General features: G+C 73.4%; 55 protein-coding genes, 1 rRNA gene, 2 pseudogenes and 1 riboswitch (1 of these 59 cut by a window edge). Of the genes and pseudogenes, 36 read left to right on the plus strand and 22 right to left on the minus strand.

The window, feature by feature from the left end:
- The 11 genes from rrf to IF43_RS42705 all read left to right on the plus strand — a co-directional run.
- Positions 1–74: ribosomal RNA gene (gene rrf, locus IF43_RS0115220) — 5S ribosomal RNA — on the plus strand; the annotation flags it as partial.
- 129 nt (positions 75–203) lie between these two features.
- Positions 204–794, plus strand: coding sequence for a CDP-alcohol phosphatidyltransferase family protein (locus IF43_RS0115225; RefSeq protein ID WP_030199995.1), 591 nt, complete (start codon positions 204–206; stop codon positions 792–794).
- Positions 795–891: 97 nt separating this feature from the next.
- The gene (locus IF43_RS0115230) at positions 892–3,390 is read left to right on the plus strand and encodes a mannose-1-phosphate guanyltransferase (protein WP_030199997.1); all 2,499 of its coding nucleotides are present in this window, start codon (positions 892–894) and stop codon (positions 3,388–3,390) included.
- Between the two features lie 107 nt (positions 3,391–3,497).
- Positions 3,498–4,391 carry a DUF881 domain-containing protein gene (locus tag IF43_RS0115235; protein WP_030199999.1) on the plus strand — a complete coding sequence of 298 codons (894 nt, stop codon included), beginning with the start codon at positions 3,498–3,500 and terminating at the stop codon, positions 4,389–4,391.
- Complete coding sequence (locus IF43_RS0115240) at positions 4,388–4,720, plus strand: small basic family protein (protein WP_003970459.1); 333 nt, start codon at positions 4,388–4,390, stop codon at positions 4,718–4,720. The genes IF43_RS0115235 and IF43_RS0115240 overlap by 4 nt, the downstream gene beginning before the upstream one ends.
- A 5-nt stretch (positions 4,721–4,725) precedes the next feature.
- Positions 4,726–5,700 carry a DUF881 domain-containing protein gene (locus IF43_RS0115245; protein ID WP_234332189.1) on the plus strand — a complete coding sequence of 325 codons (975 nt, stop codon included), beginning with the start codon at positions 4,726–4,728 and terminating at the stop codon, positions 5,698–5,700.
- Between the two features lie 85 nt (positions 5,701–5,785).
- The gene (locus IF43_RS39475) at positions 5,786–6,724 is read left to right on the plus strand and encodes an FHA domain-containing protein (RefSeq protein ID WP_078910204.1); all 939 of its coding nucleotides are present in this window, start codon (positions 5,786–5,788) and stop codon (positions 6,722–6,724) included.
- 73 nt (positions 6,725–6,797) lie between these two features.
- On the plus strand, positions 6,798–7,565 hold the full coding sequence (locus IF43_RS0115255; protein WP_030200006.1) for a MerR family transcriptional regulator: 768 nt from the start codon (positions 6,798–6,800) through the stop codon (positions 7,563–7,565).
- 85 nt (positions 7,566–7,650) lie between these two features.
- Complete coding sequence (locus IF43_RS0115260) at positions 7,651–8,124, plus strand: bifunctional nuclease family protein (RefSeq protein WP_030200008.1); 474 nt, start codon at positions 7,651–7,653, stop codon at positions 8,122–8,124.
- Positions 8,125–8,368: 244 nt separating this feature from the next.
- Complete coding sequence (locus tag IF43_RS0115265; protein ID WP_030200010.1) at positions 8,369–9,007, plus strand: MerR family transcriptional regulator; 639 nt, start codon at positions 8,369–8,371, stop codon at positions 9,005–9,007.
- Positions 9,008–9,105: 98 nt separating this feature from the next.
- Positions 9,106–10,791 carry a DNA polymerase IV gene (locus tag IF43_RS42705; RefSeq protein WP_234332193.1) on the plus strand — a complete coding sequence of 562 codons (1,686 nt, stop codon included), beginning with the start codon at positions 9,106–9,108 and terminating at the stop codon, positions 10,789–10,791.
- 124 nt (positions 10,792–10,915) lie between these two features.
- Here IF43_RS42705 and IF43_RS0115275 read toward each other — a convergent pair whose 3' ends face one another.
- Complete coding sequence (locus IF43_RS0115275; protein ID WP_030200014.1) at positions 10,916–11,311, minus strand: PRC-barrel domain-containing protein; 396 nt, start codon at positions 11,309–11,311, stop codon at positions 10,916–10,918.
- Positions 11,312–11,424: 113 nt separating this feature from the next.
- Positions 11,425–11,523, plus strand: a riboswitch (glycine riboswitch).
- Between the two features lie 191 nt (positions 11,524–11,714).
- On the opposite strand from IF43_RS0115275, the gene gcvP reads away from it, so the two are divergent.
- A complete protein-coding gene (gcvP, locus tag IF43_RS0115280) occupies positions 11,715–14,600 on the plus strand; it encodes an aminomethyl-transferring glycine dehydrogenase (RefSeq protein ID WP_030200016.1) in 2,886 nt (961 codons plus the stop codon).
- Positions 14,601–14,726: 126 nt separating this feature from the next.
- Here gcvP and IF43_RS0115285 read toward each other — a convergent pair whose 3' ends face one another.
- Together IF43_RS0115285 and IF43_RS0115290 are read right to left on the minus strand one after the other, a co-directional pair.
- Complete coding sequence (locus IF43_RS0115285; protein WP_030200018.1) at positions 14,727–14,933, minus strand: DUF5999 family protein; 207 nt, start codon at positions 14,931–14,933, stop codon at positions 14,727–14,729.
- A 289-nt stretch (positions 14,934–15,222) separates the two neighbouring features.
- A complete protein-coding gene (locus tag IF43_RS0115290) occupies positions 15,223–15,822 on the minus strand; it encodes a hypothetical protein (protein WP_030200019.1) in 600 nt (199 codons plus the stop codon).
- Between the two features lie 504 nt (positions 15,823–16,326).
- On the opposite strand from IF43_RS0115290, the gene IF43_RS0115295 reads away from it, so the two are divergent.
- Positions 16,327–17,877, plus strand: coding sequence for a glutamate-cysteine ligase family protein (locus IF43_RS0115295; RefSeq protein ID WP_037888691.1), 1,551 nt, complete (start codon positions 16,327–16,329; stop codon positions 17,875–17,877).
- On the opposite strand, the pseudogene IF43_RS0115300 reads toward IF43_RS0115295, so the two are convergent.
- Together IF43_RS0115300 and IF43_RS0115305 are read right to left on the minus strand one after the other, a co-directional pair.
- A pseudogene (locus tag IF43_RS0115300) lies at positions 17,855–18,124 on the minus strand (hypothetical protein); the annotation flags it as partial. The gene IF43_RS0115295 and the pseudogene IF43_RS0115300 overlap by 23 nt on opposite strands.
- On the minus strand, positions 18,103–18,483 hold the full coding sequence (locus IF43_RS0115305; protein WP_030200025.1) for a hypothetical protein: 381 nt from the start codon (positions 18,481–18,483) through the stop codon (positions 18,103–18,105). The pseudogene IF43_RS0115300 and the gene IF43_RS0115305, both read right to left, overlap by 22 nt.
- A gap of 214 nt (positions 18,484–18,697) precedes the next feature.
- On the opposite strand from IF43_RS0115305, the gene IF43_RS0115310 reads away from it, so the two are divergent.
- Positions 18,698–19,468 carry a CPBP family intramembrane glutamic endopeptidase gene (locus tag IF43_RS0115310; RefSeq protein ID WP_030200027.1) on the plus strand — a complete coding sequence of 257 codons (771 nt, stop codon included), beginning with the start codon at positions 18,698–18,700 and terminating at the stop codon, positions 19,466–19,468.
- A gap of 7 nt (positions 19,469–19,475) precedes the next feature.
- Here IF43_RS0115310 and IF43_RS0115315 read toward each other — a convergent pair whose 3' ends face one another.
- From IF43_RS0115315 to IF43_RS0115325, 3 genes are all read right to left on the minus strand, one after another.
- Complete coding sequence (locus IF43_RS0115315) at positions 19,476–20,297, minus strand: PhzF family phenazine biosynthesis protein (protein WP_030200029.1); 822 nt, start codon at positions 20,295–20,297, stop codon at positions 19,476–19,478.
- Positions 20,298–20,399: 102 nt separating this feature from the next.
- Positions 20,400–21,935, minus strand: a complete 1,536-nt coding sequence (locus IF43_RS0115320; protein WP_030200031.1) for a carboxylesterase/lipase family protein — start codon at positions 21,933–21,935, stop codon at positions 20,400–20,402.
- A gap of 260 nt (positions 21,936–22,195) precedes the next feature.
- Positions 22,196–22,759: a DinB family protein gene (locus tag IF43_RS0115325; protein ID WP_030200033.1), complete on the minus strand. Its 564-nt coding sequence runs from the start codon at positions 22,757–22,759 to the stop codon at positions 22,196–22,198.
- 313 nt (positions 22,760–23,072) lie between these two features.
- Between IF43_RS0115325 and IF43_RS0115330 the strand changes: the two genes are divergently transcribed.
- From IF43_RS0115330 to IF43_RS0115345, 3 genes are all read left to right on the plus strand, one after another.
- Positions 23,073–24,260, plus strand: a complete 1,188-nt coding sequence (locus IF43_RS0115330; RefSeq protein ID WP_158939328.1) for a pentapeptide repeat-containing protein — start codon at positions 23,073–23,075, stop codon at positions 24,258–24,260.
- Positions 24,261–24,830: 570 nt separating this feature from the next.
- Positions 24,831–25,043 carry a hypothetical protein gene (locus tag IF43_RS42145; protein WP_199922732.1) on the plus strand — a complete coding sequence of 71 codons (213 nt, stop codon included), beginning with the start codon at positions 24,831–24,833 and terminating at the stop codon, positions 25,041–25,043.
- A gap of 310 nt (positions 25,044–25,353) precedes the next feature.
- Entirely contained in the window at positions 25,354–26,016 is a 663-nt protein-coding gene (locus IF43_RS0115345) for a PadR family transcriptional regulator (protein WP_030200039.1), read from the plus strand.
- A gap of 147 nt (positions 26,017–26,163) precedes the next feature.
- Here the strand turns inward: IF43_RS0115345 and IF43_RS0115350 are convergent, their stop codons facing one another.
- On the minus strand, positions 26,164–26,595 hold the full coding sequence (locus IF43_RS0115350) for an SRPBCC family protein (protein ID WP_030200041.1): 432 nt from the start codon (positions 26,593–26,595) through the stop codon (positions 26,164–26,166).
- Positions 26,596–26,765: 170 nt separating this feature from the next.
- Between IF43_RS0115350 and IF43_RS0115355 the strand changes: the two genes are divergently transcribed.
- Both IF43_RS0115355 and IF43_RS0115360 read left to right on the plus strand, forming a co-directional pair.
- Positions 26,766–27,839: a DMT family transporter gene (locus IF43_RS0115355; protein ID WP_078910188.1), complete on the plus strand. Its 1,074-nt coding sequence runs from the start codon at positions 26,766–26,768 to the stop codon at positions 27,837–27,839.
- A 250-nt stretch (positions 27,840–28,089) separates the two neighbouring features.
- Entirely contained in the window at positions 28,090–29,076 is a 987-nt protein-coding gene (locus tag IF43_RS0115360) for a DMT family transporter (protein ID WP_051795414.1), read from the plus strand.
- Positions 29,077–29,124: 48 nt separating this feature from the next.
- On the opposite strand, the gene IF43_RS0115365 is transcribed toward IF43_RS0115360, so the two are convergent.
- Positions 29,125–29,817, minus strand: coding sequence for a pyridoxamine 5'-phosphate oxidase family protein (locus tag IF43_RS0115365; protein WP_030200046.1), 693 nt, complete (start codon positions 29,815–29,817; stop codon positions 29,125–29,127).
- Between the two features lie 36 nt (positions 29,818–29,853).
- On the opposite strand from IF43_RS0115365, the gene IF43_RS0115370 reads away from it, so the two are divergent.
- Positions 29,854–31,185, plus strand: coding sequence for an aminotransferase class I/II-fold pyridoxal phosphate-dependent enzyme (locus IF43_RS0115370; protein ID WP_037888704.1), 1,332 nt, complete (start codon positions 29,854–29,856; stop codon positions 31,183–31,185).
- A gap of 243 nt (positions 31,186–31,428) precedes the next feature.
- Here IF43_RS0115370 and IF43_RS0115375 read toward each other — a convergent pair whose 3' ends face one another.
- The gene (locus IF43_RS0115375) at positions 31,429–32,535 is read right to left on the minus strand and encodes a DMT family transporter (protein WP_051795376.1); all 1,107 of its coding nucleotides are present in this window, start codon (positions 32,533–32,535) and stop codon (positions 31,429–31,431) included.
- A gap of 73 nt (positions 32,536–32,608) precedes the next feature.
- On the opposite strand from IF43_RS0115375, the gene IF43_RS0115380 reads away from it, so the two are divergent.
- The gene (locus IF43_RS0115380; RefSeq protein ID WP_030200049.1) at positions 32,609–33,517 is read left to right on the plus strand and encodes a LysR family transcriptional regulator; all 909 of its coding nucleotides are present in this window, start codon (positions 32,609–32,611) and stop codon (positions 33,515–33,517) included.
- A gap of 37 nt (positions 33,518–33,554) precedes the next feature.
- Here the strand turns inward: IF43_RS0115380 and IF43_RS0115385 are convergent, their stop codons facing one another.
- Positions 33,555–34,013, minus strand: a complete 459-nt coding sequence (locus tag IF43_RS0115385) for a pyridoxamine 5'-phosphate oxidase family protein (protein WP_030200050.1) — start codon at positions 34,011–34,013, stop codon at positions 33,555–33,557.
- 87 nt (positions 34,014–34,100) lie between these two features.
- On the opposite strand from IF43_RS0115385, the gene IF43_RS0115390 reads away from it, so the two are divergent.
- Positions 34,101–34,730 carry a cysteine hydrolase family protein gene (locus IF43_RS0115390; protein WP_030200051.1) on the plus strand — a complete coding sequence of 210 codons (630 nt, stop codon included), beginning with the start codon at positions 34,101–34,103 and terminating at the stop codon, positions 34,728–34,730.
- A gap of 106 nt (positions 34,731–34,836) precedes the next feature.
- On the opposite strand, the gene IF43_RS0115395 is transcribed toward IF43_RS0115390, so the two are convergent.
- Entirely contained in the window at positions 34,837–36,003 is a 1,167-nt protein-coding gene (locus IF43_RS0115395; RefSeq protein ID WP_267884781.1) for a CapA family protein, read from the minus strand.
- Positions 36,004–36,446: 443 nt separating this feature from the next.
- Between IF43_RS0115395 and IF43_RS0115400 the strand changes: the two genes are divergently transcribed.
- From IF43_RS0115400 to IF43_RS0115440, 9 genes are all read left to right on the plus strand, one after another.
- Positions 36,447–36,980 carry a hypothetical protein gene (locus IF43_RS0115400; protein WP_030200053.1) on the plus strand — a complete coding sequence of 178 codons (534 nt, stop codon included), beginning with the start codon at positions 36,447–36,449 and terminating at the stop codon, positions 36,978–36,980.
- 43 nt (positions 36,981–37,023) lie between these two features.
- Positions 37,024–38,025: a hypothetical protein gene (locus tag IF43_RS0115405; RefSeq protein WP_158939330.1), complete on the plus strand. Its 1,002-nt coding sequence runs from the start codon at positions 37,024–37,026 to the stop codon at positions 38,023–38,025.
- Positions 38,026–38,200: 175 nt separating this feature from the next.
- Positions 38,201–39,046 (plus strand): HipA family kinase, encoded by an 846-nt coding sequence (locus IF43_RS0115410; RefSeq protein ID WP_030200056.1) that lies wholly within the window; start codon positions 38,201–38,203, stop codon positions 39,044–39,046.
- Positions 39,043–39,426, plus strand: coding sequence for a DUF3037 domain-containing protein (locus tag IF43_RS0115415; protein ID WP_030200057.1), 384 nt, complete (start codon positions 39,043–39,045; stop codon positions 39,424–39,426). The genes IF43_RS0115410 and IF43_RS0115415 overlap by 4 nt, the downstream gene beginning before the upstream one ends.
- 203 nt (positions 39,427–39,629) lie before the next feature.
- Positions 39,630–40,391 carry a 3-oxoacyl-ACP reductase FabG gene (gene fabG, locus IF43_RS0115420; RefSeq protein ID WP_030200059.1) on the plus strand — a complete coding sequence of 254 codons (762 nt, stop codon included), beginning with the start codon at positions 39,630–39,632 and terminating at the stop codon, positions 40,389–40,391.
- Positions 40,392–40,440: 49 nt separating this feature from the next.
- Entirely contained in the window at positions 40,441–41,244 is an 804-nt protein-coding gene (locus IF43_RS0115425) for an SDR family oxidoreductase (RefSeq protein ID WP_199922733.1), read from the plus strand.
- Positions 41,245–41,398: 154 nt separating this feature from the next.
- On the plus strand, positions 41,399–42,979 hold the full coding sequence (locus tag IF43_RS0115430; protein ID WP_030200063.1) for an ABC transporter substrate-binding protein: 1,581 nt from the start codon (positions 41,399–41,401) through the stop codon (positions 42,977–42,979).
- A 123-nt stretch (positions 42,980–43,102) separates the two neighbouring features.
- A complete protein-coding gene (locus IF43_RS0115435) occupies positions 43,103–43,789 on the plus strand; it encodes a uracil-DNA glycosylase (RefSeq protein WP_030200064.1) in 687 nt (228 codons plus the stop codon).
- A 143-nt stretch (positions 43,790–43,932) separates the two neighbouring features.
- Positions 43,933–44,427: a hypothetical protein gene (locus IF43_RS0115440; RefSeq protein ID WP_030200066.1), complete on the plus strand. Its 495-nt coding sequence runs from the start codon at positions 43,933–43,935 to the stop codon at positions 44,425–44,427.
- On the opposite strand, the gene IF43_RS0115445 is transcribed toward IF43_RS0115440, so the two are convergent.
- Positions 44,415–45,002 carry a hypothetical protein gene (locus IF43_RS0115445; protein ID WP_078910190.1) on the minus strand — a complete coding sequence of 196 codons (588 nt, stop codon included), beginning with the start codon at positions 45,000–45,002 and terminating at the stop codon, positions 44,415–44,417. The two genes, IF43_RS0115440 and IF43_RS0115445, sit on opposite strands and share 13 nt — an antisense overlap.
- Before the next feature lie 144 nt (positions 45,003–45,146).
- Positions 45,147–45,662: a DinB family protein gene (locus IF43_RS0115450; protein WP_030200072.1), complete on the minus strand. Its 516-nt coding sequence runs from the start codon at positions 45,660–45,662 to the stop codon at positions 45,147–45,149.
- Positions 45,663–45,749: 87 nt separating this feature from the next.
- Here IF43_RS0115450 and IF43_RS0115455 point away from each other — a divergent pair, with 87 nt between their 5' ends.
- Entirely contained in the window at positions 45,750–46,655 is a 906-nt protein-coding gene (locus IF43_RS0115455; RefSeq protein ID WP_030200076.1) for a Gfo/Idh/MocA family protein, read from the plus strand.
- Here IF43_RS0115455 and lnt read toward each other — a convergent pair.
- The 4 genes from lnt to IF43_RS0115475 all read right to left on the minus strand — a co-directional run bounded on the left by lnt (position 46,600) and on the right by IF43_RS0115475 (position 49,696).
- Positions 46,600–48,315 (minus strand): apolipoprotein N-acyltransferase, encoded by a 1,716-nt coding sequence (gene lnt / locus IF43_RS0115460; protein WP_030200078.1) that lies wholly within the window; start codon positions 48,313–48,315, stop codon positions 46,600–46,602. The genes IF43_RS0115455 and lnt overlap by 56 nt on opposite strands.
- Before the next feature lie 40 nt (positions 48,316–48,355).
- On the minus strand, positions 48,356–48,838 hold the full coding sequence (locus IF43_RS0115465; RefSeq protein ID WP_030200079.1) for a nuclear transport factor 2 family protein: 483 nt from the start codon (positions 48,836–48,838) through the stop codon (positions 48,356–48,358).
- Between the two features lie 127 nt (positions 48,839–48,965).
- Entirely contained in the window at positions 48,966–49,145 is a 180-nt protein-coding gene (locus IF43_RS0115470; RefSeq protein WP_030200081.1) for a hypothetical protein, read from the minus strand.
- 89 nt (positions 49,146–49,234) lie between these two features.
- On the minus strand, positions 49,235–49,696 hold the full coding sequence (locus IF43_RS0115475; RefSeq protein WP_051795378.1) for a cupin domain-containing protein: 462 nt from the start codon (positions 49,694–49,696) through the stop codon (positions 49,235–49,237).
- A 52-nt stretch (positions 49,697–49,748) separates the two neighbouring features.
- Between IF43_RS0115475 and IF43_RS0115480 the strand changes: the two genes are divergently transcribed.
- Complete coding sequence (locus tag IF43_RS0115480) at positions 49,749–50,738, plus strand: GlxA family transcriptional regulator (RefSeq protein ID WP_030200085.1); 990 nt, start codon at positions 49,749–49,751, stop codon at positions 50,736–50,738.
- Between the two features lie 41 nt (positions 50,739–50,779).
- Here the strand turns inward: IF43_RS0115480 and uppP are convergent.
- Together uppP and IF43_RS0115490 are read right to left on the minus strand one after the other, a co-directional pair.
- Positions 50,780–51,523 (minus strand): annotated as a pseudogene (gene uppP, locus IF43_RS39495) (undecaprenyl-diphosphatase UppP); the annotation flags it as partial.
- A 155-nt stretch (positions 51,524–51,678) separates the two neighbouring features.
- On the minus strand, positions 51,679–52,497 hold the full coding sequence (locus tag IF43_RS0115490; protein WP_078910191.1) for a TVP38/TMEM64 family protein: 819 nt from the start codon (positions 52,495–52,497) through the stop codon (positions 51,679–51,681).
- 49 nt (positions 52,498–52,546) lie between these two features.
- Between IF43_RS0115490 and IF43_RS0115495 the strand changes: the two genes are divergently transcribed.
- From IF43_RS0115495 to IF43_RS0115510, 3 genes are all read left to right on the plus strand, one after another.
- The gene (locus IF43_RS0115495; protein WP_030200092.1) at positions 52,547–53,284 is read left to right on the plus strand and encodes a DNA alkylation repair protein; all 738 of its coding nucleotides are present in this window, start codon (positions 52,547–52,549) and stop codon (positions 53,282–53,284) included.
- A gap of 248 nt (positions 53,285–53,532) precedes the next feature.
- Positions 53,533–54,381: a patatin-like phospholipase family protein gene (locus IF43_RS0115500; protein WP_030200093.1), complete on the plus strand. Its 849-nt coding sequence runs from the start codon at positions 53,533–53,535 to the stop codon at positions 54,379–54,381.
- A gap of 164 nt (positions 54,382–54,545) precedes the next feature.
- Positions 54,546–55,382, plus strand: a complete 837-nt coding sequence (locus tag IF43_RS0115510; RefSeq protein ID WP_030200095.1) for a spermidine synthase — start codon at positions 54,546–54,548, stop codon at positions 55,380–55,382.
- Here the strand turns inward: IF43_RS0115510 and IF43_RS0115515 are convergent.
- Positions 55,344–55,825 carry the end of an MFS transporter gene (locus IF43_RS0115515; RefSeq protein ID WP_030200097.1) on the minus strand. Its footprint extends 823 nt past the window's final position, so 482 of the gene's 1,305 nt are visible here — the last part of the coding sequence; its start codon lies off the right edge, out of view; its stop codon occupies positions 55,344–55,346. The genes IF43_RS0115510 and IF43_RS0115515 overlap by 39 nt on opposite strands.

The following is a 55,825-nucleotide window of genomic DNA, read 5'->3' on the forward strand; positions in this document are numbered from 1 at the left end:
ACCCGGAAGCTAAGCCTTTCAGCGCCGATGGTACTGCAGGGGGGACCCTGTGGGAGAGTAGGACGCCGCCGAACAATCATTGTGGGAAAGCCCCGCACCAGGAACACGAGTTCCAGGTGCGGGGCTTTCCTGCGTTCTGGGTCCGGATGTTCTCCTGTAGGGTCAGGAGGCATCGTTCATACGTTTCCCATGGAGGCCCCCGGGTGGAGGTCCAGGAGACCCGGGTCCAGACGGACCGAGTCCTCACCATTCCCAACATCCTGAGCATGGCGCGCCTCGTCGGCGTGCCCCTGTTCCTCTGGCTCATCCTGACGGAGCAGGACGGCTGGGCACTCTTCGTGCTCGCCCTCAGCGGAGTGAGTGACTACCTCGACGGAAAGCTCGCCCGACGGTGGAACCAGATCAGCAACCTCGGCAGGTTGCTGGATCCCGCTGCGGACCGGCTCTACATCGTTTCCACGCTCATCGGCCTCACCTGGCGGGAGATCCTGCCTCTGTGGCTCACGCTCGCACTCTTCGCACGCGAGCTGATGCTCGCCGTGATGGTGCTCATCCTCCGCCGGCACGGCTATCCGCCGCCCCAGGTGAACTTCCTCGGGAAGGCAGCTACCTTCAACTTGATGTACGCCTTCCCGTTGCTGCTCTTGAGTGACGGCAGCGGATGGCTCGCGTGGACAGCCTCAGTTTTCGGATGGGCGTTCGCAGGATGGGGTACAACCCTCTACTGGTGGGCAGGGATCCTTTACGTGGTTCAGGTCCGCCGCCTGGTCAAGGCGGACGCCGCGGCCGATTGAGCCCGCCTCGGAAGTTCCAGTGGAACCCGTGGGGCTGTCTATCCGGGTGGGGTGTGATCGGCGGGACCGTCGTCTCATCAAGGAGGACCCTTCCGACATGAAGGCCGTCGTGATGGCCGGTGGCGAGGGCACACGCCTTCGCCCCATGACCTCGAGCATGCCCAAACCGCTCCTGCCCGTGGCCAACAGGCCGATCATGGAGCACGTACTGAGGCTGCTCAAGCGCCACGGGCTCACTGAGACCGTCGTGACCGTCCAGTTCCTCGCCTCGCTCGTCAAGAACTACTTCGGCGACGGCGAGGAGCTCGGAATGGAGCTCACGTACGCCCACGAGGAGAAGCCGCTCGGCACCGCCGGAAGTGTGAAGAACGCCGAGGAAGCGCTGAAGGACGACGCTTTCCTGGTGATTTCCGGCGATGCCCTCACCGATTTCGACCTGACGGACCTCATCCGCTTCCACAAGGAAAAGGGCGCGCTGGTCACGGTGTGCCTCACGCGGGTGCCCAACCCCCTGGAATTCGGCATCACGATCGTCGACGAAGAGGGACAGGTCGAACGGTTCCTGGAGAAGCCGACGTGGGGGCAGGTGTTCTCGGACACCGTCAACACCGGCATCTACGTCATGGAGCCCGAGGTCTTCGACTACGTCGACCCCGACGTGTCCGTCGACTGGTCCGGCGACGTCTTCCCCCAGCTCATGAAGGAAGGACGGCCGATCTACGGCTACATCGCCGAGGGCTACTGGGAGGACGTCGGCACCCACGAGAGCTACGTCAAGGCCCAGGCCGACGTCCTGGAGGGGCACGTCGAGGTCGAGATGGACGGCTTCGAGATCTCCCCGGGCGTATGGATCGCCGAAGGCGCCGAGGTCCACCCCGACGCCGTGCTCCGCGGCCCGGTCTACATCGGCGACTACGCCAAGGTCGAGGCCGGGGCCGAGGTCCGCGAGCACACCGTGGTGGGCTCCAACGTCGTCGTCAAGAGCGGAGCGTTCCTGCACAAGACCGTGGTGCACGACAACGTGTACATCGGTCCGCACAGCAACCTCCGCGGCTGCGTGATCGGCAAGAACACCGACATCATGCGGGCCGCCCGCATCGAGGACGGTGCCGTCATCGGCGACGAGTGCCTCATCGGTGAGGAATCGATCGTTCAGGGCAACGTGCGGGTCTACCCCTTCAAGACCGTCGAGGCCGGCGCGTTCGTCAACACCTCGGTCATCTGGGAGTCCCGGGGCCAGGCGCACCTGTTCGGCGCCCGCGGTGTCTCCGGGATCATCAACGTCGAGATCACCCCGGAGCTCGCGGTCCGGCTCGCCGGCGCGTACGCCACCACCCTCAAGAAGGGCGCCACCGTCACCACGGCCCGCGACCACTCCCGCGGCGCCCGCGCGCTCAAACGCGCGGTGATCTCCGCGCTCCAGGCCAGCGCCATCGACGTGCGCGACCTGGAGAACGTACCGCTGCCCGTGGCCCGGCAGCAGACCGCCCGCGGCACCGCCGGCGGCATCATGATCCGCACCACCCCGGGGGTGCCGGACTCCGTCGACATCATGTTCTTCGACGAGCGGGGCGCGGACCTCTCCGCGGGCGGGCAGCGCAAGCTCGACCGGGTGTACGCGCGTCAGGAGTACCGGCGGGCCTTCCCGGGCGAGATCGGCGACCTGCAGTTCCCGTCCAGCGTCTTCGACTCGTACACGGGCTCGCTGCTGCGCGGGGTGGACACCACGGGGATCGCCGAATCGAACCTCAAGGTCGTCGTCGACGCCTCCAACGGCAGCGCCGGCCTCGTCCTGCCCAGCCTCCTCGGCAGGCTCGGCGTCGACGCGCTCACCATCAACCCGGGCCTGGACGAGACCCGGCCGACCGAGACCGCCGAGTCCCGGCGGTCCGGGCTGGTCAGGCTCGGCGAGATCGTCGCGTCCGCGCGGGCGGCGTTCGGGGTCCGGTTCGACCCCGTCGGCGAGCGGATCTCGCTCGTGGACGAGCGGGGCCGGATCATCGAGGACGACCGGGCGCTGCTGGTGATGCTGGACCTGGTGGCCGCCGAGCGGCGCAGCGGCAGGGTCGCCCTGCCGGTGACCACGACCCGGATCGCCGAGCAGGTGGCCGCGTACCACGGTACCCAGGTCGAGTGGACCACCACCTCGCCGGACGACCTCACCAGGGTCGGGCGGGCCGAGACGACGATCTTCGGTGGTGACGGCAGGGGCGGCCTGATCGTCCCGGAGTTCAGCAGCGTCTTCGACGGCGCGGCCGCGTTCGTCCGGCTGATCGGCCTGGTCGCCCGTACCCAGCTCACCCTGAGCCAGATCGACGCCCGCATACCGCGAGCCCATGTCCTCAAGAGGGACCTGGCCACCCCGTGGGCGGTCAAGGGTCTGGTCATGCGCCGGGTGGTGGAGGCCGCCGGGGAGCGGGCCGTGGACACCACGGACGGCGTGCGGGTGGTGGAGGCCGACGGCCGGTGGGCGCTGGTGCTGCCGGACCCGGCCGAGGCCGTCACGCACCTGTGGGCCGAAGGCCCCGACGACGGGTCGGCGCAGGCCCTGCTCGACGAGTGGACCGCGGTCGTGGAGGGTGCCGGACGGGACTGAGCCGCGTACCCCGTACGGGGCGGGCCCCCGCGGGGCCGGGCCGGTGCAGCCGCACCGTCCCGGCACCTCGGGGGCCCATTCGGCGTAGGCCCGCGCGACGTGCGACGATGTGCCGCATGTCGCAGCCGCCCACCAACCGGAGCACGGGCCCCCGGCCCGCGCGCCCGGACGCCTCCATGTCGCTGCTGACGCACGTGATGGACCACAGCCTCGACGAGGGGTACGCCGAGGCGGCCGCCCGGCGCGCCGAGGGCGGGACGGGCCTGCCGCGGACCGTCAAGGCGAAGCTGGGCCTGGCCGGCGGGCTCGTGCTCGCGGCGATGGTCGTCACCCTGGGGGCGGCCCAGGCCCGGATATCGGCCCCCGTGATCGCGAAGGAGCGCGAGGAGCTCATCAGCCGCGTCGAGCGGGCCACGGCCACGGCCGACGGTCTGGAGAACGACATCGAGCGGCTGCGGTCGGACGTCGCCGGTCGCCAGCGCCAGGCGCTCAAGGAGCACGGCGGCGACCAGGCCGACCTGGTGGCCCTGCTGTCGGGCGCCACCGAGGTGCACGGTCCCGGGCTGAAGCTGACGGTGGACGACGCCAAGGGCGCCTCGGACACCGCGGGCGGCGGGCCGCGCGAGAGCGCCGGGTTCTCGGACACCGGGCGCGTGCGCGACCGGGACATGCAGCGGATCGTCAACGGCCTGTGGCAGTCCGGCGCGGAGGCGGTGTCGATCAACGGCCAGCGGCTGACGGCGCTCTCGGCCATCCGGGCCGCCGGTGACGCGATACTGGTCGACAACCGGCCGCTGGTGCCGCCGTACGAGGTGCTCGCGGTGGGGGACAGGAACCGGCTGAGCACGGATTTCCAGGACAGCGCCGATGGCCAGTACCTGCACGTGCTCCAGGAGAACTACGGCATCCGCTACAGCGTCTCCAAGGAGGGCGACGTACGGCTGCCGGCCGCGTCGAGCCTGATCGTTCGTACAGCAGAACCGAAGAAGGGTGCATCGTGATCGCGGTACTGGGCCTCGTGGTGGGAGTGGTGGTCGGACTTCTCGTCCGGCCCGAGGTGCCGGCCGTGGTCGAGCCCTACCTCCCCATCGCCGTCGTGGCGGCCCTCGACGCGGTGTTCGGCGGTCTGCGGGCGATGCTGGACGGGATCTTCGTCGACAAGGTCTTCGTGGTGTCGTTCCTGTCGAACGTCGTCGTGGCCGCGCTGATCGTCTTCCTCGGCGACAAGCTGGGCGTCGGCGCCCAGCTGTCCACGGGCGTCGTGGTCGTCCTCGGCATCCGCATCTTCTCCAACGCGGCGGCCATCCGCCGGCACGTGTTCCGGGCGTGAGGCCGATGAGTACGCACACTCCCACTCCCGGCGAGGAGCCGACGGGCGAGGGCACCGCGCAGCCCGGGCCGCAGCCCCAGGACCGGCCGGAGCGGTCGGAGCCGTCCTCGGCCCCGGGGCCCGCTCCGGAGCCGGGTCCCGGTGCCGGGCCGCAGCCCCGTGACGCGGCCGGACCGGAGGACGGGCCGCAGGACGGGCCGCACGCCGGGCACCAGGACCGCGACGACGCCGGTCCGCAGGCCCCGGTCCAGGCCGGGCCGGAGCTCACCGGCCGGGCCCGGCTGGCGGCCGGCCTCTGGCCTCCGCGGATCACCCGTGCCCAACTCGTGGTCGCCCTGCTCCTTTTCGTCCTCGGCCTCGGCCTCGCGATCCAGGTACGGTCCAACAGCGACTCGAGCGCGCTGCGCGGCGCCCGTCAGGAGGACCTCGTCCGGATCCTCGACGAGCTCGACGGCCGCACCAAGCGGCTGCAGGACGAGAAGCAGCGCCTGGAGGACCAGCGAACGGAGCTGGAGAACAGCTCCGACCAGGCCGAGGAGGCCCGCAAGCAGACCGTCGAGAAGGAGCGCCAACTCGGCATCCTCGCGGGTACGGTCGCGGCGCAGGGACCCGGCATCACGCTGCGGGTCGGGGACCCCAAGCAGCTCGTCGAGCCCGACATGCTGCTGGACGCGATCCAGGAGCTGCGTGCCGCCGGGGCGGAGGCGATCCAGGTGAACGGCGTCCGCGTGGTCGCCGACACGTACTTCTCGGAAGCGGAGGGTGGTGTCGCCGTCGACGGTAAGAAGATCACACAGCCCTACGAGTTCAAGGTGATCGGCAGGCCACAGGACCTGGAGCCCGCGCTCAACATCCCCGGTGGCGTGATCCAGACGCTGGAGAAGGAGCAGGCCACCGCGACGGTGGTGCGGTCACCGAAGATCGTCGTCGACGCCTTGCGGGCAGCGAAGCAGCCTGACTACGCTCGGTCGTCATCGTGAGGATTCGGGGTGCTGTGTGGAGCGGCTCACGTGGGCGGATGCTTGCGGGGGGTCGACGCACCGAACGAGCGGTGCGTGGTGGAAACTGTCCGGTGGGTGCGGACGTTGTGAGAATGTCCGGGTCGGCAGGTGTGTGCGTTCAGGGTTCGTCCTGCCCCACGGGCGGGTCTGTTTCGGTCAAGGGGAATCGCCCGTGAAGTTGTTTGAGAAGTTGTTCGGCAAGAAGGCACGCGAGGACAGCGGTGCCAAGCACCGGGCCGCCCGGCCCGGTGAAGCGGAGGAGCAGGGCGGTCGCCCGCTGTTCCGCGACGAGGTCGCGGGCCCCGGTGACACTGCGGGCGCCCCCGGCGCGTCGTCCGTTGACCCGGCCGGGTCGGGACGCATAGGTTTCGGTGAAGCGTCAACCTCAAGTGCGGGTGGAGGGTTTGCCCCCGACCCGTACGCCACTCAAACCCATGCCTCCGCGGGGCAGCCGCGGCGCGAGGAGCCGTCCATGTTGGTGTGCGGCAGGTGCGGGCACCGCAATGGCGAGGACAGCCGTTTCTGCTCGAACTGCGGTGCGCCGCTGCGGCCGGGTCTGACGCCGGAGCGCGCGTCGGAGACCACGTCGACGATCTCCATCTCGGGTCTGGAGGCCTACGAGGCGGAGGCGACCGGTCAGCACACCGCGCCGTCGCTCTCGCCCGAGGCGCAGGCCGCGGTGGAGGCCCTGCCCCCGGGCTCGGCGCTCCTGATCGTCCGGCGCGGGCCGAACTCGGGCAGCCGCTTCCTCCTGGACGGCGAGCTGACGACGGCGGGCCGACACCCGCAGAGCGACATCTTCCTGGACGACGTCACCGTCTCCCGGCGGCATGTCGAGTTCCGGCGGAGCCCGGAGGGCGGCTTCACGGTCGCCGACGTCGGCAGCCTCAACGGCACGTACGTCAACCGCGAGCCGATCGACTCGGTCGCGCTCAACAACGGCGACGAGGTGCAGATCGGCAAGTACCGGCTGGTCTTCTACGCGTCCCAGCGAGGCATCTGACCGCCCCCAGGCTCAGCCTGGGGCGACCCCCACCCCCGGACCGGCGGTCCGGGGGTATCCCCAGGGAAGGTCCATGCTGCGTACACCGACGGGCGGTGCCGGAAACGGCACCGCCGGCTCGGTCGGGCGGCTGGTGAGCATCGGGACGGTGCTCAACCTGCTGCGTGACGAGTTCCCCGAAGTGACCATCTCCAAGATCCGCTTCCTGGAGGCGGAAGGGCTCGTCGAGCCCCACCGCACGCCCTCCGGCTACCGCAAGTTCAGCCCGCAGGACGTGGAGCGGCTGGCCCGCGTGCTGCGGCTGCAGCGCGACCACTACCTGCCGCTGAAGGTCATCCGCGAGCAGCTGGACGCCCTGGACCGGGGCGAGCAGGTGCGCATCCCGGCCCCCTCGCCGCAGGGCGACGCGGTCGTCGACTCCGTCCTGGACTCCGTGCTCGGCGTCATCGACGGCGGTGCCGACCGGCCCACGGTGGCCCGGGTCGGGCGGTCCGAGCTGCTGGCCGCGGCCGAGGTGGACGAGGCGCAGCTCGCGGAGTGGGAGTCGTACGGCCTGATCGCGGAGGCGGAGGGCGGCGGCTACGACGCCGAAGCGGTCACGGTGGCCCGCCTCGTCGCCGATCTCGGCCGGTTCGGCCTGGAGCCGCGGCACCTGAGGGCCATGAAGGCGGCCGCCGACCGCGAGGCGGGGCTGGTCGAACAGGTCGTCGCACCGCTGCGGCGGCACCGCAACCCGCAGACCAGGGCCCATGCCGAGGCGACCGTACGGGAGCTGGCGGGGCTTTCCGTACGCCTGCACGAGGCGCTCGTGCGCACGGCGCTCGGGGTGCGGCCGAGCTGACCGCGGCCCGCGTCGCGGGGCGGACCGTGCAGGTTCGGGGGAGCCCGACTACCCAAACCCGTCCGCCAGGTCCTAGGGTTGCTGTGTGAACGAGCTCGACGTTGTGGGTGTCCGGGTGGAAATGCCCTCCAACCAGCCGATCGTGCTCCTGCGCGAGGTGGGAGGCGACCGGTACCTTCCCATCTGGATCGGTCCCGGCGAGGCGACCGCGATCGCCTTCGCCCAGCAGGGGATGGCCCCTGCCCGGCCGCTGACCCACGACCTGTTCAAGGACGTGCTGGAGGCCCTGGGCGAAGAGCTCAGCGAGGTGCGGATCACCGACCTGCGCGAGGGCGTCTTCTACGCGGAGCTCGTCTTCGCCAGCGGCGTGGAGGTCAGCGCCCGCCCCTCGGACGCGATAGCGCTCGCACTGCGCACCGGAACGCCGATCTACGGCAGTGACGGCGTGCTGGACGACGCGGGCATCGCGATCCCGGACGAGCAGGAGGACGAGGTGGAGAAGTTCCGCGAGTTCCTCGACCAGATCTCGCCCGAGGACTTCGGCACCGGCAGTCAGTGAGGCGCTGCGGGGCGTGCGTGCGGTCCGCGCCGTCTGCCCCGTAATGTCCGTCCGGTTTCGACCGGTCCGGCTCGGCCCGTTCCCCGATGGTTTCCCAAGGCATTCGAGTAGCCTTTCCCCGCGAAGGGGTACGGGAAACCACTCTCAGGGTGATTATCACTCGGCGTGCCGAGTGTGGCGATCGTTGACGCACCCCGGGTGACTGCCTACCGTCGAGATGGCAGGTCAAGGACGGAGGGTCGGCGTGAGAACGAGCGGCGACGGTACGACCGGGGGCATCCCCGCGCGTAGTCCGGGGGAGAGCGGGCCGTACCCGCTCCACGGTGGTGTGATCGGTGCCGCCCGGCGGCAGCCGGAGCCTGCCGGGACGCCCGGCGCAGGGCCTTCCGAGGAGGTCGGCTACCGGGGTCCCACGGCCTGTGCCGCGGCCGGCATCACGTACCGGCAGCTCGACTACTGGGCCCGTACCGGGCTGGTGGAGCCGAGCGTGCGGCCCGCCTACGGCTCGGGCACCCAGCGCCTGTACAGCTTCCGCGACGTCGTCGTCCTGAAGATCGTCAAGCGCTTCCTGGACACTGGCGTGGCACTGCAGAACATCCGTACGGCCGTCCAGCACCTCCGGGACCGGGGCTTCGCCGACCTGGAGCGGATGACGCTCATGAGCGACGGGGCCACGGTGTACGAGTGCACCTCCCCGGACGAGGTCGTGGACCTGCTCCAGGGCGGGCAGGGCATCTTCGGCATCGCCGTGGGCGTGGTGTGGCGGGACGTGGAGCACGCCCTGTCGCAGCTGCACGGCGAGCGCGTGGACACCGGTGAGACGCTGGTCGGCCACAACCCGACGGACGAGCTGGCGCGGCGCCGCAACAGCCGGGCGGTCTGAGGGCGCCGCGGCGGGGGAGCGTCCCCGTCGGACGAGAACCGGTTCGGCTCGGACGTGCGTGCGAGCCGTTGTCAGTGGTGTGAGGCAGCATCAGCGTCGTGAGAGCCGCGCCGACCATCCTGCACCTGGACATGGACGCCTTCTTCGCCGCCGCAGAGCAGGCGGCCAAGCCGAGCCTGCGCGGAAAGCCCGTGATCGTCGGCGGGCTCGGCCCGCGCGGGGTGGTGGCGACGGCCTCCTACGAGGCGAGGCGGTTCGGGGTCCACTCGGCCATGCCGATGGCGCAGGCCCGGCGGCTGTGTCCGAACGGGGCCTACCTGGTGCCGCGCTTCTCCCTGTACCGGACCGTCAGCGAACAGGTGATGGAGCTGCTGCGCGGCCTGTCGCCCCTGGTGGAGCCGCTGAGCCTGGACGAGGCCTTCGTGGACCTGGAGGCCGGCGGGGCGGCCTTCGACGAGGCCTCGGCGCGCGCGGCCGGTCAGCGGCTGCGGGCGGACATCCGGGCGGTGACCGGGCTGAGCGGGTCGGTCGGGCTGGCCGGCTCCAAGATGCTCGCCAAGATCGCCTCGGAGGAGGCCAAGCCGGACGGCCTGGTGCTGATCCCCGTGGGCGCCGAGCGGGAGCTCCTGGCGCCGATGTCGGTCCGCACCCTGCCGGGCGTGGGCCCGGCCACCGGGGAGCACCTGCGCCGGGCCGGGATGACCACCGTCGGCGAACTCGCCGAGGCCGGCGAGGACGAGCTCGTACGGCTGCTCGGGCGGGCGCACGGGGTGGGGCTGTACCGGATGGCGCTCGGCCTGGACGACCGGGCCGTGGTGGCCGAGCGGGACGCGAAGTCGGTCTCGGTCGAGGACACCTTCGACGTCGACCTGCACGACCGGGTCCGCATCCGGAACGAGGTCCAGCGGCTGGCCGACCGCTGCGTGCAGCGGCTGCGCGGCTCGGGGCACTCGGGACGCACCATCGTGCTGAAGGTGCGCAGGTTCGACTTCTCCACGCTGACGCGCTCGGAGACCCTGCGCGGGCCCACGGACGATCCGGCGGTGGTGCGGGAGGCCGCGGCGCGGCTGCTGGAGGCGGTGGACACGACGGGGGGCGTGCGGCTGCTCGGCGTGGGCGTGTCCGGCCTGGCGGACTACACCCAGGAGGACCTGTTCGCGCAGGCGGCGGGGGCGGAGTCCGCGGAGTCCGGTGCGTCGGGCGCGTCGGGCGCGTCGGGCGCGTCCGGTGGTCTTGGTGGCTCTGGCGGCTCTGGCGGCTCTGATGGCTCTGGTGGGTCCGGCGGGTCCGGCGGGCCTGTCGGAACGGGTCCGGCCGGGGCGGTGGGAGCCGGTGGCGGCCCCGGCGGAACCGGGGGGCCGGACGGGCCCGCCCGGACGGACGGGGCGGGTGGGGTCGCCGGGGCCCTCGGGGGTGCCGGGGCGGGGCGGCCCGGGGCGGAAGGGGTCCGTACGGACCCTCCGGCGGGCCCGGGAGCGCCGGGGAGCGAGGCCCGGGTGGCGGAGGCCGGGGGTGCGCCGGAGCGCCGCTGGTCCGCCGGCAGTGACGTCCGTCACGCGGTGTACGGGGCCGGGTGGGTGCAGGGCAGCGGGGTCGGCCGGGTGACCGTCCGGTTCGAGGAGCCGGGCTCGCGGGTGCCGGGGCGGGTGCGGACCTTCAAGGTCGACGACCCGGACCTGGAGCCCGCCGATCCGCTGCCGCTGGTCGATCCGGAGGCCGCCGCGCGCGCCGCGGCCGAGGCGGCCGCCCACGCGGCGGCGTTCCGCGCGCCGGGCGCGGCGTAGGGGAGTGCCGGTCCGGAGGTCCCGGTCCGGAGGTCCCGGCCCGGGGTCGCCGGCCCGGAGGTCCCGGTCCGGGTCCCCGGCCGCGGACCGCCCGGGGGCCGGGCCGCCGATCGCCGGCCGGGCGTCAGGAGCCGTTGTCGTTGGCCAGGCGGCCGAAGTCGTGGTCCGGGGGCGGGGCGGTCTCGGGCGGGGCGATCTCGCCGGGGAGGCGGACGTCCAGGCCGTAGTGGTGGTAGAGCTGGAGTTCCTGCTCGGGGGAGAGGTGGCGGCCGACGCCGAAGTCGGGGGCGTCCTTGATCAGGGAGCGGTCGAAGGGCACGCGGAGCGTGTCCCCGACGACTTCGCTGGGCTCCAGGGGGACGAAGGCGTCCCGGCCGAAGAGGCCGGTGCGCACGGCGGCCCACTCCGGTTCCCCGGTCGCGTCGTCGAGGTAGACCTCGTCGACCGTGCCGATCTTGGTGCCGTTGATGTCGAACGCCTTGCGGCCGATCAGGCTGCGCGGATCGATATCGGTCTGCACGGTCCCTCCACGTGGTCGCAACTGCTCCGTAATGACTACAAAAGTGCATATTCGGAGAGGGGGCCACTCGAGGGAGTCCCGGGAACCTCGCTGGTAGTCTGGTTTCCGGCTGCTGACCCCGCGCGGGAGAGTCCTCCGAGTGAGTTGGGCGGAGGCGCCGAAGGAGCAAATCCTCCCCGGAATCTCTCAGGCAGACGTACCGCACGGACGAGGCCACTCTGGAAAGCAGGGCGGGCGTCGGACGGTCACGATCCGGAACCCCTCCTCACCGACGGTGAAAGCCGGCGTGCCCTCTGGGCGTGCCGGTGAAGCTCTCAGGTTGAGATGACAGAGGGGGAGGCCGTCCGGGTGCCCGCGCCGTGGTACCCCTCGCAGGTCGCGTCAGACCAGGAGGCCTCCGCCCATGACCGCCCCTCGTATCCCGCTCTCCCAGCTGGAGCGCGGCATCCCCTTCGAGCAGCGCCACGTCGGCCCTGACTCCGAGGCCCAGGCCAAGATGCTCGCCCAGGTCGGCTACGGCTCGCTCGACGAGCTCACCGCGGCCGCCGTGCCCGACGTGATCAAGAGCGCGGAGGCCCTGAACCTCCCCGAGGCCCGCACCGAGGCCGAGGTGCTCGCCGAGCTGCGCTCCCTCGCCGCCCGCAACGAGGTCCTCACCCCGATGATCGGCCTCGGCTACTACGGCACGTTCACCCCGCCGGTGATCCTGCGCAACGTCATGGAGAACCCGAGCTGGTACACGGCCTACACGCCGTACCAGCCCGAGATCTCCCAGGGCCGCCTCGAGGCCCTGATCAACTTCCAGACCGTGGTCGCCGACCTGACGGGCCTGCCCACCTCCGGCGCCTCCCTGCTCGACGAGGGCACCGCGGCCGCCGAGGCCATGTCCCTCTCGCGCCGCGTCGGCAAGGTCAAGAACGGCGTGTACGTCATCGACGCCGACGCCCTGCCGCAGACCGTCGCGGTCATCCAGACCCGCGCCGAGCCGACCGGCGTCGAGGTCGTCGTCGCCGACCTGTCCGCGGGCATCCCGGCCGAGATCGCCGAGCGCGGCGTCTTCGGCGTCCTGATCCAGTACCCGGGCGCCTCGGGTGCGGTCCGCGACATCAAGCCGGTCATCGACCAGGCCCACGAGCTCGGCGCCATCGTCACCGTCGCCGCCGACCTGCTCGCCCTGACCCTGCTGGCCTCGCCGGGCTCCCTCGGTGCGGACATCGCCGTGGGCACCACCCAGCGCTTCGGCGTCCCGATGGGCTTCGGCGGCCCGCACGCCGGCTACATGGCCGTCCAGGACAAGCACGCCCGCTCGCTGCCCGGCCGCCTCGTCGGCGTCTCGGTCGACGCGGACGGCAACAAGGCCTACCGCCTCGCCCTGCAGACCCGCGAGCAGCACATCCGCCGCGAGAAGGCCACCAGCAACATCTGCACCGCGCAGGTGCTGCTGGCCGTCATGGCCGGCATGTACGCCGTCTACCACGGCCCCGACGGCCTGAAGCAGATCGCGCAGCGGACCCACCGCTACGCCACCGTGCTGGCCGCGGGCCTGACGGCCGGCGGGGTCGAGCTGGTCCACGCCGCGTACTTCGACACGCTGACCGCCCGCGTCCCCGGCCGCGCCGCCGACGTCGTCGCCGCTGCCCGCCAGGGCGGGGTCAACCTGCACCTCGTCGACGCGGACCACGTCTCGGTCTCCTGCGACGAGACCACCCTGCGCGCCCACGTCGAGGCCGTCTGGGCCGCCTTCGGCGTCACCGCCGACATCGAGGCCCTCGACGCCTCCGCCGCGGACACGCTGCCCGGGGCGCTGCTGCGCACGGACGCGTACCTCACCCACCCGGTCTTCCACCAGCACCGCTCCGAGACCCAGATGCTGCGCTACCTGCGCAAGCTGGCGGACAAGGACTACGCGCTGGACCGCGGCATGATCCCGCTGGGCTCCTGCACCATGAAGCTCAACGCGACCACCGAGATGGAGTCGGTGACCTGGCCCGAGTTCGGCCAGCTGCACCCCTTCGCCCCGGTCGACCAGGTCCAGGGCTTCCTCACGCTCATCCACGAGCTGGAGGAACGTCTCTGCGAGGTCACCGGCTACGACAGCGTCTCGCTCCAGCCGAACGCCGGCTCCCAGGGCGAGCTGGCGGGCCTGCTGGCCGTCCGCGCGTACCACCGCGCCAACGGCGACGAGCAGCGCACCGTCTGCCTCATCCCGTCCTCCGCGCACGGCACGAACGCCGCCTCCGCGGTCATGGCCGGCATGAAGGTGGTCGTCGTCAAGACCGCCGACGACGGTGAGGTCGACGCCGCCGACCTGCGCGCCAAGATCGAGCAGTACCGCGACGAGCTCGCCGTGCTGATGATCACCTACCCGTCCACGCACGGTGTGTTCGAGGAGCACGTCGCCGAGATCTGCGGTCTGGTGCACGACGCCGGCGGCCAGGTGTACGTCGACGGCGCCAACCTCAACGCCCTGGTCGGCCTCGCCAAGCCGGGTCACTTCGGCGGCGACGTCTCGCACCTGAACCTGCACAAGACCTTCTGCATCCCGCACGGCGGCGGCGGCCCGGGCGTCGGCCCCGTCGCGGTCCGGTCCCACCTGGCCCCGTACCTGCCGAACCACCCGCTGCAGCCCACCGCCGGTCCGGAGACCGGTGTCGGCCCGATCTCGGCCGCCCCGTGGGGCTCCGCCGGCATCCTGCCGATCTCGTGGTCGTACGTGCGCCTGATGGGCGGCGAGGGCCTCAAGCGCGCCACCCAGGTGGCGGTGCTGGGCGCCAACTACATCGCCAAGCGCCTGGAGCCGCACTACCCCGTGCTCTACACGGGCCCCGGCGACCTGGTCGCGCACGAGTGCATCATCGACCTGCGCCCGCTCTCCAAGGAGACCGGCGTCAGCGTCGACGACATCGCCAAGCGCCTGATCGACTACGGCTTCCACGCGCCGACGATGTCGTTCCCGGTGGCCGGCACGCTGATGATCGAGCCCACCGAGTCCGAGGACCTCGGCGAGATCGACCGCTTCTGCGACGCGATGATCTCCATCCGCGGCGAGATCGAGCGGGTCGCCGGCGGCGAGTGGCCGGCCGACGACAACCCGCTGCACAACGCCCCGCACACCGCGGCGGCCCTGGGCGGCGAGTGGAACCACCCGTACACCCGCGACGAGGCGGTCTTCCCGGCCGGCGTCACGGCCACCGAGAAGTACTGGCCGCCGGTGCGCCGGATCGACGGCGCCTTCGGCGACCGCAACCTGGTCTGCTCCTGCCCGCCCCTGGACGAGTACGACAACTGACCGGGCGGTGACCCGAACGGCTGACCGAAAGCCGTGAAAGGGGCCGGTCCGGAGGAGTGATCCTCCGGACCGGCCCCTTCCGCGTGCCGCCGCGGGCCCGCTGCCGGGCCGGGCCCCGCCGCCGCCTCAGGCCGCCTTGGCCACCTGGGTCGCGGCCAGCGGGCGGTGCGGTGCGATGATCTGGCCGTCCGGCAGCAGCTCACCGGTGTCCTCGAAGACGAGGACGCCGTTGCACAGCAGGCTCCACCCCTGCTCCGGGTGGTGCGCCACGGGCTGGGCGGCCTCCCGGTCGGCGGAGTCGGCTGACGGGCAGAGTGGCTGGTGCTGGCACATGGATGCGTTCTTTCGCTGCGGAGTGGTGAGTGTCGTCCTGCGGCTGGAATCGGTGTTCATGGCCGCCCCCCGTCAATCGTTCGGTCAGTTCCCCAGTAGGGGTCTTCCCGCCAGAGCGGGAGCAGGACCCCAGTCTTGCCCCACGGCGGTCGGTCCGCAGGGATTTCCTGGCAGCTGTCCTCACTGATTGATGACGCATCACCCTTGCGGGCGGTTCAGCCCAACTACCCTGCCTCTTCGGATGGTTCGTGCCTGGTCGGGACGGGCTAGTCCGAATGGCGCAGACGGATCAGGCAGGAGTGGCCAGAACCGGTGGTGCGAGCCGATGAGTCAGTACGGGCAGGAGTTCGGACACCGGATGCGGGCGGTACGCCGCGATGCCCGGCGGCGCCGGCGCGAGCGGAACCAGCAGGTCCGCGGCCGCCGGCAGACCCGCCGCCGGGTCCGCTCCCACGGCGCCGTGCAGCCACAGCGTCAGCATGTACAGCTCCGGGACGGACAGCAGCCGGGGCTGGTACGGGGCGCCCACCGACTCCGCCTGGCGCAGGGCGCGTTCGGTGGCGGCCACGTACGGGCCCTCGAAGAAGTGGGAGAAGGCCCAGCCGTCGGGGGTGAGCCGGGTGTCCGCCGCGGCCACGTACCGGTCGCCGCCGCGGATCAGGAACCGCCAGCCCGTCAGCCGTGTGCGCGGCGGCCGCCCGCCGGAAGCCCGATGCGAGAGGTTCAGCCGGTCGAGCACGTGGACCGGCAGCGGGAGTTCGGGCGTGAGCGGGCCCTCGAAGGTGCGCAGGGCCGGCGTGTGCGCCTCGTGGACCGCGGTGGGGGAACCGAGTGCCGCGATAACGCTGCGCAGGGCGGCGGCGGGGGCCGTGGAAACATGCAGCGGCATAGTTGGGTCGCCTCTCGCAAGGAGGGAGGTGGAACGGGCAGGTGCGGACGGCGCTGTCGCATTCTGGGGCCAGAGGAGGGCCGTGGGGCAATGGCCGCGCGCCAACTCTCTGCCTCGTTTGCGGAGTTTATACGACATGTGTTCATGCAGTGTTTCGGCCAGTTGTCCTCCCCATTGCCGTAGGGATGGCCACCGGCCGCCGTGCTGCTTTCCATACCGTGTACTCGCGCGTTTCGCTCGCTGACCTCGGAGGTTACCGCAGCGCCGGCCGGGTTGGAAAGCGCCGCCCATCGAAGGCAGCACATACTGAAGGAAATTGCGAAATGCCGCGGTCGGCTGTCACATGCCGCGAGAACGTGCCGACGCGCCGGTTCGGCCAAACCGGCGCACGCTCCCCGTCACGGGCCCGCCCACCGGCGTTATCGATCACCGCGCCGGGGCATCATCGACCGTAACGCGTGCGTCCGGGGCCCTGGGCGCGCCCACTCCAGGAGGGACGCTTCGATGGGGGAGAAGGTCGTGGCAGGCGGATTCGACCTGTCCGATCGGCAACGGTATCGGAGGAAGCTCCACGAGTGCCTCGAGGGACTGGAGCGACTTCTGGCGGAGAAGCGGTTCGATCGGCCCAAGAATCTCATGGGACTGGAGATCGAGCTGAATCTGGCGGGTTCCGACGGACTCCCGCGCATGATGAATGCACAGGTGCTCGACCGAATAGCCAGCACTGATTTCCAAACGGAACTCGGCATGTTCAACCTGGAGGTGAACGTGGTCCCGCACCGGCTCGCCGGTCGGGTATTCGACCAGCTCACCGAAGAGCTGAGCACGGGACTGGGGTACGCCCACCGAATGGCCGCCGAGATCGACGCCGGCGTCGTGATGGTCGGGATCCTGCCGACCATCGCCCATGCCGACGTGGTCGCGGCCAACCTGTCCGACGTCGACCGCTACTCGCTCCTCAACGAGCAGATCCTCATGCTGCGCGGCGAGGACTTCATCCTCGACATCGACGGGGTCGAGCGGCTGAGCTGCACTTCCGGCTCGATCGTGCCCGAAGCGGCCTGCACCTCGGTGCAGTTGCACCTCCAGGTCACCCCGGCCCGGTTCGCGGCGGTGTGGAACGCAGCCCAGTGCGTCACCGCCGCCCAGATCGCGGTGGGCGCCAACTCGCCCTTCCTCTTCGGCCGCGAGCTGTGGCGCGAGTCGCGGCCGCCGCTGTTCACCCAGGCCACCGACACCCGTCCGCCCGAGCTCCAGGCCCAGGGCGTGCGGCCGCGCACCTGGTTCGGCGAGCGGTGGGTGGAGTCGGCGTACGAGCTGTTCGAGGAGAACGTCCGGTTCTTCCCGGCCCTGCTGCCCATCTGCGACGAGGAGGAGCCGCTGCGGGTGCTCGCCGAGGGCGGGGTGCCGCGGCTCCAGGAGATGGTGCTGCACAACGGCACCGTCTACCGCTGGAACCGGCCCGTCTACGGGGTCGCCGACGGCAAGCCGCACCTGCGCGTGGAGAACCGGGTACTGCCGGCCGGCCCCACCGTCGTCGACGTGGTCGCCAACGCCGCGTTCTACTACGGGCTGGTGCGCACCCTCGCCGAGGAGCCGCGCCCGGTGTGGACCCGGATGCCGTTCGCCGAGGCCGAGGCCAACTTCGACGCCGCCTGCCGGTACGGCATCGACGCCCGGCTGCGCTGGCCCCGCCGCGGCCGGGGCGGGGGCCTGGCGAGCGTACCCGCCGACCGGCTGGTCCTCGACGAACTGCTGCCGATGGCCGCCGCCGGGCTCGACGCCTGGGGCATCGAGCCGGCCGACCGGGACCGCTACCTCGGCATCATCGAGGAGCGCTGCCGGCGCCGGGCCAACGGCGCGACCTGGCAGGTGGAGACGTACCACCGGGCCCGCTCCGCCGGGTTGGGCCGGGACGCGGCGCTCGCCGCGCTCACCCGTCGCTACGCCGAGCTCAGCCAGCGCGGCGAGCCGGTGCACACCTGGCCGGTGGGGCCGGCGGACGAGGACCTGCGGGCCGCCCCGGCCGTGGTCAGCCCCGCCAGGCGGAGCTGATCGCACGGAGGATGACCGTGTGGATCCGGGCGGGGTCGCTGACCCGGTAGGCGCCCCCGCCCGTCGCGGCCGCGATCGGCCCGAGCTCGCCGAGGTCGGCGTCCGGGCCGATCGCCAGCGCGATCAGCGGCACCGGCCGGTTCCGGTCGGCCAGCTCCGCCAGCCGTGCGACCACGGCCGCGCGGGAGGGTGATCCGGGGTCCTCGTTCACCCCGTCCGTCAGGATCACCACCGCGTTGAACCTGCCGTCCGCGCGCGGTGCCCGGCACCGAGTTCGACGGCGACGTCGCGCGAGGCCCGCGCCGCCACCGTCACCGCCAGGCACCGGCCGTCCGAGGTCAGGTGGCGCGCCCGGGCCCGGTCGGCGGCCTCCCGTACGACGGGTGCGATGTCGGGGCTGGCGACCACCCGCAGCCGGACCGGGCGGTCGGCGCACGCGTCGCGGGAGAACGGCAGCGCCCCCTGGGCGGCCGCCACCGCCACCGCCACGGCGCCGCCGGCGAGGGCCAGGGCGGTGCCGATGACGACGGCGCGGCGGCGCGCGGATCGGCCGCGGGGCGCCCCGTCGCGGTCGGTGCGCGGGTCAGGCAGGCTGTGACGTCCCATGCTGGTCGTGCCCCTCCGGGAACCCCTCGTGCGCCCGCGGGGTACCGGCCGGGCAGTATGGGGAGGCGCCCTCTCCCCGGGCAGCCCTCCCCGGCATGTACGGGCGATCTTCGTACACGCTGGCGAGACCCTAGCGGTGCGGCGGTGCGGAGGGAACGGGAACGTCGAATCGGAGTCAGTCGTGCGGGCAGAGCGGGGAACGGTGGTCGGATCTTTGCGTGACACGAGGCCTGAGCGGCGGATCCTCGCGTCCGAGACGCTGCTGGTGCTCGCGCTGTCGCTCGGTGCGAGCGCGCTCTCCGCGCTGATCAGCTTCATCGGCTCGGTCACCAAGCCGGGCGGGCTCAAGGACCAGGCCGCCACCCTCAACCCCTCGCACGCCCCCGGTCGGCCCTGGCTCGACCTGGCCTGGCAGCTGTTCGGGATCGCCTCGGCACTGGTGCCGGTGCTGCTCGTCGCCCACCTGCTGATGCGGGAGGGCCAGCCCGGGCTGCGGACCCTGGGCTTCGACCGCACCCGCCCGGGGTCGGACCTCGGGCGGGGCGCTCTGGTCGCCGCCGGGATCGGCAGCGCGGGGCTGGCCTTCTACCTGGCGGCTCGGGCGGCCGGGGGCAACCTGACCGTGGTGCCCGAGGCGCTGCCCGACGTGTGGTGGAAGTTCCCCGTGCTGATCCTGTCCGCCGTGCAGAACGCGGTGGTCGAGGAGGTCATCGTCCTCGGGTACCTGCTGCGGAGGCTGGGGCAGCTGCGCTGGTCCCCGATGGCGGCGCTGGCCGCGAGCTCGGTGCTGCGCGGCTCGTACCACCTCTACCAGGGCATCGGCGGCCTCGTCGGCAACATGGTCATGGGCGTGGTGTTCGTACTGCTCTACCGCCGGTGGGGCCGGGTGGGCCCCCTGGTGGTCGCGCACTCGCTCCTCGACATCGTGGCGTTCGTGGGGTACGCGCTGCTCGCGGGGCACGTGGGGTGGCTGCCCACGCGCTGACCGCGGTTCAGGGCGTCGCGAGCAGGTCGCCTTCCAGCACGGTCACCGCGCCGCCGGTCAGCAGGGTCCGCTCGCCGCGCAGCCGCACCCGTACCAGCCCCTGGCGGGCCCCGCCCTGCAGGCCGGTCAGGTCGGTCCGGCCCAGCCGGGCGGCCCAGAACGGGGCGAGGGCGGTGTGCGCGCTGCCGGTGACCGGGTCCTCGTCGATGCCCGCGGCCGGGAAGAACCCGCGCGAGACGAAGTCGTGGCCGCCCGCCGGGTCCTCGGCCGCGGCGGTGACGATCACCCCCCGCCGCGCGTACGCCCGCAGCGCCCCGAGGTCGGGGCGCACCTCACGCACGGCCCGCTCGTCGCGCAGTTCGACGACCAGGTCCCCGATGTGCTCGGCCGTGTCGTGCACCGTGAGCACCTCAGTGCCGAGCGCGTCGGCGATGTCCTTCGGGGTGTCGACGGGCGTGAGCGAGGAGGTCGGGAAGTCCATCGTGTACGTGCCGTCGCCGGCGGCCTCGGCGGTCAGCAGCCCGCAGCGGGCCGTGAACGTGACCGTGCCCTCGGCCCGGCCGGTGGTGGCCAGCACGTGGGCGGCGGCGAGGGTGGCGTGGCCGCACATGTCGACCTCGACGGCCGGGGTGAACCAGCGCAGGGCCCAGCCGGCCGGGCCGCCGGGCGGGAGCGGGTGGACGAAGGCGGTCTCGGAGAGGTTCATCTCGGTGGCCACGCGCTGGAGCCACGTGGCGTCCGGGAAGCCGTCGCCGTCCAGGACGAGGACGGCGGCGGGGTTGCCGGCGAAGGGCCGGTCGGTGAAGGCGTCGACGATTCGGATGCGCATGTGCTCGAACGTACGGGGGCGGGTGGGGGCGCCGACAAGGCCAATTCGGGGGAACTGGCCCGGTCGGGGCTCCGGGGCGGTTGCCGGGGGTCGGCCGGCGGGTCAGCCGCCGACCAGGGGGAGGGCCGCGAAGGCGTGGTCCTGCCAGAGCAGCCGGGAGGCCTCCTCCGGGTACGCGGCGACCTCCGGGTCCGCGTCGAGGAGCATGACCCGGCGACGGGGCTCGTCGTACGCGGGCCAGCCGGGGTCGCCGTGGGCGGCGAACGCCGTCCACGCGGCGCGCATCCGGGCGGACAGGGCCTCCGCCTCGGGGGAGGGGTCCGGGCCGATCAGCAGGGCGGGCTCGCCGCTGTGCAGGTTGCCGAAGACGAGCGGTACGTCGAGGCCGTGGCAGGCCCCGAGCGCGCCGCCCATGCCCGGGGCCGTCCAGGTCAGCTCGTAGGCGTGGACCCGGCCGCCACCGGCGGCCTGCGCGCGGGCGAGGTGGAGGCTCGGCATGCGGAACAGCCAGTCGGCGTTGACCAGTTCGTAGAGCTCTTCCGGACCGGCGGTCGGGAAGGACGCGCGGTAGCGGCGGGCGCCGTCCGGCCCGGGGGCGAGCAGCCGGAGGGCGGTCTCGGCCCGCTCCTCGGTGACCTGGCCGAGCAGGCCGTCGATCAGCGTGAACAGCCGGTGCTCGTCGCGGGTGTGGCCGACGAGCAGGTCGACGTCGCGGCCGGCGCCGTCGGCCAGTGCCTGCCAGGGCGTGGCCGGCAGGACGTCTCCGTCGACGACGGGTGCGAAGGGGATCGGCCGGTGCGTGACCGGGCCCCACCGGTCCTCCCACTGCGCCATCTTCGCCGCGACCGCGTCGCCGGCGGCGGGCAGCCCGGACGGGGGCACGCGCGACAGGTCGGCGGCGGTGGGACGCAGCCCGAGTTCGGCGGCGCAGGCGGCGGCGACGTCGGCGGCCAGCCCGGGCGTGAAGAACGTACCGGGCACGCTCTGGGCGACGGCCCGCCGGAAGAGCCCGGCCGCGCGCGGTACGGCGGTCAGCGCGGCGACCGACCCGGCGCCGGCGGACTGACCGAAGAGCGTGACCCGGTCGGGATCGCCGCCGAACGCGCGGACGTTGTCGCGCACCCACTCCAGGGCGGCGACCTGGTCGAGCAGGCCACGGTTGGCGGGGGCGCCGTCGAGGTGGGCGAAACCCTCCACGCCGAGCCGGTAGTTGAGGGTGACCACGACGGTGCCGGCGCCGGCCAGGAGGGCCCCGTCGTACTCGGGACGGCCGGCGTGCCCGATGACGTACCCGCCGCCGGGGATCCACACCAGCACCGGCAGCGCGGCGGCGGGGTCGGGGGTCCAGACGTTGAGGGTGAGCCAGTCGCCGCCGGTGGCGTCGGGCCCCTGCGGTGCCGCGCCGAGGAGGCCGGACTGCGGGGGCGGCGGGCCGTACGAGAGGGCCGGCCGCACCCCCTCCCAAGGGCGCACCGGCCGCGGGGCGGCGAAGCGCAGCGCGCCGACGGGCGGTTCGGCGTACGGGACGCCGCGGAAGACCGCGACCCCGGCCTCCCGGCTGCCGCGCAGCACCCCGGCTGCGGTGCGCACCTCGGGTCCGGGTGCGGCAGGGGAGGGGGTGGACTGGGGAGCGCTCACGGGCGGCTCCTCTCGGCTCGACACCGGGGATCGTTCCACCCGGGCGCTGCGCGGGCCACCCGATTTCCGAGCGGGGGTGTGTCCGGCGGGTCGGACCGGGCGCGGGCAAGATGTGCGGGACACCCGCTCCGGCTTTCCCCGGACCTCCGGCCTCCCCCGGACCTCCGCCTTCCCCGGACCCCCGGCTCCGTGGAGCTCCCCTTTCCCGGGCCTCCGGCTCCCGGGCGACGAGCCGGAAACCGAACGTGATGTGCCGAGGGTCATATCCGGCGCGGTATGGCCCCGTCCTGCCGGCGGTAGAGGTCGCGCAGCAGGGAAATCTCGGCGCCGTGATGGATCAGCTCCCTGTTGACGTGCAGGACCCTGTTCTCCAAGGGAAACCGCTCGGGACCCACCGCGGGCGGACAGTCCAGGTCGGCGTCCGAGAGCTCGCGCACCCCCGCGTTCCATCTCCCGTACATCTCATCGAGCTGTATCAGCGCCTCGTCGGCGGTCCCCGCGTAGGCGAAGGTCTGGGAGTCGACGTCCGGGCCGCCGAAGTACCATCCGACCCGATAGCCCAGGCACGAGACGATGATGTGCGCCAGCCGCCAGGCGATCGTGGTCACCGGTGCCGGCACCGGGGCAGGGGACGCGGAGTCCATCGCCCATTCCCCGGGGCCTTCCGACATCGGTGCGGCCGACGTGCCACGCGGGCGGATGCTCCAGCAGTCGGGCACCGGCTCCCAGAAGTACTCCTCGTCGGTAAGACCGTCCAACCGTGGCCGCAGGTTCTTGCGCCAGTACCAGTCCAACTGCTCCGCGAGCCGCTCGCTTCTCGTCATTGCCGCACACTACCGACCCGTCGAGCAGAGTGATCATCGCCGTCTGCGGTCGTCCTCGCCTGTCGCGGACACAGGTCGGCCCTGACCTGTGACAGCGAAGACGGACCGCTTGTCACCGAAGTTGGGAAAACGCTGCTTTTGCGCCAACGAAGTTGGCCCTGTTCTCGTATGGCTACGGTAGGCGGGACATGCATCGGAGAGTGACCGTGGCCCCGGCTTGTCGTGGGAAGGCAGTCCCCAATCTGAGTGTCATCGGAACTTCGATTGGCACGTCACCTAACCGGTGCAGGGGCGCCCCCCCTACCGTGTCGCCATGACGATGCTGACCAGCCTCCTCGCCCACCTCAGCACCGTCCCCGGTCCGCCCCCCTCTGTCACCCCGGCATCGAACCAGAGCACCAGCTCCGGCACTCCCCTTTGGGCGACGCTCCTTGTGGGCCTCGCCGGCGCCTTGCTCGCGAGCGCCGGAGCGTTCGCCGGCGCCTGGCGATCCTCAAGAGCCCTCCGCCAGAACACCGAAAGAACCCTGGAACACGAACGAACCCGCCTGCTCAACGAACGCTTCAGCACCGCAGCCGAGCTCCTCGGCCACAACGAAGCAGCCTGTCGCCTCGCAGGCGTCCACGCCATGGCCGGACTCGCCGATGACTGGACCGAACGCCGACAAACCTGCATCGACGTTCTCTGCGCGTACCTACGCATGCCCTACCCACGAGGCCTGGCCGAGTACACACGAGACGACGAGGACCCGAACGGACAAGCCAACCGCGAAGTCCGCCTCACTGTCATCCGGACAATCCGTGACCACCTCCTACCCGCCAACCCGGCCGAGACGTCCTGGAGCGGATACGACCTCGACTTCACCGGCGCCGTATTCGATGGCGGCGACTTCTCCAACGCCAGGTTCTCCGGCGGCAAGGTGCGTTTCACCGGAGCCACGTTCTCCGGCGGACTGGTGAGCTTCTACGAAGCCACCTTCTCCGGCGGCTCGGTGGGCTTCTACGGAGCCACGTTCTCCGGCAGCGAGGTGCTCTTCCGCGGAGCCACGTTCTCCGGCGGCTCTGTGAACTTCCGCGGAGCCACGTTCTCCGGCGGCTCTGTGAACTTCCGCGGAGCCACGTTCTCCAGCGACGTGGTGAACTTCGACCGCGCCGCGTTCTCGGGCGGCGAGGTGGGCTTCTACGGCGCCACGCTCTCCAGCGGGAAGGTGAGCTTCTACGGCGCCAAGTTCTCCAGCGGCACGGTGAACTTCGACCGCGCCAAGTTCTCCAGGGGCACGGTCAACTTCGGCCGCGCCAAGTTCTCCGGTGCCACGGTGACATTCCATGCAGCACAGTTCGATGGCGGTGTCGTCGACATGCGAGACGTGGCAACCTGGTCGAGGCCTCCGTCCCTCGACGAGGGCCTCCTAACAGCCCCACCCGCAGGACTACTCCTGCCAGGCGCGCTACCCAAGCCGAAACCCGGAAACCGCGACGGCGGCCCGACCCATCAGGGGTGATGACACAGGCTGTCATGGGATGACGGGGGCCGGGGCCGGCGCCACGCACCTGACTACTTCGTCCGGCTCGCCGACGGCGGGGCTCTTGTCGTGGCGCCGAGGACGACATGGACGAGGAGACGCGGGAAGCCTTCGCGGCGGCCGAGCACGAGCGCCGGGCTGTGGGCTGGGAGTTCGCCTTGGCGGGGCAGCCGGATCCGGTGCTTATGGGTCCGCTGGCTGGCCCGATACCGGCGGACCCGCTGCAGCCGTCCAGCCGAGGTGGCGGCCCAGCTGCTGGAGGTGTTCCGCGAGCCGAAGGGCTTGTGGGAGGGCGCCGGGCTCGCCGGAGACCGGCTGCAGGTGCTGCCCGTGCTGTTCCACCTGCTGTGGTCCGGGGCGTTGCTGACGGACCTGGCGGGGGCCCTGATGCAGACAGCGTGGTCCGGACGAAGGGAAGCGGATGGGCGGGCTGAATCGACCGCCGGCGTTGGCAGTCGGGGACAAGATTCGGCTTGAAGGCCAGGTTCGGGGGTCCTCGAGGTCACCGCTCGAGCGGCGGTGGTGGAGGACACGGACGCTGGGCACCGGGTGGACGCGCTGATCAACCTGTTCGAGGCGACGGACTTCGAGGTCCTGTTCCAGCCGGAGCGGATGCCGTTGCCGCAGGTCGGGCTGCTGGAGGCGTTCCCGCCCGAGGCGGTGAAGCAGGCTGGCACGTCCTGGAGTCCCTGCACGGAATCGCGCCGGACGCGGGGCCCGGCACGCGGCCGCGGCCCGGCTACGGACCGGGTTCCTCGGTGACGTCACGGCAGCGGGTGAAGGCGGCCGAGCTTGCCGCCGCCGGGCATTCCGTCGCGCCCAAGCGATCGGCAACCGGCGGCGCCGCTATCCGGCCGAGGGCATGGTCGGGCTGACGGACCACCGTCCCATCCGCCGGCGCCCGGAGAGCAAACCCTCCGTCTTCCCTGTCACAGGTCGGGCCCGGTGCCCTCGGAGGGGGTTGTCGGACTATCGCTTCCGATATATCGTTGAAGCATCGCGATGGCATCGTGAACCATCGCGACTGGTCAACGAGCTCGACAGGCGGGCTCGACGTCGAAAGGAGCGCATCATGCGCGCACACGGACACGACTGCGGACACGACTACGGCCACGAGCGCGGCCACGACCGGGGCCGGGGTGTCGGTCCCGGCGGGCGGGGCGGGTTCGGCCCCGGCGGGAAGCCCGGCTTCGGACCCGGGTGGCGGGCGGCCTTCGGCCCCTTCGGGCCGCCGTTCGGCGGACCCTTCGGCGGCGGCGGTGGCCGCGGGGGCGGCCGCGGCGGGATGCGGGGGCGGGCCCGGCGCGGTGACGTCCGCGCCTCGATCCTGGCCCTGCTGGCCGACCGGCCGATGCACGGCTACGAGATGATCCAGGAGATCGGCGAGCGCAGTGGCGGGGCCTGGAAACCCAGTCCCGGCTCGGTCTACCCGACCCTCCAGATGCTGGAGGACGAGGGCCTGATCATCAGCGAGAGCGAGGGCGGCAAGAAGCTGTTCACGCTCACCGACACCGGCCGCACCGAGGCCGAGGCGGGCCCGCAGGCACCCTGGGAGGAGGCCGGCCGCGGCGTCGACTGGGAGGCCGTGCACGAGATCCGGCAGGCCGGCTTCGGCCTGATGGAGGCGTTCGGGCAGGTCTGGAAGACGGGTACGCCCGAGCAGCGCGAGAAGGCGGTCTCGGTCATCAACGAGGCCCGCAAGAAGCTGTACCTGATCCTGGCCGATGAGCACTGAGCCGCCCGGCACCGGGCCGGCGGCGTCCGGCCCGGCCGGCGCCGGCCGGGCCGGTCCGGGCCCGGTGTGCACCAGCCCGGTGCCCCGGAGCTGACTGCGCCCCCCGTCGTGGACTCCGCGGGGGCGCACACGTACGCGGGGCGGGTCTCAGGCCACGAGGTCCGCGAGCTTGCGCAGGGATTCGTTGAGGGCGGCCGTGGCGGAGTCCTTCAGCTTCCCCGCCATCAGGGCCACCGCGGCACCCGTGAACTCGCCGTCGATGCGGACGGTGGTGGCGTCCGGGCCGTCGGGGGCGAGGGTGTACCGGGTGCCGACGACCACGCCCATCGGGCCCTTGCCGCGGATCGCCAGGACGCGCTCCGCCTCCAGGGCCTCGACCGTCCAGACGACCTCCGCCGGGAAGCCCATCATCTTCATGTTCTCCTCGTAGGTCGTGCCCACCTCGAGGTGCTCGGGCCCGCCCTTCGGGAAGTTCGTGTGGGTCTGGCTCCACCGGCCGTACGCGTCCCAGTCCAGCAGCTGCGTCCAGACCTTGCCGGCGGGCGCCCCGATGCGCGCCTCCGCGGTGACTTCGGCCATGCGACCACCCCTTAGTCGTCGGTTCGGTGCGCGGAAGGTAGTCCGGGGCGGCGGAACATTCAATACTGACGACACGTCAGATTCGGCTGTCGATCACGGCCGGGACGCGAAGCCGTCTCAACAGGTGTCTCGGTGGTGACGGTCCTGACGGTGGCTGTCATGATGGCCGGATGCAAGCGTCAGGGAGAAACGCGGGACTGGGCCTGGCCCTGGTCTCCGCGGTCGCGTTCGGTGGTTCCGGTGTGGCGGCGAAGCCGCTGATCGAGGCGGGTCTCGACCCGCTCCACATGGTCTGGATACGGGTGACGGGCGCGGCCCTCGTGCTCAGCCCGCTCGCCTGGCGCCACCGTGGCCTGCTGCGCCGCAAACCCGCCCTGCTCGCCGGCTTCGGCCTGCTCGCCGTGGCCGGTGTCCAGGCCTTCTACTTCGCCGCCATCTCCCGGATCCCGGTCGGCGTCGCCCTGCTGCTGGAGTACCTCGGCCCCGCGCTGCTGCTCGGGTGGATCCGGTTCGTCCAGCGCCGCCCGGTCACCCGGGCCGCCGCGGCCGGCGCCGCGCTCGCCGTGGCCGGTCTCGCCTGCGTCGTCGAGATCTGGAACGGGGTCAGCCTCGACCCGCTCGGCGTCCTGCTCGGCGTGGCTGCCGCCTGCTGCCAGGCCGGCTACTTCGTGCTGTCCGACCACGGCACCGAGGAGGCGGACGCGCCCGACCCGCTCGGCGTCATCGCGTACGGCATGCTCGTCGGCTCGCTCGTGCTGACCGTCGTCGCCCGCCCTTGGAACCTGCCCTGGAGCATCCTCGGCGGCACCGCCGAGCTGGCCGGGACCCAGCTGCCGGCGCTGCTGCTGGTCGGCTGGGTGATCCTGGTCGCCACCGTCTTCGCGTACGTCACCGGCGTCGTGTCGGTGCGCAAGCTCTCGCCGCAGGTCGCCGGCGTGGTGGCCTGCCTGGAGGCCGTCGTGGCCACCGTCTTCGCCTGGGTCCTGCTCGGCGAGCACCTGTCCCTGCCCCAGATCGCGGGCGGCGGGCTCGTCCTGGCCGGCGCCTTCGTCGCCCAGACCGCCCGGGCGGCGCGGGCCACGGACGCCCCGGCCGGGCCCGTGGCGCGCGGCGGCCGGCCCGCCGAGGGCGACGCGGAGCGGGTGGCGCGGCCGGTCGCGGCGGCCGCGGTCGAGCCGGGGCCCGTCGCGGCGGCCGACGCCGGGCCGCAGTCCGCGCTGGACCGCGGGACGAGCGCGACCTAAGGTGCTGACCATGCTTTCGACCGTGCTTCCGCCGCCCGCCGCATAACGCGGGCGGCGATCCCCCGGGCCCACCGGCCCGCCGTCACGCTGCGCCCCGGCCTCCAGTCGCCGCGGGCGCAGCGGTGCTGCCCGCGTACGGAGCCGCGGACCCGGCCGTTCCCGGCCGTCCTCCGCCCTGTCCTCCTGTACAGCCGTACTTCGCGGAGAAGCAAACGTGTCGAACACCCCTTCCTCCTCTCCTGCCGCCGTGCTGCCCGCGGCCGCCCCGCACGCCGGCCCGTCGTCCGTCGGGCGCAGCCTCGGCCAGCTCGCCGTCGCCGGTGCCGCCTGGGGCACCGCCGGGGCCGCGGCCTCGCTCCTCTTCCTGGCCAGCGACCTCGGGCCGCTGGCCCTGACGTTCTGGCGCTGCGCGGGCGGGCTGGCCCTGCTGCTCGGCGTGCTCGCGGTCCGACGGCGGCCGGCCGTCCCCGGCCCGCGGGTACGCGACCTGCTCGTCACCGGCGTGCTGTTCACCGTCTTCCAGGCCGCGTACTTCGCGGCGGTCCAGGACACCGGGCTCGCCGTCGGCACGGTGGTCACCCTCGGCGCCGGGCCCGTACTGATCGCGCTCGGCGCCCGGCTGTGGATGGGCGAGCGGCTGGGCGGCGGGGGCACCGCCGCGGTCGCGGGCGCCCTGGGGGGCCTGGTGGTCCTGGTGCTGGGCAGCGGCGGCGGCACGGTGCGCCCGCTCGGCGTGCTGTACGCGCTGCTGAGCGCGACCGGGTACGCCGGGATGACGCTGCGCACCCGCTGGTTCGGGCGCACCGGCAACGGCGGCGACCCGCTGGTGACCACCGGGTGGTCGTTCGCCGTGGCCGCGGTCGGACTGCTCCCGTTCGCGCTGGCCGAGGGGCTGCTGCCGACGGTGGGCGACCCCGTGCGGGTGGTGCTGCTGCTCGCCTACACCGCGAGCGTGCCGACCGCGCTGGCGTACGCCCTGTACTTCACGGGGGCGGCCCGGGTACGGGCCGCGACGGTGTCCGTGATCATGCTGATCGAGCCGGTGAGCGCCGCCGCGATCGCGGTGCTCGGGCTCGGGGAGCGGCTCACCGCGGCGACCGTCGCGGGCACGGTGCTGCTGCTCGCCGCGGTCGCGGCGCTGGCGATCGGCGAGGCACGCCGGCCGGCCGCGGATTCCGCCGAGGGTTCCGGCACGGATCGGGCCGTGGACGCCGTCACGGATCCCGTCACGGCGTGACCGTACGGGACGCGCCGCCCACCCCCGTGCGGCGGCGCGTCCCGCGTCTCAGTGGCCGGCCGTCGGCAGGTACGCCGGCACGGCCACGGCCGGGTCCAGGTCGGCGGCCGGGACCGGGGCGCCGTGGGCCGGGGCGACCGGCACGACGCCCGCCCAGTAGGGGAGCGCGAGGTCCTCGGCGTCGTCGTTGGGACCGCCGGTACGGATCTTCGCCGAGACCTCCGAGAGGTCCAGGCGCAGCACGGACGTGGCGGCCAGCTCCTTCTTGTTGGCCGGCCGGGAGTCGGCGGACCGGCCCGGGACGACCTGGTCGACCAGGGCGGCCAGGGCCGTGCGCCGCTCCTCCTCGTCCGTCACCTGGTAGGCGGTGCCGTGCACGACCACCGAGCGGTAGTTCATCGAGTGGTGGAAGGCGGACCGGGCCAGCACCAGACCGTCCACGTGCGTGACCGTCAGGCACACCGGCAGGCCGGGCTCACGGTCCTCCTGCGCCGCCCCCTCCGTGTTCCCGGCGGCCATCCGCATCGGGCGCGAGCCGGTCGAGCCGTGCACGTACAGGGTGCGGCCCACCCGGCCGTACAGCGTCGGCAGCACGACGGGGGCGCCGTCGCGGACGAAGCCGAGGTGGCAGACGTAGCCCTGGTCGAGGATCGCGTGCACCGTCTCGTGGTCGTACGCGGCGCGCTGGGGGGAGCGGGTCGGCACGGTGCGCTCGGTCGGGGCGTAGGAGGCGGTGTCCATGTGCGCAATCCTTTGTACTAGTGCATAATCTTCTTTGTGCTAGGAGAGTATGCAATCACGGGCGGTCGCGCCAACGAAATCGCCGCCAGCGTCGAGCTGGGCATCTCGTCGGGCGAACTGCCCCCGGGCTCGGTCCTCCCGCCCATGCGGGAACTGGCCGGCCGGCTCGGCGTGAACCCCAACACCGTGGCCGCCGCCTACCGGACCCTGCGCGAGCGCGGCCTGATCGACACCGACGGCCGGCGCGGCAGCCGGGTGCGGGCCCAGCCCGCCACCCTCGCCCGCGAGGCGATCCGGCCCCCGCTCCCACCGGGCGTGCGCAACGTCGCCGACGGCAACCCCGATGCGGCGCTGCTGCCTCCCCTCGCCGACGCCCTGGCGGCCGCGGCGCAGCGCTACGCGCGCCGACCGGGCCAGTACGGCGACGACGTCGTGGACCCGGGCCTGGAGCGGATGGCGCGGGCCGCGTTCGACGCCGACGGGGTGCCCGCCGGCCCGGTCGTGCTCACCTCGGGGTCGCTCGACGCCATCGAGCGGGTGCTGGCGGCGCACCTCAAGCCCGGGGACCCGGTGGCCATCGAGGATCCGGGCTGGGGGAGCCTGCACGACCTGGTGCCCGCCCTGGGCCTGCGCGTCGTGCCCGTCGCCCTCGACGACGACGGGCCGCGCCCCGAGAGCGTGGCCGCGGCCCTGGACAAGGGGGTCCGGGCGCTGATCGTCACGGACCGGGCGCAGAACCCGACCGGGGCGGCGGTCACGGCCGAGCGCGCCGCGCAGCTGCGCGAGCTGCTGGCGCGCCATCCGCACGTGCTGGTGATCGACGACGACCACGGGCACGGCATCGTCGAGCAGCCGCTGCACACCCTCGCGGGCGCCACCCGCAGTTGGGCGTTCGTGCGGTCGACGGCCAAGGCGTACGGGCCCGACCTGCGGCTGGCGGTCCTCACCGCGGACCGGGTCACGGCGGACCGGGTCGCGGGACGGCACCTGCTCGGACCCGGATGGGTCAGCCACCTGCTCCAGTACGCCGTCGTGGACCTGTGGGAGCGCGGCACGCTCGACACCGCCGCGGTGGCCCGCTCCTACAGCGAGCGGCGGGACGCGCTGGTGGCCGCGCTGGAGCGGCTCGGGGTGGCGGCGCGCGGGCGCAGCGGGTTCAACGTGTGGGTGCCGGTGGCCGACGAGACCGGGGCGGTGGCGAGGCTGCAGGCGGCGGGGTGGGCGGTCGCGCCCGGGGCGCGCTTCCGGGTGGACTCCCCGCCCGCGGTGCGGTTGTCGGTGTCGCAGCTGGCGCCGGAGGACGTGGCGGAGCTGGCCCGGGCGGTGGCGGAGGCGGTGCGGCCGGGGCGCGGGGCGCGCTACGTCTGACCGGCGCCGCCGGACGTACGGGGCGTTCGGCCCCGCCGCTCCGGGAAGACGGGGCGTCGGGCCCCCAGGGCTCGGGCATCGGCCCCCCGGGGGCCCGGACTCCGGCCCTCAGGGGCCCGGACTCCGGCCCTCAGGGGCCCGGACTTCGGGTCTCGACCCCCGGACAGGGGAGCGGCCCCGGACAGGGCGACGGCGCCGGGGCGCTCGGTGCGTCCCGGGGCCGTGGTCGGGCGGGAGCAGGGGTCAGGTCGCCGCGTCCGGGCGGGGCCGGCTCTGGGTCAGGGCCGCGCCGATCAGGACGATGACCGCGCCGACCGGGGTGTTCCAGTGCAGGTCCTCGCCGAGCGCGAGCACGCCGGCCGCGGTGGCGATGACCGGGATGAAGTACGTGACCATCTGCGCGGTGGTCGGGCCGACCTCGGTCACGAGCGCGTACTGGGCCTGCAGCGCGTACCCGGTGCCCAGCGCCCCCAGGGCCAGCACGGCGAGCGTGGGCATGAGCGCGAACCCGGTGGGCACGCCGCTGAGCACCGGCAGGACCAGGCCCAGCTGAACGGTGGACAGCAGCAGCTGCCCCGCCGTCATCGCCAGCGGCGAGCCCTCCCGGGAGGCCAGCGTGCGCCGGACGTAGATCCAGCCGACCGGGTAGCAGAACGACGCGAGCAGCGCCATCGCGGTGCCCTTGGCGTCCAGGCCCGAGAAGCCGCTCCAGGCGCCGAGCACCGTGAGCACGCCCACGAAGCCGATCCCCAGCCCCGCGACCCGGCGGCGGCTCGGGCGGTCCTCGGAGAGGGCGACCAGCGACAGTGCCATGCCCCACAGGGGCGACGTGGCGTTGCAGATGCCGGCGAGGCTGGAGGGGATGGTGAGCTCGGAGTACGCGAAGAGCGTGAACGGCAGCGTGTTGAGCAGCACGGCGGCCACCGCCAGGTGCCCCCAGGTCCGCAGCCCCCGCGGCAGCCGCTCGCGGCGGACGGCCAGCGCCACGCACAGCACCGCCGAACCGAAGAGCACCCGGCCGAAGGAGACCTGGACCGGGGCGTAGGTCTCGGTCCCGACCTTCATGAAGAGGAAGCTGAAGCCCCAGATCACCGCCAGCACCGCGAACCGGATCCGCCAGTCGAGCACCCGCCGGCGGACCGGGAGCGGGACCGGGACGGGGGCCGCGACCGGGACGGGGACCGCGACCGGGACGGAGGCGGCGGCAGGGGCGGGGACGGCGGCAGGGGCGGGGACGGCGGCAGCGGTCCCGGGAGCGCGGGCCGGCGCTGCCGGCGCCGTCGGCGCGGCGGAACGGTCGGGCGACGGGGCGGCGGAGGGGGTCGGGGAGGGGGCTGCGGGTGCGCTCATGCGTCCACTGTGCGGCCGTCAACATCTTAGTACAAGCGAGAATAAATGGACCGCACCGCGTAGCATCGCTTACATGTTGAACCTGGAGCGGCTGCGCACCCTCGACGCCCTGGCCCGGCACGGCTCGGTCAGCGGCGCCGCCGACGGCCTGCACGTCACCACCTCCGCCGTCTCGCAGCAGATGGCCAAGCTGGAGAAGGAGGTCGGCCAGCCGCTGGTGGCCCGCAGCGGTCGCGGCATCCGGCTCACCGACGCGGGCCGGCTCCTCGCCGACCACGCGGCGCGGATCATCTCTCAGGTCGAACTGGCCCAGGCGGACGTCGAGGCGCAGCGCGGCCGGGCGGTCGGCGAGCTGCGGATCGGCGCCTTCCCGACCGCGCTGCGCGGGCTGTTCCCGAGCGCCCTGGTGGAGCTGCGCGCCGTGCACCCCGAACTGCGGGTGCGCACCTGGGAGATGGAGCCCGACGCCAGCCTGGGCGCAGTGGTGCGCGGCGACCTCGACCTGGCCGTCGGGATCGACTGGTACAACAAGCGCATGGCGGTGCCCGGCGAGCTGCTGCGCGCCGACCTGCTCGACGACGCGGCCGACGTCGCGGTGCCCGCGGACCATCCGCTCGCCGGACGCGCCGAGGTGGACCTGGCCGACTTCGGGGACGCGGACTGGATCTCGTGGAACGAGGGCCAGTTCTGCTACGAGTGGCTGGTCTTCACCCTGCGCGGCGAGGGCATCGAGCCCCGCATCCGGCACATCGCCGAAGAGCACCAGACGCAGCTGGCGTTCGTGGCCGCCGGGCTCGGGGTGTGCGTGACGCCCCGGCTCGGGCGCGGGCCGGTGCCCGCCGGGGTGCGGCTGCTGCCGGTGCGGGCGAGCGTACGCCGGCACATCTACGTGGTGTGGCGGGCGGACGCGGACCGGCGGCCGTCGATCCGGGCGGCGGTGGACGCGTTGCGCGAGTCGGGGGCGCGGTACGCCGCGGCATGAGCCGCGCGGCCGTACGCCCCCGGGTGCGCCGGTCGCGTCACAGCTTGCGGAAGTCCCAGGTGACGACCGATGCGGGGACGAGCCGCAGCCAGGCGTGGCGGCCGTCGTGGGGCATGGTGTCCAGGCCGAAGTTCTTGGCCGCGAACAGCCGCTCGGGCACCAGGAGTTCCGGGTGCGGCTCGCCCGTACGGGGGGCCTCGCCCACGAACTCCACCGTCCCCGACAGCTCGGCCCCGCGCAGGTCGTCGTACTCCTCGCCGGCGTCCACCACGACCGAGATCCGCGGGTCCTTGCGGAGGTCGGCCCAGCGACGGCTGCGGGTGATCGAGTACAGCCACAGCGCCGTGCCGTCCCAGGCGAACCACAGGGCGCCGACGTGCGGCCGCCCGTCCGGCGAGACCGTCGCGACGCGGCAGGTGCGCTGTTCGGCCAGGAACGCGTCGAGCTCCCCGCGCGACATCATGATCCGGCGTCCCCGCCGCTGGGTCGTGTCCATCGTCCCGCCACCCCTTCACATCTGACTGTGTGTCAGGAAGCATGAGGGCTCTTCCGCCCGTACGCAACGAGGCATCCAGGGGACGCCATGCCACAGGACGACCGGCTCGCCGCCCAGCTCGACCCCGCCACCACCGTCCTGCTGACCGTCGAGTGCCAGCAGGGCGTGGTCGGCGCCCGCAGCGCCCTGCCCGAACTGGCCGCCGAGGCCGGCTCCTCCGGCGCCCTCGACCGGATCGCCGCCCTCGTGGCCGCCGCCCACGCCCGCGGCGTCCAGGTCGTCCACGCGGTGGCCGAGCGACGCCCCGACGGGCGCGGCGCCAACACCAACGCCCGGTTGTTCCGGGCGGCCGGGCGGCTGCCCGTCCAGCAGCTGACCGGTTCCCCGGCCGTGTCGGTCGCCGAGCCGATCAAGGTGGCGGAGGAGGACCTCGTCGTACGCCGGCTGCACGGCCTCTCGCCGATCGCCGGCACCGACCTCGACCCGCTGCTGCGCAACCTCGGCTGCCGCAGCCTGGTCGTCACCGGTGTCTCGTCGAACGTGGCGATCCCGAACACCGTCTTCGACGCCGTGAACCTCGGCTACACCGCGGTGGTGCCCTCCGACGCGATCGCTGGCGTACCGGCCTCGTACACGCCCGAGGTGATCCGCAACTCGCTCGCCCTGGTCGCCACGATCACCACCACCAAGGACGTGCTCGCCTGCTGGCAGGGGTAGACCGCCGCGCCCCGGTCGTCGCGGCGGCGCTCACCGGCCGTCCGGCCGTCCGGCCGGACGTCCTGGCGGACCGGGACGCGCGATCCACGGCCGCGGGGACGGGGGCTCACCCCGGGCCGAGGGCGAGGCTCGCGTCGTCCCTGACGGCCAGGGGCGTCGAGGAGGGAGGGCCGTGGCGGGTGAGGGCGTCGTGGAGCCAGCGGGCGTCGGCGGGGGAGGCGCGGCGCAGCGTGAGCCGGCGTGCCCGGAAGGGGGTGAGGAGCAGCCCGCGCAGGGCCCCGGTGGCCCGGTCGAGGCGGACGGTGTAGAGGACGCGCAGGTCGTCCCGGTACTGCTCGTAGCCCGTGATCCCCTCGTAGTCGTCGACGAGGTCTCCGCACCCGTAGAGGATCAGCCGGTCGTGGTAGACCTCCAGGGGGCGGGGGTGGTGCGAGGAATGGCCGTGGACGAGGTCGGCGCCGCCGTCGACGAGGTCGTGGGCGAAGCGGACGTGCTCGGTGGGTATCCGGTAGCCCCAGTTGGAGCCCCAGTGGACGGACACGGCCACCCGGTCGCCGGGTCGGCGGGCCCCCTCGAAACGGGCGACCAGAGCGGCCGCGGCCTCCCTCGAGGGGGCGGGGACGAGGGCGATGCCGCTGCGGTCCTCGGCGGCCGCCCAGTCGAGCGGGATGCCGCTGGAGGGCATGCCGACCGAGAACACCAGGAGGCGGGGGGTCTCCGCCCGCGGTGAGCCCCGCGCGGACGAGCGGGGTACGAGTGCCACGGCCGCCGGCCGCCACGCGCCGACGGCGTCGTGCCCCGCGCCCGCCGTCCGCAGTGCGGCGGCGGCGAGGCTGTCGAGGGTCTCGGCCAGCCCGTCCCGGCCGAAGTCCAGCACGTGGTTGTTGGCCAGCGCGCACACGTCGGGCCGCGCGGCGGCCAGGCACGGCAGGTTGGCCGGATGCATGCGGTAGTGGATGCTCTTGCCACGGGCGAATCCGCCCGCCCGGGTCACGGCGGTCTCCAGGTTCAGCACCCAGGCGTCCGGGCCGGTCGCCCGCAGGACCTCCAGCAGATCGCCCCACGGCCACGCGAAGCCGGCGGGGCGCGGCACGGGCCCGTGCGCGGCCTCGGCGAGCTCGACGTACGTACGGGCGTCGGCCACCCACGGCTCGGAGAGCTCCGGATCCCCGGGATGCGGCAGCACCTGATCGATGCCCCGGCCGAGCATCACGTCACCGGCGAGGCAGACGACGATCTCATCCCCGGCTCCGGGGCCGCCGCCGGCGTCCACGTCTCCACGGTAGGCCCCGTCCCGCTGGAGGAGGGCCGGGGCCGCACGGCCAGGACGCCGGAAGGGAGACGTCAGCAGCCCATCAGGCCCAGCTCGTCCTGACGTCCTGGAGCACGTGTTCCGTCTCGGGGACGTCCGGGCCGGACCGATGAGCGGGACGGGAGGGCCGTGTCCCGCGGGAGACGGCGGCTTCCCGTGCCGCCGGGACGCGAGGGTGTCCCGGGCGCCAGGGCGGGATCCCGGTGCGTGCCGGGGCACGGGGACGGCACCACCGGTCCCGGGACGTCCCTGAGAAGGCCGGGACGGCGGGACACCGTCGACTGCCCCTAGTGTTCGAGTCGTCCGGCAGCGGCCCGCCGCGGTTCCCGGACCTCCCTCCGCACCGCACACCCCGGCAGGCCGCCGGGGTGCCCCGGTGCGTCCACGACCTCTGGAGTCGCAGGATGACGAACTCTCAGCCCACGCGCCGCAACCGGCTCCGCACCGCCGTCGTGGCGGGCCTGATGGCGGCCACGGCCCTGGGTACCGCCGGCACCGCGCTGGCCGAGGGCAACCCGACCGAGGACCACGCGTACAACCAGTGGCAGGCCGTCAACGCCGAGGGGCAGACCGAAATGTGCGCCGAGCACTCGGATGCGTTCCGTTTCCGCTTCTACTTCCGTCCGGACTACGGCGGCGCGTGGGTCAACATCGGGCAGAACATCTGGGACCTGAAGTCCGAGCCCACCGGGTTCGGTCCGCGCCCGCTGCTCTTCTGCGGCGGCTCCAGCGACGGCAAGGGCCAGCAGGTCGCGAACAACTCGGCGTCCGCCTACAACTGGTACGACGGCTACTGCGGGAAGGTCTACTACTACGCGGGCTACCAGGGCGCCTCCCAGGGCCTGGTGGACGACATCTGGCCGCGCTCCGGCAAGACCCTCGGCCCGACCCGCAACAACAACCGGTCCATCGCCTTCCGGACCTGCACCACCTGGTAGTCCCCCGCACCCGTCCCGTCCCGCCCTCCCGGAGGAACCCGTCATGTCCCGTAGCCGTCGTCGGAGCACGAGCCTGCTGGCGACGGCTCTGGCCGCCGTGACCCTGGCCGCGGCGGGCTGCTCCGCAGCGCGGGACGGGGGAGCCGTGGCCACGCGGGCTGCCGGACGGGCCACGGCCCCCGCCCTGCGGCCGCCGGCCGCCGCAGTGCGGAACGCCAGCGATCCGACCGGCTGGACGCTGCCGCTGATGGCGTACCAGCCCACGAAGGAGCAGCGCCGCATGCTGGTGGCGGCCGAACAGACCCTGGTCCGCTCCTGCATGAAGGGCTTCGGCCTGGTGTGGACGCCACCCGCCGATCTGCCGGTCGTCGGGCCGCGCAACGACATGGACTGGCGGTACGGGATCCATGACGCCACGCTCGCCGCAACGCGCGGCTTCCAGCCGGAGGCCGCCCAGGTGGCACGGTACGAAGAGGCGATGCGCACGGCCGACAGGGCTCCCCGGCTCACCCCGGACACCGAGGTCGTCCTCGGCGGCAGCGACCTGCCACCGGACGCCCTGGCCGCCGCCGGCCGCGAGGTGCGCGCCGGGTCCTTCCACGGCCGGAAGATCCCCGAGGGAGGCTGCTTCGGCCAGGCCCGGCACCGCCTCGGCACCGCCACCTACGGCTCCACCCCCCTGGCCTCCGAACTGTCCGGCCGCTCCTTCCCCGAGGCGACCGCGGACCCCGCCGTCAAAGCGGTGTTCGGACGCTGGTCGGCCTGCATGAAGGCCAAGGGCTTCCGCTACGCCGACCCGGTCGCGCTCTTCGACGACGCGCGCTTCGGCCGCCGGCCGCACCCCGTCACGGGCCTGGAGACCTCCACCGCACTCGCCGACATCCGGTGCCGCGGCAGCGTGCGCGTCGCCGAGACCTGGCACGCCGCCGAGACCCGCCTCCAGCAGGGGTACATCCAGGCCGACCGGACCCGCCTCGAGGCCGAACGGCGCTCCCTCGACACGGCCGTCCGCAACGCCCGCGCGGTACTCGCGACGGGCTCGTGATCCGGGCCGGACCTCCGGCGGCAGGAGGCGCGACCCCGTCGTGGGTCTCGTCGGCGGCGCCCGTCCCGCCCTGCGTCGGCGGTCCGTGCGACCTGGACTGGAACGGAATCGCCGGGCCGGCCCTCCCTCGCACGATGCTCGTCCCGACCTCGTCTCCTGCGGTTAGCCTGTGCGAATGCTCACAGAAGTGACCGCGACCCGTTACGTGACGCCCTTGCGCGAGGGCGGCTCGCTCCCCGGGATCGTCGAGGCCGACGATCTCGGCACGTACGTCATGAAGTTCACCGGCGCCGGCCAGGGGCGCAAGACCCTGGTCGCGGAGGTCGTCTGCGGCCGCCTCGCGCAGCGGCTGGGGCTGCGGGTGCCCGAACTCGTGCAGATCCAGCTCGACCCGGTCATCGGGCTCGGCGAGCCGGACCAGGAGGTGCAGGAGCTGCTCAAGGCGAGCGGCGGCCTGAACCTCGGCATGGACTACCTGCCCGGCTCCATCGGCTTCGACCCGCTCGCCTACCAGGTCGACCCGGTCGAGGCCGGGCGCGTCGTGTGGTTCGACGCGCTGATCAACAACGTCGACCGGTCCTGGCGCAACCCGAACATGCTGGTCTGGCACGGGGAGCTGTGGCTCATCGACCACGGCGCCACCATGATCTGGCACCACAACTGGCCCACCGCCGCGGCGGCGGCCGACAAGCCGTACAACGCCCACGACCACGCCCTCGCGCCCGTGGGACCGGACATCGCGGCCGCGGCCGCCGAACTCGCGCCCCGCGTGACCCAGGACCTCCTCATGGACGTCGTCGCCGACGTGCCGGACGAGTGGCTGGTCGACGAGCCCGGCTTCGACTCCACGGACGCGCTGCGCCGGGCGTACGTCGACGCCCTCCTGCCGCGGGCCGCTACCATCCACGAGCGGATCTCGACGGAGAAGCCGGCCAAGGCCCCCCAGGGCCCTCCCGGTTGGCTCACCGACCACCTGACCGACTGGCCGCACCCGACCCAGAAGAAGAGCGAAGGCAAGTGAACGAGCGGGACGTCTTCGAGTACGCGCTGGTACGGGTGGTCCCCCGGGTCGAGCGCGGCGAACTCTTCAACGCGGGCGTGGTGCTCTACTGCCGCGCCAAGTCCTACGTGGCCGCCCGGACCCACCTCGACGAGACCAAGCTGCTGGCCCTGGACCCGGCGGCCGACGTGGCCGGCGTACGGGCCGCCCTGCGGGCCGTCGAGGGGATCTGCGCCGGCGGCGAGCGGGCCGGCCAGGCCGCCGGGGACGAGCCCGGGCGGCGCTTCCGGTGGCTGATCGCCCCGCGCAGCACCGTCGTCCAGCCGGGCCCCGTGCACACCGGTCTGACGGCCGACCCCGAGGCCGAGGTGGAACGCCTGCTCGACCTGCTGGTGCGCTGATCCGCGTCCCGGGGCCGCCGCTCCGGCCGGTGCCGCGGTGGGCTGATCGGCGCGTCTGCGGCGGCCCTGGCGCACGGTGCCGTTGACACCGGGTGCCAGGGCTTCTAGCGTCAGCTCCGCTGAACCTACTAAGCGGTTGCTCAGAGGTCGCCGCCGCACCGTGCGGCCCCGGGCGCCGCACCCAAGGGCGAGGAGATCCCAGCATGTCCACCACCGAGCAGCGCGTCGCCATCGTGACCGGGGCCGCCCGGGGCATCGGCGCCGCGACCGCCGTCCGCCTTGCCGCCGAGGGCCGCGCCGTCGCCGTCCTCGACCTCGACGAGACCGCGTGCAAGGACACCGTGGAGGCCATCACCGCCGCCGGCGGCAAGGCCGTCGCCATCGGCTGCGACGTCTCCGACGCCGCCCAGGTCGAGGCCGCCGTCGAGCGCGTGGCCGCGACCCTCGGCGCGCCCACGATCCTCGTCAACAACGCGGGCGTGCTGCGCGACAACCTGCTCTTCAAGATGAGCGAGTCCGACTGGGACACCGTCATGAGCGTGCACCTGCGCGGCGCGTTCCTGATGGCCAAGGCCGTCCAGAAGCACATGGTCGAGGCGAAGTTCGGACGCATCGTCAACCTGTCGAGCAGCTCCGCCCTCGGCAACCGCGGCCAGGCCAACTACTCCGCAGCCAAGGCCGGTCTGCAGGGCCTCACCAAGACCCTGGCCATCGAGCTCGGCAAGTTCGGCGTCACGGCCAACGCCGTCGCCCCCGGCTTCATCGCCACCGACATGACCGCCGCCACCGCCGCCCGGGTCGGCATGGGATTCGAGGACTTCCAGGCGGCGGCCGCCACCCAGATCCCGGTCCAGCGCGTGGGCCGCCCCGAGGACGTCGCCAACGCGATCGCGTTCTTCACCGCCGAGGCCGCGGGCTTCGTATCCGGCCAGGTGCTGTACGTGGCCGGCGGCCCGCTCGACTAGCCGGCGCCCGCTCCGACAGACAGCCACGCACGGGACGAAAGGCACGCGCATGACGGAAGAGGCACAGGAGCACACCCGCGACCGGGCGCAGGAGCAGGGGCAGCGCCCCGACAGCGGCCGGGTCGCGCTGATCACCGGCGCCAGCCGCGGCATCGGCTACGGCGTCGCGGAGGCCCTGGTGGCCCGGGGCGACCGGGTCGTGATCACCGGGCGCAACGAGGACGCCCTCAAGGAGGCCGTGGAGCGCCTCGGTGCCGACCGGGTGGTGGGCATCGCGGGCAAGGCGCACGACGAGGCCCACCAGGCCGCCGCGGTGGACCGGGCCATGGAGGCCTTCGGCCGGATCGACTTCCTGGTCAACAACGCGGGCACCAACCCGGTCTTCGGCCCGCTCGCGGACATGGACCTCGGCGTGGCCCGGAAGGTGTACGAGACCAACGTGATCTCGGCGCTCGGCTTCGCCCAGCGCACCTGGCACGCCTGGCAGAAGGACCACGGCGGGGCGATCGTGAACATCGCCTCGATCGCGGGCCTCTCGCCCTCGCCGTTCATCGGCGCGTACGGCATGAGCAAGGCCGCGATGATCAACCTGACCATCCAGCTGGCGCACGAGATGGCACCCGGCGTCCGGGTCAACGCGATCGCGCCCGCCGTGGTGAAGACCCGGTTCGCCCAGGCGCTCTACGAGGGCCGCGAGGCGGAGGCCGCGGCAGCCTACCCGCTGGGCCGGCTGGGCGTTCCGTCGGACATCGGTGGAGCTGCCGCTTTTCTCACGTCCGAGCAGTCGGAATGGGTCACGGGTCAGACGCTGGTCGTTGATGGGGGAATCTTTCTCAATGCCGGAGTTGGGTGACCGATATCCGGACGAATTTCTTCCCTAAACGGTCACAAACACCCACCTAATCGGACGAGTAATTGATCAAAAGCCCCATCGATCCTGACCATTGGATCGGTGGGGCACTGCGATATGGTCGGCCGGATCCCATGGTTGATCGAGGAGCGTGCACGTGTTCAACCGGACCAGATGCCTGCAGATCGCTGCGGCCCTTGCGTCCATATCCCTGCTCGCCGGCTGCGGCGTGTTTTCGGAAGATGACGAAAAGGGCAATCAGAAGCTCGTCGTGGGTACGACGAGCCGTCCCACGAACCTCGATCCCGCCGCCGCCTGGGACGGCTCCTGGGAGCTCTACCGGAACATCTACCAGACCCTTCTGGCCTTCCCCACCGGCTCCAGCAAGCCGCAGCCGGACGCCGCCCAGAGCTGCGAGTTCACCGACGTGGCCAACGAGTCGTACCGCTGCGTCCTGCGCAAGGGCCTGAAGTTCTCCGACGGCGAGGTGCTCGACGCCAAGGCCGTCAAGCACTCCCTCGACCGCATCCGCACGATCAACGACAAGCTCGGGCCCAAGGACCTCTTCGGCAGCCTGGAGCGCATCGAGACCAGCGGCGAGCTCACGGTCGTCTTCCACCTCAAGACGCCCGACGCCACCTTCCCCTTCGTGCTCGGCTCCCCGGCCGCCTCGCTCGTCGCGCCGAACCTGTACCCCGCCGACAAGCTGCGCACCGACGGCAAGGTCACCGGCTCGGGCCCGTACCTGCTCAAGGCCTACGACAAGCAGCACGCGGAGCTGGAGCGCAACTCCGGCTACTCGGGCTTCGCCGAGCGCAAGAACGACGCCGTGACGATCCAGTACTTCGACGACTCGACGGCGATGGTCTCGGCGCTCAAGGGCAAGACCATCGACGCCACCTACCGCGGCCTGTCGGCCGCCGAGGTCAAGGACCTGCAGGGCCCCGAATCCCGCAAGCTCGGCATCCAGGTCGTCGACGGCGTCGGCTCCGAGATCCGCTACCTGGTCTTCAACCCGGCCGACGGCACCGTGGCCAAGCCCGCCGTGCGCAGGGCGATCGCCCAGCTCATCGACCGCGGGACCCTCGTCTCCACGGTCTACCAGGGCACGGCCGAGCCGCTGTACTCGATGGTCCCCAAGGGCGTGGCCACCCACAAGACGCCCTTCTACGACCGCTTCGGCCAGCCCAGCGGCACCAAGGCCCGGGCGATCCTGCGCGAGGCCGGGATCACCGAGCCGGTCCAGCTGACGCTGTCGTACACCACGGACCGGTACGGCTCCTCGACCGCGGACGAGTTCGCCGAGCTCAAGCGGCAGCTGGAGGCCAGCGGCCTGTTCAAGATCAAGCTGCAGGGCAAGCCGTGGAAGGCCTTCCAGCAGGGCTACAAGAACGGCGACTACGCCGTCTTCGGCCGCGGCTGGTTCCCCGACTTCCCGGACCCGGACAACTTCGTCGCGCCGTTCGTCGGCAAGGAGAACGCGGTCGGCACCCCGTACGACGCCACGGAGATCACCAACGAGCTGCTGCCCCGCTCGCGCCGCCAGAGCGACCGCGGCGCGGTCGGCAAGGAGTTCGAGCGGGCCCAGGAGATCCTGGCCCAGGACGTCCGACTGCTCCCGCTCTGGCAGGGCAAGCTGTACGTGGCGGCCGGCGAGGACGTCGCGGGCGCCGAGCGGGCCCTGGACCCGCAGACCGTCATGCAGATGTGGGAGTTCTCCCGCAAGACCAGCTGGTAGTCGCGCCCCGGGCGGGGAGTCCGGGACTCGGCCGACGCGTTGTCAGTGGTCGCCGGTAGGTTCTGGGGCAGTACAGAGAGCGCTCTGTACGTGCTCACAGAACGTGCCCCGGAGGTTGTTGACGTGACCGTGTCGCTGCCCGAGTCCTGGCTCCCCGTCCTCGGCGAGGAACTCGACAAGCCCTACTTCAAGGAGCTCGCCGAGTTCGTCGAGAAGGAGCGGGCCAACGGGCCGGTCTACCCGCCGCGCGAGCAGGTCTTCGCGGCCCTGGAGGCCACCCCGTACGACCGCGTCAAGGTGCTCGTCCTCGGCCAGGACCCCTACCACGGCGCCGGCCAGGGCCACGGCCTGTGCTTCTCCGTGCGCCCGGGCGTCAAGACCCCGCCCTCCCTGCGCAACATCTACAAGGAGATGAACGCCGAGCTGGGCCTGCCCGTGCCGGACAACGGCTACCTGATGCCGTGGGCCGAGCAGGGCGTCCTGCTGCTCAACGCGGTGCTCACCGTCCGCGAGGCCGAGCCCAACTCGCACAAGGGCAAGGGCTGGGAGAAGTTCACCGACGCCGTGATCCGCGCCGTCGCCTCCCGCCCCGACCCGGCCGTCTTCGTGCTCTGGGGCGCGTACGCCCAGAAGAAGCTCCCGCTGATCGACGAGACCCGGCACGTGGTCGTCAAGGGTGCCCACCCCTCGCCGCTGTCCGCCAAGAAGTTCTTCGGCTCCCGCCCGTTCACGCAGATCAACGAGGCCATCGCGGCCCAGGGCCATGAGCCGATCGATTGGCGTATCCCGGACCTCGGCGCGGGCGCCTGAGCGTCTGCGCGGCAACTCCGCCCGGTGACGGATAGCGTCGGGGCGATCACCCGGGGCCGATCACTCCGGCCCCGGTGATCGCCCGTTTCGGTTTTTCGCACGTGTTCGGGTGATCGCGCGTGCACGGGGCACGGGAGGCCACGGTGACGGACCAGCAGCAGGCGTCGGAGGACGCCGTCATGACCAGGATCGGGCAGGCGGTCATGCTCCTGCACGCCGGCGACCGGGCCGAGGCCCGCGACCGGCTCGCCGACCTGTGGACCGAGATCGGCCACGACGGCGACCCGCTGCACCGGTGCACCCTGGCCCACTACATGGCCGACGCCCAGGACGAGCCCGAGGCGGAGCTGGCGTGGGACCTGCGGGCCCTGACGGCCGCCGAGGGGCTCGGCGACGGCCGCGTGGCGCGGCACGAGCCCGCCCTGGTCGTGCGCGCCTTCTACCCCTCGCTGCACCTCAACCTCGCCGCCGACTACCTCAGGCTCCGCCGGCCGGACGCGGCCCGGTCCCATCTGGACCGGGCGCGGGCCGCGACCGACGCGCTGGGGGACGACGGGTACGGGGACGGGGTACGGGCCGCCATCGAGCGGCTCGAGCTGCGGCTGCGGGGCGAGGAGGGGCGGTCCTACTCGCCGTAGACGTCCGAGCAGATCCGCGACTCCGGGCCGTCCTTCTTCCACTGGCCGAAGCGGCGCCCCATGGCGCACACGTCGGCCGGCCGCAGCGGCACCGGGGGCGCGGCCTCGGCGCGGCCCTGGCCGCCCGCGTGCGGGTGCTTCGGCTTCTTGGCGTGCCCCCGGCCCGGTGCGGCCGCCGCGGGGGGCTCCAGCTCGTCGGCGACGGCCTCCGCGGGCGCCGGGCCCGGTTCCGGTTCCGCGCGGGAGCCCGTGTGCGGGCCCGACCGCCGGGCGGCGGCCACCGCCCCCTCGGCGCGCTTCGCGTCGGCCGCGGCGCCGGCCCCCGACGACGGGGTGGCGCGCTGCTCGGCCGGCACCGCCTCCAGTGCCTCCAGGGCCGGGGCCTGGACGACCACCGGGGCGTCCCCGGGGCCGCCGCGGGGCTCGTACCGCGGGTCGTCCGCCTGCTGCTCCGGCGGCACCGCGGTGGCCGCGGGCCGGAGCGCATCGGGGTTCACGTTCACGCAGCCGGAGACGGCCGAGACCGCGGCGGCGACTCCGAGCAGCAGCTTTGTCGTGGTTCGGGTGGGATGCACTCGCGCAACTCTGCTGTGCCGGCCCCCCGATGCGGAAACCAGGAGGCGAAATTCACCCCGCACGGGTGACCGGGCGATCCGGGGTGACGCGGCCGGTCGACGCCCCGCCCGGCGCGGCCCGCGGGAACCGCCGGGGACCCGGCGTCAGTCGCCCGTCGACCCGTCGAGGTGCTCGCGCAGCAGGTCCGCGTGCCCGTTGTGGCGGGCGTACTCCTCGATCATGTGGGTGTACACCCAGCGCAGGCTGTACGGCTCGTCCGTACGCCGGCTCCGGCGCACCGACGGCTCGTCCAGCGACCGGGACGCGGCGATCTCGCGGGCCCGCGCGATGGCCTCCTGGCGGGCCGCCTCCGCCTCCTCGTAGGTGTGCTCCTCGGTCACGTGGAAGTCCCCGTCCTGGTCCTCCTCGGTGCAGTACAGGGGCGGGAGGTCCAGGTCGAGGGTGACCTCCTGGAACCACCAGCGCTCCACCTCGGCCATGTGCCGGGTCAGCCCGAGCAGCGTCAGCTCCGAGGGGGCGAGGACCGGCCTGCGCAGCTGCTCGTCGGTCAGTCCCTCGCACTTCGCGGCCAGGGTGGCGCGGTGGTAGTCCAGCCAGCCGTCCAGCATCTCGCGCTCCGCGGCGGTGGTGGAGGGCTCCTGGCGTTCGATCTTCGTCATGGCCGTCATCCTCATCGAACGTCCCGGCGGACGCCAGGGATTAAGCTGGCCGCGTCCCCCGGTACACACCCGTCAGGAGGCGCCCCGGTGAAGGTCGGCTGCATCGGACTCGGCGACATCGCGCAGAAGGCCTATCTCCCGGTCCTCGCCGCCCGCCCGGACCTCGAACTGCACCTGCAGACCCGCACCGCCGCCACCCTCGACCGGGTGGGCGCCACGTACCGGGTCCCGGCCGCGCAGCGCCACTCCGACCTCGACGCCCTGCTCGACCAGGGACTCGACGCCGCATTCGTGCACGCCCCGACCGAGGTCCACCCCGAGATCGTCGCCCGCCTGCTGGCGGCCGGCGTGCCCACGTACGTGGACAAGCCGCTGGCCTACGAGTACGCCGCCTCCCGGCACCTCGTCGAACTGGCCGAGAAGCGCGGGGTCTCGCTGGCCGTCGGCTTCAACCGCCGCTTCGCGCCCGGCTACGCGCAGTGCGCCGAGCACCCGCGCGAGCTGATCCTGATGCAGAAGAACCGGGTCGGGCTGCCCGAGGACCCGCGCAGCCTCGTGCTGGACGACTTCATCCACGTCGTCGACACCCTGCGCTTCCTGGTACCGGGCCGGCCCGACGACGTCACCGTGCGGGCCCGGGTCCGCGACGGGCTGATGGAGCACGTCGTCCTCCAGCTCTCCGGCGACGGGTTCACCGCGATCGGCGTGATGAACCGCCTCTCCGGTTCCACCGAGGAAGTGCTGGAGGTCTCCGGCCAGGACACCAAGCGCCAGGTCGTGAACCTCGCCGAGGTGATCGACCACAAGGGTCAGCCGACCGTGCGCCGCCGCGGCGACTGGGTGTCGGTCGCGCGCCAGCGCGGCATCGAGCAGATCGTGGACCACTTCCTGGCCGCGGTCGAGATGGGCGCCGTGCTGAGCGCCCGCGACGCGCTGCTCACCCACGAGCTGTGCGAACGGGTGGTGCGGGAAGCGCTGGAGCAGGCGGCCTGAGCGGCCGTGCCGTCCCCAGGGCCTCCCGCCCGCACAGCGCCACCAGCACCAGCAGCGCCCCGTAGGGCACCCAGTCGCCCAGCCGCACGTACAGGGTCGTGCCCTGCGCCAGCGGGACGTCGTAGACGGCCGCGGCGCGCCGGTCGGTGCCGAGGCGGGCGCCGACCGGCGCCCCGTCCGGGCCCCGGACCACGCTGACGCCGGTCAGCGTGGCGTGCACGAAGGGGCGGCCCGTCTCGGCGGCGCGCAGCGCGGCGAGCGAGGCGTGCTGGGCGGGGGCCCAGCTGTGCTGGAACGTAGAGGTGGCCGACTGGGCCACGAGCAGGGCGGCGCCGTCGCGGGCCAGCCGGCGGCTCATGTCGGGGAATGCGGACTCGAAGCAGACCAGCGGGCCGACGGGCAGCCCGGCGGCGGGAGCCGTGCCCGGAGTGGTGCCGGGAGCCGTGCCGGGCCGGCCGTCGGGCCTCGGGGCCCCGGCGGACCGGCCCGCGCCCCCGCTCCCGGCCCCGTCCTGCCCGGCGGCGCGGGCGGGCAGCCGCATGACGACCCGGGCGCTCCCGCGGCGCCGGTCCTCGTCGGCCGCCCGGCCGACCGAGGTGGCCCAGCCCAGCAGTGACCGCGCCGGCACGTACTCGCCGAACGGCACCAGCCGCATCTTGTCGTACCGCTGCCCCGTCGGGCCCGAGGGCCCCACGAGCACCGAGGACTTGAATATCCCCGGCCGGTCCGAGCGGCGCGCGTCCACGTTCACCAGCAACGGCGCGCCGACATCCGCCGACAGCCGGGCCAGCCGCCGGGCCAGGTCGGGCCGGGCCGCGAGGTCGGCGCCCACGCTCGACTCGCCCCACACCACCAGGTCCGGATGCGTCCCGACCAGCTGCCTCGTCAGCCGCTCCTGGGCCGCGAACCGTACCTCCGCCGCGTCGGGGCCGTCGATCATCCCGGGCTGTACGAGCGCCACCCGGACCGTCCCCGACACCTCGGGCCGGGGCGCCCAGGCCCACACCGCGCCGGTGAGCACCGCGCACGCCGTCACCCCGCCGAGGCCCACGGTGGCGGTCCGGCGGCCGCGCGGGGACGCTGCCGGCTCCCGGGCCAGCAGCAGCACCCACGCGCAGTTGACCGTGACCACCACCGCGCTGACGAGCCACACCCCGCCCACCGAGGCCAGTCGGCGGGCCGCCGGCACCTGCCACTGGCTGGCCCCCAGCAGCCCCCACGGGCCGCCCAGCCCCTGCCAGGAGCGGGCGAGTTCCGACAACAGCCAGCCCGAGGGCAGCACGAGCAGCGCCCAGGCGGCCCGCCCCGGCCCGGGGGAGCCGGCGAGCAGGTGCCGGGCGAGCATCCCCCACGGGATCCACAGCGCCCCGAGCAGCGCGGCCAGCGGCAGCAGGAACACGTGCAGGCTCGGCAACAGCCAGTGGTGCACGGCGAGGATGAAGCCGGTCCCGCCCAGCCAGCCGTCCAGGGCGGCCCGTCGCGCCGTCGGCGCCCCGCGCGCCAGCAGCAGCCACGGAACCAGGGCCACGTACGCGAACCACCACAGTCCCGGCGCCGGGAACGCGAGCGCCGGCAGCGAGCCGGCCAGCACCGCGGCCGCGCCACGCCACCAGGGGGAGGCGAGGAGTTCCTGCGCCTGCCCGGACCGCCACCACCGCATGAGCCCCATAAGGCGCCTCCCGTACCAGTGTGGGCCGGGATCAGCGCGCCGTCGCGGGCTCCGGGGGCGCGAACTGCCGCCACTTCTCGTGCACGGTCACCGACCGCAGCCGCCAGCCGTCGGACGTACGCGCCAGCAGGAACGTGTAGCGGCCCCCCGCGGTGAAGTTCGGGGCGGTGCCGGTGTCCTCCGGCCCGGTCAGCCGCATGGGGTTGAGGAAGTCGGCGCGCACCTCGGCGCGGTCGCCGGGCGAGCCGCCGGCGTCCTCCAGCGTGATGCGCCGGTTGACGATCAGGTGCTGGCGTACGGGGAACATGAGCATGGTCTGCTCCAGCCACCCCGCGACCTGCTCGGCGGGCCCCTCGATCCCGCCCGCGGAGGTGTAGTCGGCCCGGCCGTCCCGGGTGAACAGGGCGCGGTAGCCCGCCCAGTCGCCGTCGTCCACGGCGTTCGCGTACCCGGTGACCAGGGCGTCCACGGCCAGCCGGTCCATCACGGTCACGAGGTCCCCACGCTGCGTCATCGGGTCATCATGGGACACCCCGGCGTCGAGGCCAAGGCCCGTGCGACCACGGATCGGCGCGCCGTGCGGACACCCCCCCGGAGCTCCCGGGAGAACCCGGCGCCCCGACGCGCAGGTCGACCGCCCGTCAGCCCCCGGGATGCGCGTCCCGCTGCCGTACGACGACCAGGAACGCGTCCGTGGCGAGGTCCATGACCACTTCCGCGGCCACCCCCTCCCGCATCCGCTCGGCCGCGTACTCCTCCGCGGGCCAGCTCCCGTGCGGACTCCCCGCAGGAAACCGCTCCAGCACCACTCGGCCACCCATCGGGCACCCCCAGGCTCCTCGCGACGGTCGCCCCGCTGCGCACCGCCTCCCCGGGCACAACGACGCCAAGCCTGCCGGGGAACGTTCCCCTACTCCGGCGCGTCGTCCTGCGCGGGGCCCGGGTTCACCCGTCCGGCGGGTCGGAGGACGTGGCCGGTGGTGGCGTCGACGTGGTCGGGGACGGTTTCGTGGCGGGTTCCGGTGGTGCGGGTGCCGGTGGGCTCGAACAGGAGGAGACGGGCGCCGGAGGGGGAGTGGGGCTTGTGCTCCGTACCGCGCGGGACCGTGAAGACCGAGCCGGCGGGGAGGTGGACGGTGCGCTCGCCGGCCGGTTCGCGCAGGGAGATCGACAGCTCGCCGTCGAGGACGAGGAAGAACTCGTCGGTGTCGTCGTGCGCGTGCCACAGGTGCTCGCCCGCGACCTTGGCCACGCGGACGTCGTAGTCGTTGACCCGGGTGACGATGCGGGGGCTCCACAGGGCCTCGAAGGAGTCCAGCGCGGTGGCCAGGGAGACGGGTGCGGGGGCGGGGGTGGTGCGTTCGTCGGTCATGGCCCCAGGGTCCGGCCTGGCCGGGGCCCGGCGCGAGTGCTAGGAATCGCACATGACGCAAGGATCCTCGCAGCCCCTGCACCGGGTGGTCGTGATCGTCGACGAGAACTCCAACCCCTTCGAGCTCGGGTGCGCCACCGAGGTGTTCGGGCTGCGCCGGCCCGAGCTCGGCCCGGACCGCCTGTACGACTTCCGGCTCTGCGCGCCCGAACCGGGCACCCTGATGCGCGACGGGTTCTTCACCTTGTCCGGGGTGGCGCCGCTGGCGGCGGCGGAGGAGGCCGACACGCTGATCGTCCCCAACCGGCCGGACACCGAGGTGCCGCGCCGGCCGGCGGTGCTGGCGGCCGTGCGGCGGGCGCACGCGCGCGGGGCCCGGCTGATCGGTTTCTGCAGCGGCGCCTTCACGCTCGCGGAGGCGGGGGTGCTCGACGGGCGCCGGGCCACGGCGCACTGGCAGTGGGCGGACGAGTTCCGGGCCCGGTTCCCCGCCGTCCACCTGGAGTCCGACGTGCTGTTCGTCGACGACGGGGACGTCCTCACGTCGGCCGGCAGCGCCGCCGCGCTCGACCTCGGGCTGCACGTGGTGCGCCGTGACCACGGTGCCGAGGTGGCCAACGCGGTCAGCCGGCGGCTGGTGTTCGCGGCGCACCGCGACGGCGGCCAGCGCCAGTTCGTCGAGCGGCCGGTGCCGGAGCCGCGCGACGAGTCGCTGGGGCCGCTCGTGGCCTGGGCGCAGGAGCGGCTGGACACCCCGCTGAAGGTGGCCGACCTGGCCGTACGGGCGGCCGTGAGCCAGGCGACCCTGCACCGGCGCTTCCGCGCCCAGCTCGGGACGACCCCGCTGGCCTGGCTCACCGCCGAGCGGCTGGCACTGGCCTGCCGGCTGATCGAGCGCGGGGAGTCCCGGCTGGAGGTCGTGGCCCGCCGCAGCGGCCTCGGTACGGCCGCCAACCTGCGGGCGCTGATGCGGCGGGAGACGGGGCTGACGCCGTCGGCGTACCGGGCCCGGTTCGGGCCGGGCGCGGGCCGGGCGGGGTGAGACCCGGGGTGCGGGGTGGGGGCGGGGGCGGGGGCGAGGGACGCGATGACCGCGTAGCCCACGACGAAGGCGATCACCGTCGCGAAGATGGTCTGGGGCCACGCGACGTGGCCCTCGCCTATCGCGTCCTTCAGCTCGTAGCCGCCCGAGGCCAGCACCGCCGGGACGGCGAGCAGGAAGGAGTAGCGGGCCGCCGCCTCGCGGGTGTAGCCCATCAGCAGGCCGCCGCTGATCGTGGCACCGGACCGGGAGACGCCCGGGACCAGTGCCATCGCCTGGCAGACGCCGAAGACCAGGCCGTCGCGGACGCCCAGCTCGCGCAGCGTCTTGCGCTCCCGGACCGCGCGGTGCCGGCCCCCGACCTCGTCGCGGGCGGCGAGCCGGTCCGCGACGCCCAGCACGATGCCCATGACGACCAGGGTCGTCGCGGTCAGGCGCAGGTCGCGGAACGGACCCTCGATCGCGTCCTTGAGCGTGATGCCGAGGACGCCGATGGGGACGGAGCCGACGATCACCAGCCAGCCCATGCGGGCGTCGTGGTCGGAGCGCATCGACCGGTCGGTGAGGGAGCGGAACCAGGCGGAGACGATCCGTGCGATGTCCTTGCGGAAGTAGATCAGCACGGCGGCCTCCGTGCCGATCTGGGTGATCGCGGTGAAGGCCGCACCCGGGTCGTGCCAGTTCGCGAACGCCGCGGTCAGCCGCAGGTGGGCGCTGGAGGAGATCGGCAGGAACTCCGTGAGCCCTTGGACGAGACCGAGGATGAAGGATTCGAACCAGCTCATGACGGGGTGCGCTCGTCCTTGTGATCGTGGGGCGGGTCGCGTCCGATGCTAGGGCCCGTTCGGGTGATCTCTGACCGCAGGGGGCGCCGTCCGTGACCGTCCACGGCAGCCGGATCGTTCCTTCATCCGGGCGTCGTCAGCTGTTCATCGGGTGGTCATTTCTGCGACCCGGAGTGCAGCCGGTGGCGGTGCCGCCAGGCCACGGCGGTGGCGGCCAGCGCGCTGACGGCGATGAAGCCGGTGGCCGCCAGGAAGACGGGGGAGTCGGGCGAGGCGGCGCGGCTGCCGGCGACGACGTACGCGGCCGTGTTCGGCACGGTGCCCACCGCCGTCGCGACGAGGAACGGGGCCCAGCCCACCCGCGAGACCGCCGCGCAGTAGTTGGCGGCGGCGAACGGCAGGCCCGGGAAGAGGCGGACGGCGAGCATCGACCGGAAGCCGTGGCGGTTCAGCTGCCCGTCCGCGGCGGTCAACCACCGTCCGCGGACCAGCGGCCGCAGCGCGTCCCGGCCCAGCAGCCGGCCCAGTCCGAAGGCCGCCGCGGCGCCCAGGACGGTGCCGGCCACCGCGGAGGCCAGGCCGCCGGCCGTGCCGAAGACCGCGCCCGCGGCCAGGTTCAGCAGCGGCCGGGGCACGAAGGCGGCCGTGCACACGCCGTAGCCCGCGGCGAAGAGCAGCACCGCCCCCGCACCGCCCACCTGCGGCGGCGGCCAGCCCTCGGAGAGGAGGCGCTGGGGTTCGTAGACGACCGTGCCCACCGCTGCCGCCGCCAGCAGGAAGACCAGCAGCCCCAGTCGGCACCACGGTCCGAGCAGCACCCGCGCCCAGCGCGTGGACGGTCCCTCCGGGCCGGGAGCGCCGGTGAGCCCCCCCGGGGCGGTGGCCGTGCGTACGGACGGTGGCGGCCCGGCAGCGGGGGAGGCCGCGGTACGGGCGGGGGCGTCGACCGGCGGCCGGGCGGCGGGGAGGGGCATCCGGGCAGGCTAACCGAAGCCGCCGCGGGGCCGCCGTAACCTGGACCTCATGCCGACCCCCGCCGGACCGGCCCCCGACGCCGCAGCCCCGGCTCCCACGGCCCCCGCCAGCGGGCTCGCCGACACCGTCGTGGCCCGTCTGACGGCGGTCTACCCCACCGCCGCCGATCCGGTACGGGCCGCCTCGGCCGCCGCGTACATGAAGGACGTCGCGCCCTTCCTCGGCATCCCGACGCCGCTGCGCCGCACGCTCTCGCGCGAGGTGCTGCTGGGCACCGCCCGCCCCACAGAAGCGGACTGCGCCGCGATCGCGCTGCGCTGCTGGGGACTGCCCGAGCGGGAGTACCACCACTTCGCCGTCGACTACCTGCGCCGGCACGTGAACCGCTGCTCGTCCGGGTTCCTGCCGGTGGTCCGGCACCTGATCGTCACCATGCCCTGGTGGGACACCGTCGACCTGCTCGCCGCCCATACCGTGGGACCGCTCGTGGCCGCCGACCCGGCCCAGACCGCCGTGATGGACGAGTGGATCGAGGACGACGACCTCTGGCTCGTCCGCACCGCCCTCCTGCACCAGCTGCGCTACAAGGCCGCCACCGACCGCGACCGCCTCTTCGGCTACTGCCTGCGCCGGGCCGACCACCCGGACTTCTTCATCCGCAAGGCGATCGGCTGGAGCCTGCGGGAGTACGCCAAGACCGACCCGGCGGCGGTGACCGCCTTCGTGGACGGCGCGCGCGACCGCCTCTCACCCCTCTCGGTCCGCGAGGCGCTCAAGAACCTCTGAGCCGCGGCCGGGCACACCCGGGCCCGCGGAGCACCCCGGCGTGCGCGGCGTCCGACCCGTGCGCGAGACTGCGGCCGGACGCAGACGCAGACGCAGACGCAGACGCAGACCTGCGGGATGCAAGACGCAAGACGCAAGACGCAAGACGCAAGACGCAAGACGGAAGACGCACGACGCGGGGCGCAGCCGCGCGGCGCGCCCGGCGCGCAGCCGCGCGCCGGCGGCGGACCGGACCGACGGGGGCGGCGATGGGCGACACGGCACTGGTGCTGGGCGGCGGCGGACACACGGGGGTCGGCTGGGAGGCCGGCATCCTGTACGGGCTCGCCGAGGCGGGCGCCGACCTCTCCACGGCCGACCTGGTCGTCGGCACCTCGGCGGGCTCGGTGGTCGGCGCCCAACTCGCCTCGGGCCTGCTGACCCCGGCCGAGCTGTACGAGCGCCAGCTCGTCGACCCGTCGGGGGAGGCCGCGGCGCGGATGGGCCCGGGCCTGCTCGCCCGCGCCGCGGTGGCCCTGCTGCGCTCCCGGACGCCCGAGGCGTACGGCGCGACCCTCGGCGCGATGGCGCGGGCGACGGCCACCGCCGACGTGGCCGAGCGGCTCGCGGTGATCGGCGAGCGGCTGGTCTCCCACGACTGGCCCGAGCGCCGGCTGCTGGTGACGGCCGTGGACGCGGTCACCGGGGAGTTCCGGGCCTTCGACCGGGACAGCGGCGCCGGGCTCGTCACCGCGGTGGGCGCGAGCTGCGCCGTACCGGGCGTCTGGCCGCCCGTCACCGCCCTGGGCCGCCGCTGGATCGACGGCGGCACCCGTTCGGGCACCAACGCGGACCTGGCCGCCGGCTACCGGCGCGTGGTGATCCTCGCCCCGATCGCGGCCGGCGGCGGGGTGCTGACGTCCGCGCGGGCGCACGCGGAGCGGCTGCGGGCCGGGGGCTCGCGGGTGCTGCTGATCACGCCTTCGCGCGAAGCGAAGCGGGCCTTCGGGCTGAACGTCCTCGACCCCGCCCGCCGGGCCCCGGCCGCCCGGGCCGGCTTCGCCCAGGCCGCCGAGCATGCCGAGGCGGCCGCCGCACTGTGGGCGGACCGGCCGTGACGGCCGGGCCCTCCGGAGAGCGGCACGGCTTCGTAGTGGAGTCCCAGGACCCGGTCGACATGCACATGGTGCGCCCCCCGGCGGTCCCGGCCGTCGCCTGACCTGGGGCCGGCCCGGCCAGGGGCCCGTACCGGCGCGCCGGCGGGACCGGCGACAATGGCCGGGTGGACGAACCGGTACCCGTCATGCGGGAAGTGGACAGCGGCACGGCCAAGCTCATGCCCGACGTGGACCGAGAGCGGGCCTGGCTGCTCACCCTCGACGGCGCGCCGCAGTCGTACGTGGACCTCGACGACCCCCTGCACGTCGAGTTCGAGTACGCCCGCCGGCTGGCCCACGTGATCGACTGGGCGGCGCCCGAGGGCACCGCGCTGGACCTCGTGCACCTCGGCGGCGGGGCCCTGACCCTGCCCCGGTACGCGGCGGCCACCCGCCCCGGCTCGCGCCAGGACGTCGTCGAGTACGACCGGGCGCTGATCGAACTGGTGCTGGAACGGCTGCCGTTCACCGGGGCCACCGTGCACGCCCAGGACGCCCGCGTCTGGATCGAGGCGGCCCCCGACAGCAGCGCCGACGTGATCGTGGCGGACGTCTTCGGCGGCTCACGGGTGCCCGCGCAGCTCACGTCCGTGGAGTACGCCCGCCAGGCCGCCCGCGTGCTGCGCCCCACCGGGATCTACGCGGCCAACCTCGCCGACGGGGCGCCCTTCGGCTTCCTGCGCTCGCAACTGGCGAACTTCACCGCCGTCTTCCCGTACGTCGCGCTGATCGCGGAGCCCGCGGTGCTGCGCGGCCGCCGCTTCGGCAACGCCGTCCTGGTGGCGGCCCACACCGAGCGCGACCTCGCGCCCGTGGCCCGGTGGTGCGCGGCCGACGCGTTCCCCGCCCGGGTCGAGCAGGGCGCGGCGGTCACCCGGTTCATCGCGGGCGCCCGGCCGGTGGACGACACGGCGGCAACCCCGTCACCCGAGCCGCCGGACGGGACCTTCGGCATCGGCTGACGCGGCGCCCGGGGCGCCGCCCGCCACCGGCGCCGGCCCGGTGCGCCTCGTCATGCGCCGTACGTCCGGCACCGCCAGCACCGCGGCCGTGACGGTCACCACGAGCGCGGCGCACCCCCACAGCGCCGCGGTCCGGCCGACCAGGGACTCCACCGGCCCCGCCACCGCGGTGGCCAGCGGCAGCATCGACAGCGAGCCGAACCAGTCGTAGGCGGACACCCGGGAGAACTTCTCCTCCGGTATCTCCTGGTGCATCGTCGTCATCCACGAGACGCCGAACACCTCGATCGCCGTACCGCTGAGGAACATCACCGCGCACAGCACCCCTACCGGCGCCAGCACCGCCAGCGCGGCCGAGGGCAACGCGAGCGGGAACACGCACACCGTGGCGACCAGCAGCAGCCGCCGCGGCTTCCAGCGGGTCATCAGCAGCGCCCCGGCGA

It is taken from the genome of Streptomyces sp. NRRL S-87 (assembly GCF_000719335.1).
In the GTDB taxonomy this organism is placed as follows: Bacteria; Actinomycetota; Actinomycetes; order Streptomycetales; family Streptomycetaceae; genus Streptomyces.

Coding starts and splice junctions, on each gene's coding strand:
- IF43_RS0115230 (WP_030199997.1), top strand. CDS start 892: ATGAAGGCCGTCGTGATGGCCGGTGGCGAGGGCACACGCCTTCGCCCC.
- IF43_RS0115235 (WP_030199999.1), top strand. CDS start 3,498: ATGTGCCGCATGTCGCAGCCGCCCACCAACCGGAGCACGGGCCCCCGG.
- IF43_RS0115245 (WP_234332189.1), top strand. CDS start 4,726: ATGAGTACGCACACTCCCACTCCCGGCGAGGAGCCGACGGGCGAGGGC.
- IF43_RS0115255 (WP_030200006.1), top strand. CDS start 6,798: ATGCTGCGTACACCGACGGGCGGTGCCGGAAACGGCACCGCCGGCTCG.
- gcvP (WP_030200016.1), top strand. CDS start 11,715: ATGACCGCCCCTCGTATCCCGCTCTCCCAGCTGGAGCGCGGCATCCCC.
- IF43_RS0115285 (WP_030200018.1), bottom strand. CDS start 14,933: ATGTGCCAGCACCAGCCACTCTGCCCGTCAGCCGACTCCGCCGACCGG.
- IF43_RS0115290 (WP_030200019.1), bottom strand. CDS start 15,822: ATGCCGCTGCATGTTTCCACGGCCCCCGCCGCCGCCCTGCGCAGCGTT.
- IF43_RS0115295 (WP_037888691.1), top strand. CDS start 16,327: ATGGGGGAGAAGGTCGTGGCAGGCGGATTCGACCTGTCCGATCGGCAA.
- IF43_RS0115305 (WP_030200025.1), bottom strand. CDS start 18,483: ATGGGACGTCACAGCCTGCCTGACCCGCGCACCGACCGCGACGGGGCG.
- IF43_RS0115315 (WP_030200029.1), bottom strand. CDS start 20,297: ATGCGCATCCGAATCGTCGACGCCTTCACCGACCGGCCCTTCGCCGGC.
- IF43_RS0115325 (WP_030200033.1), bottom strand. CDS start 22,759: ATGACGAGAAGCGAGCGGCTCGCGGAGCAGTTGGACTGGTACTGGCGC.
- IF43_RS0115330 (WP_158939328.1), top strand. CDS start 23,073: ATGACGATGCTGACCAGCCTCCTCGCCCACCTCAGCACCGTCCCCGGT.
- IF43_RS0115345 (WP_030200039.1), top strand. CDS start 25,354: ATGCGCGCACACGGACACGACTGCGGACACGACTACGGCCACGAGCGC.
- IF43_RS0115350 (WP_030200041.1), bottom strand. CDS start 26,595: ATGGCCGAAGTCACCGCGGAGGCGCGCATCGGGGCGCCCGCCGGCAAG.
- IF43_RS0115355 (WP_078910188.1), top strand. CDS start 26,766: ATGCAAGCGTCAGGGAGAAACGCGGGACTGGGCCTGGCCCTGGTCTCC.
- IF43_RS0115365 (WP_030200046.1), bottom strand. CDS start 29,817: ATGGACACCGCCTCCTACGCCCCGACCGAGCGCACCGTGCCGACCCGC.
- IF43_RS0115375 (WP_051795376.1), bottom strand. CDS start 32,535: ATGAGCGCACCCGCAGCCCCCTCCCCGACCCCCTCCGCCGCCCCGTCG.
- IF43_RS0115380 (WP_030200049.1), top strand. CDS start 32,609: ATGTTGAACCTGGAGCGGCTGCGCACCCTCGACGCCCTGGCCCGGCAC.
- IF43_RS0115385 (WP_030200050.1), bottom strand. CDS start 34,013: ATGGACACGACCCAGCGGCGGGGACGCCGGATCATGATGTCGCGCGGG.
- IF43_RS0115390 (WP_030200051.1), top strand. CDS start 34,101: ATGCCACAGGACGACCGGCTCGCCGCCCAGCTCGACCCCGCCACCACC.
- IF43_RS0115400 (WP_030200053.1), top strand. CDS start 36,447: ATGACGAACTCTCAGCCCACGCGCCGCAACCGGCTCCGCACCGCCGTC.
- IF43_RS0115405 (WP_158939330.1), top strand. CDS start 37,024: ATGTCCCGTAGCCGTCGTCGGAGCACGAGCCTGCTGGCGACGGCTCTG.
- IF43_RS0115410 (WP_030200056.1), top strand. CDS start 38,201: ATGCTCACAGAAGTGACCGCGACCCGTTACGTGACGCCCTTGCGCGAG.
- fabG (WP_030200059.1), top strand. CDS start 39,630: ATGTCCACCACCGAGCAGCGCGTCGCCATCGTGACCGGGGCCGCCCGG.
- IF43_RS0115425 (WP_199922733.1), top strand. CDS start 40,441: ATGACGGAAGAGGCACAGGAGCACACCCGCGACCGGGCGCAGGAGCAG.
- IF43_RS0115450 (WP_030200072.1), bottom strand. CDS start 45,662: ATGACGAAGATCGAACGCCAGGAGCCCTCCACCACCGCCGCGGAGCGC.
- lnt (WP_030200078.1), bottom strand. CDS start 48,315: ATGCGGTGGTGGCGGTCCGGGCAGGCGCAGGAACTCCTCGCCTCCCCC.
- IF43_RS0115465 (WP_030200079.1), bottom strand. CDS start 48,838: ATGACGCAGCGTGGGGACCTCGTGACCGTGATGGACCGGCTGGCCGTG.
- IF43_RS0115470 (WP_030200081.1), bottom strand. CDS start 49,145: ATGGGTGGCCGAGTGGTGCTGGAGCGGTTTCCTGCGGGGAGTCCGCAC.
- IF43_RS0115475 (WP_051795378.1), bottom strand. CDS start 49,696: ATGACCGACGAACGCACCACCCCCGCCCCCGCACCCGTCTCCCTGGCC.
- IF43_RS0115480 (WP_030200085.1), top strand. CDS start 49,749: ATGACGCAAGGATCCTCGCAGCCCCTGCACCGGGTGGTCGTGATCGTC.
- IF43_RS0115490 (WP_078910191.1), bottom strand. CDS start 52,497: ATGCCCCTCCCCGCCGCCCGGCCGCCGGTCGACGCCCCCGCCCGTACC.
- IF43_RS0115495 (WP_030200092.1), top strand. CDS start 52,547: ATGCCGACCCCCGCCGGACCGGCCCCCGACGCCGCAGCCCCGGCTCCC.
- IF43_RS0115500 (WP_030200093.1), top strand. CDS start 53,533: ATGGGCGACACGGCACTGGTGCTGGGCGGCGGCGGACACACGGGGGTC.